General features: G+C 63.7%; 56 protein-coding genes and 1 tRNA gene. 26 read left to right on the top strand and 31 right to left on the bottom strand.

All coding sequences use genetic code 11. From position 1 onward, the window contains the following. Positions 1–22: 22 nt before the first annotated feature. The 5 genes from AWB77_RS17510 to AWB77_RS17490 form a co-directional block, all read right to left on the bottom strand. A complete protein-coding gene (locus AWB77_RS17510; RefSeq protein WP_061135786.1) occupies positions 23–454 on the bottom strand; it encodes a PAS domain S-box protein in 432 nt (143 codons plus the stop codon). Between the two features lie 101 nt (positions 455–555). Beyond that, entirely contained in the window at positions 556–1,809 is a 1,254-nt protein-coding gene (frc, locus tag AWB77_RS17505) for a formyl-CoA transferase (protein WP_061135691.1), read from the bottom strand. 32 nt (positions 1,810–1,841) lie between these two features. Then, entirely contained in the window at positions 1,842–3,584 is a 1,743-nt protein-coding gene (gene oxc, locus AWB77_RS17500; protein ID WP_061135690.1) for an oxalyl-CoA decarboxylase, read from the bottom strand. Between the two features lie 172 nt (positions 3,585–3,756). After that, entirely contained in the window at positions 3,757–5,109 is a 1,353-nt protein-coding gene (gene oxlT / locus AWB77_RS17495; protein ID WP_061135689.1) for an oxalate/formate MFS antiporter, read from the bottom strand. Between the two features lie 292 nt (positions 5,110–5,401). Next, a tRNA-Arg gene (locus AWB77_RS17490) sits at positions 5,402–5,476 on the bottom strand. Positions 5,477–5,615: 139 nt separating this feature from the next. Here AWB77_RS17490 and AWB77_RS17485 point away from each other — a divergent pair. Beyond that, complete coding sequence (locus tag AWB77_RS17485) at positions 5,616–5,933, top strand: hypothetical protein (protein ID WP_061135688.1); 318 nt, start codon at positions 5,616–5,618, stop codon at positions 5,931–5,933. 6 nt (positions 5,934–5,939) lie between these two features. Here AWB77_RS17485 and AWB77_RS17480 read toward each other — a convergent pair whose 3' ends face one another. Continuing rightward, complete coding sequence (locus AWB77_RS17480; protein WP_061135785.1) at positions 5,940–7,844, bottom strand: bifunctional sugar phosphate isomerase/epimerase/4-hydroxyphenylpyruvate dioxygenase family protein; 1,905 nt, start codon at positions 7,842–7,844, stop codon at positions 5,940–5,942. Positions 7,845–8,098: 254 nt separating this feature from the next. On the opposite strand from AWB77_RS17480, the gene AWB77_RS17475 reads away from it, so the two are divergent. After that, positions 8,099–8,956 (top strand): shikimate dehydrogenase, encoded by an 858-nt coding sequence (locus tag AWB77_RS17475; RefSeq protein WP_061135687.1) that lies wholly within the window; start codon positions 8,099–8,101, stop codon positions 8,954–8,956. A gap of 80 nt (positions 8,957–9,036) precedes the next feature. Here the strand turns inward: AWB77_RS17475 and AWB77_RS17470 are convergent, their stop codons facing one another. Further along, positions 9,037–9,717 (bottom strand): TetR/AcrR family transcriptional regulator, encoded by a 681-nt coding sequence (locus tag AWB77_RS17470; protein ID WP_061135686.1) that lies wholly within the window; start codon positions 9,715–9,717, stop codon positions 9,037–9,039. A 130-nt stretch (positions 9,718–9,847) separates the two neighbouring features. On the opposite strand from AWB77_RS17470, the gene AWB77_RS17465 reads away from it, so the two are divergent. Continuing rightward, positions 9,848–10,246 (top strand): hypothetical protein, encoded by a 399-nt coding sequence (locus AWB77_RS17465; RefSeq protein ID WP_244158563.1) that lies wholly within the window; start codon positions 9,848–9,850, stop codon positions 10,244–10,246. On the opposite strand, the gene AWB77_RS17460 is transcribed toward AWB77_RS17465, so the two are convergent. Further along, complete coding sequence (locus tag AWB77_RS17460; RefSeq protein WP_061135783.1) at positions 10,247–11,725, bottom strand: sensor domain-containing diguanylate cyclase; 1,479 nt, start codon at positions 11,723–11,725, stop codon at positions 10,247–10,249. It abuts the gene before it with no gap. A gap of 289 nt (positions 11,726–12,014) precedes the next feature. Between AWB77_RS17460 and AWB77_RS17455 the strand changes: the two genes are divergently transcribed. From AWB77_RS17455 to AWB77_RS17430, 6 genes are all read left to right on the top strand, one after another. Further along, positions 12,015–12,518 carry a YbhB/YbcL family Raf kinase inhibitor-like protein gene (locus AWB77_RS17455; RefSeq protein WP_061135685.1) on the top strand — a complete coding sequence of 168 codons (504 nt, stop codon included), beginning with the start codon at positions 12,015–12,017 and terminating at the stop codon, positions 12,516–12,518. Between the two features lie 91 nt (positions 12,519–12,609). Beyond that, on the top strand, positions 12,610–13,977 hold the full coding sequence (locus AWB77_RS17450; protein WP_061135684.1) for an MFS transporter: 1,368 nt from the start codon (positions 12,610–12,612) through the stop codon (positions 13,975–13,977). Positions 13,978–14,100: 123 nt separating this feature from the next. Beyond that, positions 14,101–14,652, top strand: a complete 552-nt coding sequence (locus AWB77_RS17445; RefSeq protein ID WP_061135683.1) for a type 1 glutamine amidotransferase domain-containing protein — start codon at positions 14,101–14,103, stop codon at positions 14,650–14,652. A 25-nt stretch (positions 14,653–14,677) separates the two neighbouring features. Then, positions 14,678–15,196, top strand: coding sequence for a DUF4142 domain-containing protein (locus AWB77_RS17440; protein ID WP_061135782.1), 519 nt, complete (start codon positions 14,678–14,680; stop codon positions 15,194–15,196). A gap of 68 nt (positions 15,197–15,264) precedes the next feature. Continuing rightward, positions 15,265–15,552, top strand: a complete 288-nt coding sequence (locus AWB77_RS17435; RefSeq protein WP_208601525.1) for a DUF1488 family protein — start codon at positions 15,265–15,267, stop codon at positions 15,550–15,552. A gap of 45 nt (positions 15,553–15,597) precedes the next feature. After that, complete coding sequence (locus tag AWB77_RS17430) at positions 15,598–16,170, top strand: glycine zipper domain-containing protein (protein ID WP_061135681.1); 573 nt, start codon at positions 15,598–15,600, stop codon at positions 16,168–16,170. A gap of 53 nt (positions 16,171–16,223) precedes the next feature. Here AWB77_RS17430 and AWB77_RS17425 read toward each other — a convergent pair whose 3' ends face one another. After that, positions 16,224–16,475: a hypothetical protein gene (locus tag AWB77_RS17425; RefSeq protein ID WP_157694827.1), complete on the bottom strand. Its 252-nt coding sequence runs from the start codon at positions 16,473–16,475 to the stop codon at positions 16,224–16,226. Between the two features lie 191 nt (positions 16,476–16,666). Between AWB77_RS17425 and AWB77_RS17420 the strand changes: the two genes are divergently transcribed. Continuing rightward, entirely contained in the window at positions 16,667–17,119 is a 453-nt protein-coding gene (locus AWB77_RS17420) for a PA2169 family four-helix-bundle protein (protein ID WP_061135679.1), read from the top strand. 114 nt (positions 17,120–17,233) lie between these two features. Here the strand turns inward: AWB77_RS17420 and AWB77_RS17415 are convergent, their stop codons facing one another. Together AWB77_RS17415 and AWB77_RS17410 are read right to left on the bottom strand one after the other, a co-directional pair. Further along, a complete protein-coding gene (locus AWB77_RS17415; RefSeq protein WP_061135678.1) occupies positions 17,234–17,455 on the bottom strand; it encodes a hypothetical protein in 222 nt (73 codons plus the stop codon). 324 nt (positions 17,456–17,779) lie between these two features. Further along, positions 17,780–18,121 carry a BON domain-containing protein gene (locus tag AWB77_RS17410; RefSeq protein ID WP_061135677.1) on the bottom strand — a complete coding sequence of 114 codons (342 nt, stop codon included), beginning with the start codon at positions 18,119–18,121 and terminating at the stop codon, positions 17,780–17,782. Positions 18,122–18,573: 452 nt separating this feature from the next. On the opposite strand from AWB77_RS17410, the gene AWB77_RS17405 reads away from it, so the two are divergent. Next, a complete protein-coding gene (locus tag AWB77_RS17405; protein WP_061135676.1) occupies positions 18,574–20,061 on the top strand; it encodes an RNA polymerase factor sigma-54 in 1,488 nt (495 codons plus the stop codon). Between the two features lie 111 nt (positions 20,062–20,172). Here AWB77_RS17405 and AWB77_RS17400 read toward each other — a convergent pair whose 3' ends face one another. The 10 genes from AWB77_RS17400 to AWB77_RS17360 form a co-directional block, all read right to left on the bottom strand. Further along, positions 20,173–21,099, bottom strand: coding sequence for a YihY/virulence factor BrkB family protein (locus AWB77_RS17400; protein ID WP_244158562.1), 927 nt, complete (start codon positions 21,097–21,099; stop codon positions 20,173–20,175). 107 nt (positions 21,100–21,206) lie between these two features. Then, a complete protein-coding gene (locus AWB77_RS17395) occupies positions 21,207–21,569 on the bottom strand; it encodes a hypothetical protein (RefSeq protein ID WP_061135675.1) in 363 nt (120 codons plus the stop codon). Positions 21,570–21,704: 135 nt separating this feature from the next. Beyond that, complete coding sequence (otsA, locus tag AWB77_RS17390; protein ID WP_061135674.1) at positions 21,705–23,159, bottom strand: alpha,alpha-trehalose-phosphate synthase (UDP-forming); 1,455 nt, start codon at positions 23,157–23,159, stop codon at positions 21,705–21,707. Between the two features lie 191 nt (positions 23,160–23,350). Further along, the gene (locus AWB77_RS17385; RefSeq protein WP_061135780.1) at positions 23,351–23,587 is read right to left on the bottom strand and encodes a hypothetical protein; all 237 of its coding nucleotides are present in this window, start codon (positions 23,585–23,587) and stop codon (positions 23,351–23,353) included. A gap of 224 nt (positions 23,588–23,811) precedes the next feature. After that, positions 23,812–23,994: a hypothetical protein gene (locus tag AWB77_RS17380; RefSeq protein WP_061135673.1), complete on the bottom strand. Its 183-nt coding sequence runs from the start codon at positions 23,992–23,994 to the stop codon at positions 23,812–23,814. A 219-nt stretch (positions 23,995–24,213) separates the two neighbouring features. Continuing rightward, entirely contained in the window at positions 24,214–25,617 is a 1,404-nt protein-coding gene (locus AWB77_RS17375; protein ID WP_061135672.1) for a sigma-54-dependent transcriptional regulator, read from the bottom strand. 137 nt (positions 25,618–25,754) lie between these two features. Next, a complete protein-coding gene (locus AWB77_RS35840) occupies positions 25,755–26,012 on the bottom strand; it encodes a hypothetical protein (protein ID WP_157694826.1) in 258 nt (85 codons plus the stop codon). Beyond that, positions 25,987–26,223 carry a hypothetical protein gene (locus AWB77_RS17370; RefSeq protein ID WP_061135671.1) on the bottom strand — a complete coding sequence of 79 codons (237 nt, stop codon included), beginning with the start codon at positions 26,221–26,223 and terminating at the stop codon, positions 25,987–25,989. The genes AWB77_RS35840 and AWB77_RS17370 overlap by 26 nt, the downstream gene beginning before the upstream one ends. A gap of 69 nt (positions 26,224–26,292) precedes the next feature. After that, positions 26,293–26,610: an ElaB/YgaM/YqjD family protein gene (locus AWB77_RS17365; RefSeq protein ID WP_061135670.1), complete on the bottom strand. Its 318-nt coding sequence runs from the start codon at positions 26,608–26,610 to the stop codon at positions 26,293–26,295. 48 nt (positions 26,611–26,658) lie between these two features. Next, a complete protein-coding gene (locus AWB77_RS17360) occupies positions 26,659–27,018 on the bottom strand; it encodes a hypothetical protein (protein WP_061135779.1) in 360 nt (119 codons plus the stop codon). Between the two features lie 626 nt (positions 27,019–27,644). Between AWB77_RS17360 and AWB77_RS17355 the strand changes: the two genes are divergently transcribed. The 3 genes from AWB77_RS17355 (at position 27,645) to AWB77_RS17345 (ending at position 30,068) form a co-directional block, all read left to right on the top strand. Continuing rightward, positions 27,645–28,712, top strand: coding sequence for a sigma-54 interaction domain-containing protein (locus AWB77_RS17355; protein WP_061135669.1), 1,068 nt, complete (start codon positions 27,645–27,647; stop codon positions 28,710–28,712). Between the two features lie 280 nt (positions 28,713–28,992). Continuing rightward, a complete protein-coding gene (locus AWB77_RS17350) occupies positions 28,993–29,547 on the top strand; it encodes a hypothetical protein (RefSeq protein WP_061135668.1) in 555 nt (184 codons plus the stop codon). Continuing rightward, positions 29,544–30,068 carry a hypothetical protein gene (locus AWB77_RS17345; RefSeq protein ID WP_061135667.1) on the top strand — a complete coding sequence of 175 codons (525 nt, stop codon included), beginning with the start codon at positions 29,544–29,546 and terminating at the stop codon, positions 30,066–30,068. Before AWB77_RS17350 ends, AWB77_RS17345 begins: the two co-directional genes overlap by 4 nt. A 59-nt stretch (positions 30,069–30,127) precedes the next feature. Here the strand turns inward: AWB77_RS17345 and AWB77_RS17340 are convergent, their stop codons facing one another. From AWB77_RS17340 to AWB77_RS17330, 4 genes are all read right to left on the bottom strand, one after another. Next, positions 30,128–30,529, bottom strand: a complete 402-nt coding sequence (locus AWB77_RS17340) for a type II toxin-antitoxin system HicB family antitoxin (protein ID WP_061135666.1) — start codon at positions 30,527–30,529, stop codon at positions 30,128–30,130. Between the two features lie 11 nt (positions 30,530–30,540). Further along, positions 30,541–30,741, bottom strand: coding sequence for a type II toxin-antitoxin system HicA family toxin (locus AWB77_RS34450; protein ID WP_074168898.1), 201 nt, complete (start codon positions 30,739–30,741; stop codon positions 30,541–30,543). A gap of 175 nt (positions 30,742–30,916) precedes the next feature. Beyond that, entirely contained in the window at positions 30,917–32,272 is a 1,356-nt protein-coding gene (locus tag AWB77_RS17335; RefSeq protein ID WP_061135665.1) for an ABC transporter ATP-binding protein, read from the bottom strand. 12 nt (positions 32,273–32,284) lie between these two features. Continuing rightward, positions 32,285–34,048 carry an ABC transporter permease gene (locus AWB77_RS17330; protein ID WP_061135664.1) on the bottom strand — a complete coding sequence of 588 codons (1,764 nt, stop codon included), beginning with the start codon at positions 34,046–34,048 and terminating at the stop codon, positions 32,285–32,287. Positions 34,049–34,781: 733 nt separating this feature from the next. Here AWB77_RS17330 and AWB77_RS17325 point away from each other — a divergent pair. Further along, positions 34,782–36,467, top strand: coding sequence for a GGDEF domain-containing protein (locus AWB77_RS17325; RefSeq protein ID WP_061135778.1), 1,686 nt, complete (start codon positions 34,782–34,784; stop codon positions 36,465–36,467). A 108-nt stretch (positions 36,468–36,575) separates the two neighbouring features. Next, positions 36,576–36,839 (top strand): double-stranded DNA-specific endonuclease, encoded by a 264-nt coding sequence (locus tag AWB77_RS17320; protein ID WP_061135663.1) that lies wholly within the window; start codon positions 36,576–36,578, stop codon positions 36,837–36,839. Between the two features lie 27 nt (positions 36,840–36,866). Here the strand turns inward: AWB77_RS17320 and AWB77_RS17315 are convergent, their stop codons facing one another. Beyond that, positions 36,867–38,207 carry an ATP-binding protein gene (locus AWB77_RS17315; protein ID WP_061135662.1) on the bottom strand — a complete coding sequence of 447 codons (1,341 nt, stop codon included), beginning with the start codon at positions 38,205–38,207 and terminating at the stop codon, positions 36,867–36,869. Beyond that, on the bottom strand, positions 38,191–38,913 hold the full coding sequence (locus tag AWB77_RS17310) for a response regulator (protein ID WP_014190804.1): 723 nt from the start codon (positions 38,911–38,913) through the stop codon (positions 38,191–38,193). The genes AWB77_RS17315 and AWB77_RS17310 overlap by 17 nt, the downstream gene beginning before the upstream one ends. Before the next feature lie 244 nt (positions 38,914–39,157). Between AWB77_RS17310 and AWB77_RS17305 the strand changes: the two genes are divergently transcribed. Next, positions 39,158–39,751 (top strand): Spy/CpxP family protein refolding chaperone, encoded by a 594-nt coding sequence (locus tag AWB77_RS17305; RefSeq protein WP_061135661.1) that lies wholly within the window; start codon positions 39,158–39,160, stop codon positions 39,749–39,751. An 80-nt stretch (positions 39,752–39,831) separates the two neighbouring features. Here the strand turns inward: AWB77_RS17305 and AWB77_RS17300 are convergent, their stop codons facing one another. Then, the gene (locus tag AWB77_RS17300; protein ID WP_061135660.1) at positions 39,832–40,530 is read right to left on the bottom strand and encodes a pirin family protein; all 699 of its coding nucleotides are present in this window, start codon (positions 40,528–40,530) and stop codon (positions 39,832–39,834) included. 352 nt (positions 40,531–40,882) lie between these two features. Between AWB77_RS17300 and AWB77_RS17295 the strand changes: the two genes are divergently transcribed. From AWB77_RS17295 to AWB77_RS17275, 5 genes are all read left to right on the top strand, one after another. Beyond that, the gene (locus tag AWB77_RS17295; protein WP_061135659.1) at positions 40,883–41,569 is read left to right on the top strand and encodes an ABC transporter permease; all 687 of its coding nucleotides are present in this window, start codon (positions 40,883–40,885) and stop codon (positions 41,567–41,569) included. 27 nt (positions 41,570–41,596) lie between these two features. Continuing rightward, a complete protein-coding gene (locus tag AWB77_RS17290) occupies positions 41,597–42,310 on the top strand; it encodes an ABC transporter permease (protein WP_061135658.1) in 714 nt (237 codons plus the stop codon). A 25-nt stretch (positions 42,311–42,335) separates the two neighbouring features. Continuing rightward, entirely contained in the window at positions 42,336–43,115 is a 780-nt protein-coding gene (locus AWB77_RS17285; RefSeq protein WP_061135657.1) for an ABC transporter ATP-binding protein, read from the top strand. A gap of 552 nt (positions 43,116–43,667) precedes the next feature. Beyond that, positions 43,668–44,816, top strand: coding sequence for a porin (locus AWB77_RS17280; RefSeq protein WP_061135777.1), 1,149 nt, complete (start codon positions 43,668–43,670; stop codon positions 44,814–44,816). A gap of 392 nt (positions 44,817–45,208) precedes the next feature. Beyond that, positions 45,209–46,324: a porin gene (locus AWB77_RS17275; RefSeq protein ID WP_061135776.1), complete on the top strand. Its 1,116-nt coding sequence runs from the start codon at positions 45,209–45,211 to the stop codon at positions 46,322–46,324. A 97-nt stretch (positions 46,325–46,421) separates the two neighbouring features. Here the strand turns inward: AWB77_RS17275 and AWB77_RS17270 are convergent, their stop codons facing one another. The 3 genes from AWB77_RS17270 to zwf all read right to left on the bottom strand — a co-directional run bounded on the left by AWB77_RS17270 (position 46,422) and on the right by zwf (position 50,611). Continuing rightward, on the bottom strand, positions 46,422–48,332 hold the full coding sequence (locus AWB77_RS17270) for a bifunctional transcriptional regulator/glucokinase (RefSeq protein ID WP_061135656.1): 1,911 nt from the start codon (positions 48,330–48,332) through the stop codon (positions 46,422–46,424). After that, on the bottom strand, positions 48,313–49,023 hold the full coding sequence (gene pgl / locus AWB77_RS17265) for a 6-phosphogluconolactonase (RefSeq protein WP_061135655.1): 711 nt from the start codon (positions 49,021–49,023) through the stop codon (positions 48,313–48,315). Before pgl ends, AWB77_RS17270 begins: the two co-directional genes overlap by 20 nt. A 127-nt stretch (positions 49,024–49,150) precedes the next feature. Further along, a complete protein-coding gene (gene zwf, locus AWB77_RS17260; protein WP_061135654.1) occupies positions 49,151–50,611 on the bottom strand; it encodes a glucose-6-phosphate dehydrogenase in 1,461 nt (486 codons plus the stop codon). Between the two features lie 582 nt (positions 50,612–51,193). Between zwf and AWB77_RS17255 the strand changes: the two genes are divergently transcribed. From AWB77_RS17255 to AWB77_RS17240, 4 genes are all read left to right on the top strand, one after another. Then, positions 51,194–52,447: an ABC transporter substrate-binding protein gene (locus tag AWB77_RS17255; protein WP_061135653.1), complete on the top strand. Its 1,254-nt coding sequence runs from the start codon at positions 51,194–51,196 to the stop codon at positions 52,445–52,447. Between the two features lie 160 nt (positions 52,448–52,607). After that, positions 52,608–53,546, top strand: a complete 939-nt coding sequence (locus AWB77_RS17250) for a carbohydrate ABC transporter permease (protein ID WP_061135652.1) — start codon at positions 52,608–52,610, stop codon at positions 53,544–53,546. After that, on the top strand, positions 53,536–54,393 hold the full coding sequence (locus AWB77_RS17245) for a carbohydrate ABC transporter permease (protein WP_063936514.1): 858 nt from the start codon (positions 53,536–53,538) through the stop codon (positions 54,391–54,393). Before AWB77_RS17250 ends, AWB77_RS17245 begins: the two co-directional genes overlap by 11 nt. A gap of 33 nt (positions 54,394–54,426) precedes the next feature. Continuing rightward, complete coding sequence (locus AWB77_RS17240; RefSeq protein WP_061135650.1) at positions 54,427–55,545, top strand: ABC transporter ATP-binding protein; 1,119 nt, start codon at positions 54,427–54,429, stop codon at positions 55,543–55,545. Positions 55,546–55,625: the final 80 nt, after the last annotated feature.

Below are 55,625 nucleotides of genomic sequence, written 5' to 3'. Positions count from 1 at the left end.
TCTGTGAATCGCTAAAAACGTGTCAGGCGTCGACTTTCGCCTCCAGCTCGGCGATACGCAAGCGCCGCGCACGCTCTTCCTGAAAGCGCGCCGTTTCATCGCGGATGATCGCAACGATGCCGTTCAGTTCGCCTTGCGGCGAATGCAGCAGCGCGACGGTAAATGCAATCGACATCGCGCGTCCGGCTTTATCGACGGCGGGAACCTTGAGCAGATCGTGCCCGTAACGCGTTTCGCCGGTCGCCATCGTCTTGTGATAGCCGTCCCAATGACGGCCGCGCAGACGCTCCGGAATGATGAGATCGAGCGATTGACCCAAGGCTTCGCTTGCGGTGAAACCGAACATGCGTTCCGCCGCCGGATTCCATAAGGTAATCGCGCCGCTCGCATCTGAAACGATGACGGCATCGCCGATTGCATTGACAAGCTGTTCGTAGTCGATCGTGTGGGTCATTGTGTCGTCCATGCTGGGGTATCGATCGAATCCGGTTTATGAAGGGCCGCTGCCGTTTTCAGAGGCAGCGGCACCTTTCACTCTTGCCAGAGACAACCGCGTCAGACAGCGCGCGCTTCCTTCATCTTCGCTACCTGCTCCTTGCTATAGCCGAGTTCGAGCAGCACTTCCTCGGTGTGTTCGCCCAGGAGCGGCGAGCCCGTGATCTCCGGCTTCAGGTCCGAGAACTTGATCGGGCTGCCGACCGTGAGATATTTGCCGCGCACCTTGTGATCCACTTCGACGATGGAGCCGCTCGCGCGCAACGACGGATCGTTCGCGAGTTCCTTCATCGTCAGCACCGGGGCGCACGGGATGTCGAACTTGCGCAGGATATCGACTGCTTCGTACTTGGTCTTGTCGGCGAGCCATTCCTCGATCTTGCCGAAGATATCGAAGATGTGCGGCTGGCGCGCTTCGGCCGTCATGTAGTCCGGGTCGTCGATCCATTGCTCCTTGCCGATCGCGCGGCAGATCGGCGCCCACGCGTGGCCCTGAATCGTGAAGTAGATGTACGCGTTCGGATCGGTTTCCCAGCCCTTGCACTTGAGCACCCAGCCCGGCTGCCCGCCGCCGCCCGCATTGCCGCCGCGCGGCACGACATCGCTGAACGTGCCGTGCGGATACTGCGGATATTCCTCGAGATAGCCGACGCGATCCAGACGCTGCTGATCGCGCAGCTTCACACGGCACAGGTTGAGCACGCTGTCCTGCATCGACACGGCCACTTTCTGGCCCCTGCCCGTTTGCTGGCGGCCGATGATCGCCGTCAGAATGCCGATCGCGAGGTGCATGCCGGTGTTGCTGTCGCCGAGCGCCGCCGCGCTGATGGTCGGCGGGCCGTCCCAGAAGCCCGTCGTCGATGCCGCGCCGCCCGCGCATTGCGCGACGTTCTCGTAGACCTTCAGGTCGTCGTAGTGATGGCCGTCGCTGAAGCCCTTGACCGACGCCACGATCATCTTCGGATTCAGCTTGCTGATGTTCTCCCAGGAGAAGCCCATCCGGTCCAGCGCGCCCGGCCCGAAATTCTCGACCAGCACATCTGATTCCTTGATGAGTTTCGTCAGCACTTCCTTGCCTTCGGGCTGCTTCGTGTCGAGCGTCAACGAGCGCTTGTTGCTGTTGAGCATCGTGAAATACAGCGCATCCGCGTCCGGAATGTCGCGCAGCTGGTTACGCGTGACGTCGCCCGAACCGGGACGCTCGACCTTGATGACGTCCGCGCCGAACCAGGCCAGCATCTGCGTGCATGCGGGGCCCGCCTGAACGTGGGTGAAGTCGATGATCTTGATGCCTTCGAGTGGTTTCTTGCTCACTGAAATCTCCTGGGTGGCTAGGCTAGTCTTGGTTACTTTTTCGATGCCGCGCTTTGCGGGTTCAGGTTCGTCAGCCGGCCGCTCTCCGTGCCGGCCGTTTCATCGATGACTGCGTTGATGAGCGTCGGCTTGCCCGACTTGATCGCTTCTTCGAGCGCGTGCGTAAGCTCTTCGGGCGTCGTCGCGTTGTAGCCGATGCCGCCGAATGCCTCGATCATCTTGTCGTAGCGTGCGTTTTTCACGAACACCGTCGGCGCGACGTCCTTGCCGCCGGTCGGATTCACGTCGGTGCCGCGATACACGCCGTTGTTGTTGAACACGATGGTGCAAACCGGCAGGTCATATCGGCAGATGGTTTCGAGTTCCATGCCGCTGAAGCCGAACGCGCTGTCGCCTTCGATCGCGACGACCTGCTTGCCGCTCGTCACCGCCGCGCCGATCGAGAAGCCCATGCCGATGCCCATGATTCCCCACGTGCCCGAGTCGAAACGCTTGCGCGGCTCGTACATGTCGATGATGCTGCGCGCATAGTCGAGCGTGTTCGCGCCTTCGTTGACGACGTTGATGTCGGGGCGCGTCTTCAGTACGTCGCGAATCGCGCGCAGCGCGCTGTGGAAGTTCATCGGCGACGGATTCTTCGCGAGCGTCGCCGCCATCTTTTCGAGGTTCTTGTTCTTGCGCTCGTTGATCGCGCCCGTCCATTCGACCGACGGCTTCGGGAAATCCGCGCCGATGCCTTCGACGAGCGCCGAGACGCACGAGCCGATGTCGCCGATCACCGGTGCGGCGATCGCGACGTTGCTGTCGATTTCGGTCGGCGAGATATCGATCTGCACGAACTTCTTCGGCGCGGCGCCCCAGGTCTTGCCCTTGCCGTGCGCGAGCAGCCAGTTCAGACGCGCGCCGATCAGCACGACGCAATCCGCTTCCTGCAACACGAACGAACGCGCCGCCGATGCCGACTGCGCATGCGTGTCGGGCAGCAGGCCCTTGGCCATCGACATCGGCAGATACGGAATGCCGCTCTTTTCCACCAGTTCGCGAATCTGCGCGTCGGCCTGCGCGTAAGCCGCGCCCTTGCCCAGCAGAATCAGCGGACGCTTCGCACCCTTGACGACGTCGAGCGCGCGCTTCACCGAATCGGGCGAAGGCAATTGACGCGGCGCGGCATCGATGACCTTGATGAGCGACTGCTGGCCCTTGAGCGCGTCCATCGTCTGCGACAGCAGCTTGGCGGGCAGATCGAGATACACGCCGCCAGGACGGCCCGACACCGCCGCGCGGATCGCACGCGCGATGCCGATGCCGATGTCCTCCGCGTGCAGCACGCGATACGCGGCCTTCGCATACGGCTTCGCCGCGTTCAACTGGTCCATCTCTTCGTAGTCGCCTTGCTGCAAGTCGACGATTTCGCGTTCGCTCGAACCGCTGATGAGGATCATCGGGAAGCAGTTCGTGGTTGCGTTGGCGAGCGCGGTCAGTCCGTTCAGGAAGCCCGGCGCCGACACGGTCAGGCAGATGCCTGGCTTCTGCGTCATGTAGCCGGCGATCGCGGCCGCGTTCCCCGCATGCTGCTCGTGGCGAAAGCCGATGAAGCGCATGCCTTCCGCCTGAGCGAGGCGCGCGAGATCGGTGATGGGAATGCCGACGAGCCCGAAGATCGTGTCGATGTCGTTCAGCTTCAACGCGTCGATGACGAGATGGAAACCGTCGGTCATTTGCGGCGCCTTCACTTCAGCGGCTTCCTGTGTTCTTGCCTCGAGTACGTCTGCCATTTGTCTCCCCCAGAGGGCCGGTTATGTTGGTGATATACTAGATATCAGATACTGGATTTGTCAAAGCTTACTTCGATTTCAGGGATCAGGATCAACCCTAAGAGGGCTGCTTCATCAGGGCGAAAGGCCGCGGACGTTCCGTCACGCGGCCTTTTTTCGGGCGAGCACTGCTTCATCGGGTCGACGACTTGCTCGGGGCATCCGTCCAGTCGGTCTGGAAGGGCAAGTCGAGATAGGGCTGCGGCGACGCCTGCGTGACCGTGTTGTCGATCCATCGGCGGCGCATTGGCGCGAGCACGAACTTCGCGCACACGCCCGCCGCTATCGACGTGATCGCGGTCGCGATGAACACGGTGTTCCACGAGCCGAGCGATGCCAGCACCGACGCAAGCGGCACCATCATCGAAGCCGTGCCTTTGGCGGTGTATAGCGTCCCGGCATTCGCGGCGGCGTATTTGCTGCCGAAGGTGTCCGCGCAGGTCGCGGGGAAGATCGAGAAGATTTCGCCCCAGCACAGGAACGTCATCGCCGCGAACAGCATGAAGAGATACGGGTTCTGACCGAACTGCATCAGCCCCAGCAGCGCGACGCCTTCGCCCAAAAAGATGATGAACATCGTGTTCTCGCGGCCGATCTTGTCGGAGATGAAGCCGCAGAGCGGTCGCGTGAAGCCGTTGCAGAGGTTGTCGATGGACAGCGTCATCGCGAGCAGCGGCAAGGTCGCGCCGAAGAGGCTCACGGGCAGGCTCGCGAAGCCGTATTCCTTGGCGATCGGTCCGAACTGCGCCGTGGCGATCACGCCGCCCGCCGCGACCGCCACGAACATCGCGTATAGCACCCAGAAGATGGGCGCGCGCACCATCTGTCCGGTCGTATAGTCGATCTTGGTCGCGACGATGCGCTTGGCCGGCACGATATCTTTCGGCGGATTCGGACGCACGAGCATCAGCGCGAGCACGAAGATGCATGCGCCCTGCAGGATGCCGAAGAACATGAACGCGTGCTCGTAGCCGGAACTCTGAATCATGTTGGAGATCGGGATCACGGTCACGGCCGCGCCCGCGCCGAAACCCGCCGCCGTCAGACCGGCCGCGAGACCGCGCTTGTCCGGGAACCACTTGAGCGCCGTGCCGACGCAGGTGCCGTACACGCAGCCCGCGCCGATACCCGCGACCACTTCGGCGATGTATAGATGCATGAGCGTGGTGGCGTGGGCATCGATGATCCAGCCGATCGCCGCGCAGATCGCGCCGCCCATCACCACCGGCCGCGGCCCGAACTTATCGACGAGCCAGCCCTCGACGGGCACGAGCCACGTCTCGGTGACGATGAAGATCGTGAAAGCGGTCTGGATCGCCGCCTGGCCCCAGTGATGTTTCGCGTCCATCGGCATGACGAACAACGTCCACGCGTACTGGAAGTTGGCGACAAGTCCCATGCAGATGATCCCGATGACCAACTGCACCCATCTGTTCTGACGACGCCCGTTCGACTGCCCGGCCACCGTCGCATTTGCGCTCGCCATGTCTGTCTCCGTTATGTGTCATTGCGCTCGTCCGGCGCTTGATCCGATTCTGGAAACGCCATGCCGCACCGGAAGATGGTGGGTGCATCGTGCGCGAGAATGGCTATAAGAGAAAGTTATTAAAAATTTCGATGTCGATTCAGGATCGTGAATGGATCGGAGTCAGGTCGCGACGAAGCGGCGACGAAGCGGCGAGTTCGCGCAATGGAGGTGACGGATCGAGGGAAGGTGGTGCGGCGGGTGAACTGCTGACTGACTGATGACGAAGCCGCGGCGAGCGGCATGCGGGATCTGGTCCCCCCGGCAGGAATCGAACCTGCATCTAGCGCTTAGGAGGCACTCGTTCTATCCATTGAACTACGGGGAGCGGACCGCGCCGGCCGAAAGCAGGGCCAAGCGAGCGCAGAGTATAGCAAACGCTATCGTGTCGTCGCGCATCGCGGGAAGAGTCGCGATTCAGGGTTTGCACCTATCAAGTTCCGCCCAATTGCGCCGCCATCGGAGTAATGGACCCATTCCCCGATACCAAGCCGCAGGGCGCGTTCTCGGCGTTGCTGGCTGACCAGGACCTGACGCACCTCGAACTGGTGCTGCGTCGTTCATTGTCGTGCGATCTCGGCGGTCCGTTGCTGCCGCCTTCGTACTGGCGCGAGCGGCTCGCATCGATCACGCGCCGGTCCCATCTCTCCCACACGCAGATTCAGACCGTGCATCGGCTCTATCTGCAGATCGACGCGTTCGAAGCCGCCACCCGCAGTCAGGAAGACGAGCGGCGCCGCGAGCGCGAACCCGCGGCGGGCAGCGGAAAAGCCGAAAGCGCCTGAACGCGCTCAGGCCATCCGGCGGGCGCGCTGCTGCTGTTGCGCGTGCGCCGCGAGACGCACCGCCGCATTGGCGGCGCCGTAGCCGTCGTAGCCGCCGCGACGTTCGATCACTTCGAGGAAAAATCGCTGATCGAGCTGCTCCGTGTACGCATGGAAGAACTCGCCGCCGCGCTCGTCGCGGTCGTAGAGAATGTTGTGCTCGCGCATCTCGTCGATCTGCTCGTCGGGCAGGCCGAAGCGCGCGACGAGATCGTCGTAGTAGTTGCGCGGAATGCGCAGAAATTTGACGCCGTCGGCTTCGAGGCGTGGAATCGCATCGAAGATATCGGGCGTGCTGAACGCGACGTGGTTCAGGCCCGAGCCGCGATACGTCGAGAGCGACTCCGACACCGCCGTGTAGCGATCCATCGATGCATTCAGCGCGATGCGCACCGACCCGTCGCGGCTTCGCACCGCGCGGCTGCGCACGAGCCCATACGGATCGGGCACGAGCACGGCGGGCTCGGTCTCGAAACCGAACGCGCTGCGGAAAAACAGCACCCATGTATCGAGCGCATCGGCGGGCAGCGACAGGCACACGTGATCGATGCGCGAGAGCGGCCCCACTTCATACGGCCCGTCGATGTCGGTCAGGATGAAGTCCGATTCCCACAAGGTCGGCCCGCCCTTCGCTTCGTCGACGAAATAATCGAGGCTGCCATCGGGCGATTGCACGCCCGGGACGACGCGCTCGTTCGGCCCGACGCGCCCCGAAAACGGCTGCGATCCGAACGCGGCAGCGCGCTCGAACGCCTGCGCCGCGTCATCGACATGAAACGCCGACGCGCACAGCGACAAGCCATGCTTCTGGAAGAACGCGCTCGCGAAGGAATCGGCCTCGGCGTTGAGCACGATCGATCCCGCGCCATGCCGATACAGCGCGACCTCCTTCGAACGATGCTTGCCCGCGAGCCTGAAACCCAGCCTGCCGAGCCATTGCGACAGATGCTCGCGCGTTGCATCGTCGACGGCGAATTCCAGAAACTGGAAACCGATGTGCTCGGGCGGCGCGGGCGGGTTGAACAGCTCCGGCGGCACGTCCTTGCCTTCGGAAACCAGCAGCGCGCGCGTCTGCTCTTCGAGAAAGCGCAGCGAGCGATAGCCGTCCGCCGCCGTGATCGCGGTCGGCGCGGCGCGAAAGCCGTCGTTGAAGATTTCGAGCGACAGCGGTCCCTTGTAACCCGCTTCGAGCACGCGCGCCGTGAAACCCGCGACGTCGAACGCGCCCTGCCCCGGAAAGCATCGATAGTGACGGCTCCATTCGAGCACGTCCATCGCGAGAATGGGCGCATCGGCGATCTGCACGAACGCGATGCGCTCGCCCGGAATCGACGCGATCTCGTCGACGGAATCGCCGATCGACAGCGTGTGGAACGTGTCGAGCGCGAGGCCGAGATTCGGATGATTCACGGCATCGACGAGCTTCCACGCGTGCTTGTACGAGTTGACGTAGCGGCCCCACGCGAGCGCTTCGTACGCGACGATCACGCCTGCTTGCTCCGCGATGTTCGCGAGCACGCCGAGCTGATCGGTGAGGAGCGCGTCGTCGCGGATCGTGTCCGGCGACACATTGCTGCACACGAGAATGCGATCCGTGCCGAGCTCATGCATCAGCTCGAACTTGCGCTTCGCCCGCTCGACATTGCGCGCCAGTCGCTCGGGACTCACGCCGTCGAAATCGCGGAACGGCTGAAACAGATAGATTTCGAGGCCGAGATCGGCGCACATGCGGCGCACGTCGGCGGGCGTGCCGTCGAAGTACAGCAGATCGTTCTCGAAGATCTCTAAGCCGTCGAAACCGGCCACCTTGATGGCCTGCAGCTTCTCGGGAAGCGTGCCGCTGATGGAAACCGTCGCGATGGAAGTGCGGATCGAACGCAGCATCGCTGCCTCCTCGTTGCAATTCGGTGAATGCGGGATGGATCGAGCGCGGTGCCGTTCAGTTTAGGCCGTTGCGGGCGAAGCACGCGCGCAATCCATGTCATTCTGCGGGATAATAACAAACTAACTAGACCGTACAAATAAGTGAAAACACGAACCGACAAGCCACGCGCGTGCGTTCACACTGCGGCGTATTCAATCCCGCACTGCAGCATGGCAGTGCTCATCCATGCCGGAGCGCTCGCATGATCAACAAGACTTCGTATCTCATCGGCCTGATCGGATCGGGCATCGGCGGCTCGCTCACGCCCGCCATGCACGAGAAGGAAGGCGGCCATCTCGGGCTCAATTACGTGTATCGACGAATCGATCTGCTGGCGCTCGAACTGGAGCCGCCCGCCCTGCCCGACCTGCTCGATGCCGCCGAGCGCATGGGCTACGACGGCCTGAACATCACGTATCCGTGCAAGCAAAGCGTGATCCCGTTGCTCGATGACCTCGATCCCGACGCGCGCGCGCTCGGCGCGGTCAATACGGTGGTGCTGAAGGATGGCAAGCGCATCGGCTACAACACGGACTGGTCGGGCTTCGCGCGCGCGTTCCAGCGCGGTCTGCCGGGCGCGCCGCTCGCGCGCGTCGTGCAACTGGGCGCGGGCGGCGCGGGCGCGGCCGTTGCGCACGCGGCGCTCACGATGGGCGCGCGCGAACTCACGCTGTTCGATTCCGACGACACCCGCGCAGCCTCGCTCGCCGCCGAACTCGCGGCGCGCTTTCCCGATCGCGTCGTGAAAAGCGGCGGCGATCTGCGCGACACGCTCGCCGGCGCGAGCGGCCTCATCCACGCGACGCCGACCGGCATGGCGAAGCTCCCCGGCCTGCCCTTGCCGGCGGAATATCTGCACAAGGAATTGTGGGTCGCGGAGATCGTCTATTTCCCGCTCGAAACCGAACTGCTGAAGGTGGCGAAGGCGCTCGGCTGCCGCACGGTGAGCGGCGGCGGCATGGCGGTGTGTCAGGCGGTCGACGCGCTGCGCATCTTCACCGGCCGCGAGCCGGATGCCGAGCGCATGTTCGCGCATTTCCAGAGCTTGCTCGAACGTTGATGCATCGCTGGCGATGAAAAACGGCGACCTCGCAAGAGCGTCGCCGTTTTATTTGCGCGCGAAAAAAGCGCGGGAGAAACTCAGCCGTCGCGCCGCATGAACCGCAGCACCGCATCGACGATCATCTCGCGGTGACGCGCACGCGAGCGCGCGCCCGACGGATCGCGCCCGAACGCCGCGCCCCACGTATGCCGGTTCGCCACGCGGTGAAAGCAGAACGAGCTGGTCATCAAATGCAGATCGATCGGATCGACATCGTCGCGGAACTTGCCCGCCGCGACACCGCGCGCGATGAGATCCTCGATGGTCTTCACGACCGTCGAATTGCGCGCCTTGAAGGTCTTCGATTGTTCGATGTACTTCGCGCTGTGGATGTTTTCGATGGTCACGAGCCGCACGAAATCGCGATGCTTGTCGTGATAATCGAACGTGAAACCGACGAACTCGCGCAGCGCTTCCTCCGGCTCCATTTCCGCGAGCTGCAGTTCCTGTTCGAGCGCGCGGATGTCGCCGTAGACCTGCTCCAATACCGCTTCGTACAGCCCTTCCTTGCTGCCGAAGTAGTAGTACAGCATGCGCTTCGTGGTGTTGGTGCGCTCCGCGATGGCGTCGACGCGCGCGCCCGCGAGGCCCATCGCCGAGAACTCCTGCGTGGCGATGTCGAGAATGTTCCGCTTGGTCTCCTCAGGATCGTACTTGCGCCGTCCCTGCTCCGTGGTCGACGAGGGCGCGGCACCAGCGGCCTTGCTTCCTTTTTTCATTTTTCTGTCTGAGAACGGCAGTGAAAATCGATTCTAGCACGCGGTTTTGACGCATCCTCGCCATAACGGACGTTGCAACGAGAGGCCTTCACCTATAATTTTTTCACCCCACGAACCGGTTCGAAATCACATGCTCAAGCAGCGTCCGATCTTTCTTGTTTCCGCCTTCCTTATCGCATGGAGTCTCGGCGCAAGCGCGCAGAACGCGATGCCGCCGGGCCATCCGTCATCGAAGGAACTGGCCGCCGCCGAGGGCGTGATGACGAGCGCGAATATCGCGCGCGGCGCAGCCGATGTCTGTCATATCGATGCAGCCAAGGTCGCGCGTTTTCGCGACGTCGTTCGCACGAGCTATCCCGATGCGCCCGACTTCGACGCCGAATGGAAGCTCGGTCTCGCGCAGGCGCAACCGACCGTCGATCGTTTCGAGAAGCTGAAGACGAGCAATCCGGCCGAGTACAAAAAGCAGATCGGCGACGCGTGCCCGGCGCTCGATCGCGGCATCGACGAAGTCACGCACGCACAGTAATTACGCGTTGTCGCCGTCGTAGTGCGCGCGCTTTTCGGCGTACATCGCGGCGTCGGCGCGCTGCAGCATCGGCTCCAGACGCTCCCCCTCGTGCGCCGTGGCCGCGCCGATCGCGAACGAAAGCGGATTGCCCGAATAGAACTGGTTGTTCACTTCGAGCAACTGGCGAATGCTTTCGATGACCGTCTCGCCGCCGCGCTCGTCCGTGCCGGGCAAGAGCACCATGAACTCGTCGCCGCCGATGCGCGCCGCCTGATACGGCTTCTCCACCGCCTTGCCGAGCACCTCGCCCGCGCGTCGCAGGAGCGCATCGCCGGCGGCGTGGCCGAGTTGATCGTTGATGGCCTTCAGCCCGTTCACGTCGATGGCGATCGCCGTCACCGGGAACGGGCCCTTGCGTTCGAGGCGATTGATTTCGTCGATATAAAACGAGCGGTTCTTGAGCTTCGTGAGCACGTCGTGCTTGCCGAGGAATTCCAGATACGCTTCGGCTTTCTTGCGCGCGGTGATATCCGTCAGCGCGACGAGTACGAGATCCCAGCGCGCCTCGTGTCCCGGAAATACCGAGAACTGCAGATGCACGTGCACCTCGTGACCTTCGAGCGAGTAGTTGAGCACTTCGCGCTGCTGAAAGAGCTTGCCGTCCCACAGATCGATGAGCTGTTCCTGGAAGTACTGCTGCATGTCGTCGCGGAACACGTCGGGCAGGCGCGAGAGGAGCGTCGCCTTGGTCGGCGCGGCGAACATGCGCAGCGTGTGCTGATTTACGTCGAGGACGTGGATCTCCTGCATGCAGCGTTCGACGAACTCCGGATGCACGTTCGTGAACGTGCGAAAGTCGACGATCCCGCGCTCGCGCACATCGTCGAGCAGCGCCTTCACGGAACTGAAATCCTCGACCCACAGCGACACCGGCGAATGCTCGAAAAGCCCGCGCGCATAGAGCTCGCTCGCGGCGGCCGTGCGGCGCATCGCTTCGAGTTCGGTGATGTCCTCGATCGTGACGAGCACGCGGCTCCATGTGTCCTCGTGTCCCGGCAGGATGACCGCCTTGAGCAGCACGTCGAGACGCTTGCCGTCGAGCGTGTAGTTCACCGTCTGACTGACGAAGCGCGACTTGCCCGACCACAGTTGCTCGAGTTCGTCGACGTGCGTGGTGAGCATGTCGTCGCGAAAGACGCGATCGAGGTTCTGCACGAGATGATCGACGTCCTTCGCGTGAAAGAGCGACAGCGTGCGCCGATTCACCTTCACGACACGAATGCGCGACGAACATTCGGCGACGCGCGCCGGCTGCTCCGCGAGAAACGCGCGCAGATCGGCGACGCCCGCCGCTCGCCAGCGCTCGAACTGCTCGCGCACGGCGCTGAAGTCCTCGAGCCAGAGCGAGACGGGCGCGAGTTCGAACATGTCGGCATCGTCCTCCGGCACGCTCGCCGGCATGAATTGACCGGCAGCGCGGCGCGGGTCGTTTGGCATGGTCATCCTCGTGGCGCGAGCCGGCTCAAAATGGGGTCTAGGATTTCGTCTCATTATTGTAGCGCGGGTCATATTTGCGGGACCGGATCGTTGAGGCGGTCATTCCGTCCAGCGGCATTTGCGCCGATGCCGGATATCAGGGGCGGATGCTAAACTCGACTCGCTTGTCGCTGGCGCGCGGGCACGTTTGCTGCACCGCCTCACTGAGGCGCGCGACACCGACACCACGCAGTCCGATGCGCTGTGCCGCATCCATCCAACATCGCAATAAAAAGGAGGCACGACTTCCATGGCTGACTTCCGCATCTGGTCCGACGAATTTCCGGCGAATGGCTACATGACCCGCGCTCAGGAATTCGACCAGCAAGCCTTCGGCGTCTCGGGCGAAAACATTTCCCCGGCGCTTCAATGGGACGCCCCGCCCGCCGAAACGCGCAGTCTCGCGCTCACCGTCTACGATCCCGACGCGCCCACGGGCAGCGGTTTCTGGCACTGGATCGTCGTCAACATTCCGCCCGATGTGCGCTCGCTGCCGCGCAACGCCGGCCGCGCCGACGGCAGCCTGCTGCCTCAAGGCGCGCTGCAGCTTCGCAACGACTACGGCACGGTCGGCTTCGGCGGTGCGGCGCCGCCGCGTGGCGACAAGCCGCATCGCTATATCTTCCGCATTCACGCGCTCTCCGCCGAAAGCCTGCCGCTCGACGGCAACGTGACGAACGCAGTCGCGCGCTTCATGACGCATCTCAACGAGATCGATTCGGCGACCTACACCGGTCTCTACGAGCTGAAGTAAGCTCGTGCGCGGCGCGGCCCACCGCGCCAACCGCAAGCGATTCGAAAACGGCGCATGGTACGTTGCGCCGCCCGCCACTTCATGCCCATCGATGGACTCAGATAAAGGTCTGCCGCTGCCCCAGCGATACTGGGCCATTGCCGTCGTCGCGCTCGGCATCACGCTCGCGGTGCTCGACGGCGCCATCGCCAACGTCGCGCTGCCGACCATCGCGCGCACGCTGAACGCCGCGCCCGCCGACTCCATCTGGATCGTCAACGCGTATCAGCTCACGATCACCATTTCGCTTCTGCCGCTCGCCTCGCTCGGCGATCGCATCGGCTACCGGCGCGTGTACATGACGGGGCTCGCGCTCTTCACGGTGTCGTCGTTCGCCTGCGCGCTGTCGGGCTCGCTCGCAACGCTGACCCTCACGCGCATCGCGCAGGGCTTCGGCGCGGCGGGCATCATGAGCGTGAACACGGCGCTCGTGCGCATCATCTATCCGCAAAATCAGCTCGGGCGCGGCGTGTCGATCAACGCGACGGTCGTCGCCATTTCATCGGTGATCGGACCGACAGTCGCATCCGGTGTGCTTTCCGTTGCGACATGGCCGTGGCTCTTCGCGATCAACGTGCCCATCGGCATCGCGGCGTTCGCGATCGGCTGGAACTCGATGCCGCGCACGCCGGGACATCGTCAGCCGTACGACTACATCAGCGCGATCATGAACGCGCTCTTCTTCGGCATCGCGATCGTCGCGGTCGATGGCATCGGGCACGGCGAGCATCGGCCGTATCTCGTCGGGGAAATCATCGCGACGGCGGTCATCGGCTATTTCTTCGTGAAGCGCCAACTCACGCAAAGCGCGCCGCTCCTGCCCGTGGATCTGTTGCGCATTCCGGTGTTCGCGTTGTCGGTCGGGGCGTCGGTGTGTTCGTTCTGCGCGCAGATGCTGGCGTTCGTTTCGCTGCCGTTTCTGCTGCAGGACAACCTCGGCATGAGTCAGGTCGAGACTGGCTTTCTGATGACGCCGTGGCCGCTCGTCATCGTGTTCGTCGCGCCGCTCGCGGGCGTGCTCGCGGACCGGTATCCGGCGGGCCTCCTGGGCGGCATCGGGCTGGCGATATTGACCGCCGGCCTCGTGCTGCTCGCGAGCGTCGGCGCGCATCCGACCGCGCTCGATATCGCATGGCGCATGGCCGTCTGCGGGCTCGGCTTCGGCTTGTTCCAGTCGCCCAATAATCGTCAGATGCTCGCTTCCGCGCCGCGTCATCGCAGCGGCGGCGCGAGCGGCATGCTCGGCACCGCGCGCCTCACGGGACAGACGCTCGGCGCCGCGCTTGTCGCGCTGATCTTCGGCGTCGCGCCGAAGCAAGGCCCGGTCATCGCCATCGCGGTCGCGGCCGTGTTTGCCGCGGCGGCCGCAATCGTCAGCGTGCTGCGTCTGACGGGCAAACGCAGCGTCGAGCCGGCCTGATTCGCACCTGATCCCCACTTGATTTCCACTCGCTGGGCACAGCCTTTGCTGAAACTTCGACCGAGGATTGCGCACGCGCCAGCGTGCGGAATCAGTTCGAAATCAGCAACCAGGAGTGTGTAGATGGCCATTTCTCTCAACGGCTGCAAGGTCGCGATTCTCGCCGTCGATGGCTTCGAGCAGGCAGAGCTCGTCGAGCCGCAACGCGCGCTCAAGGACGCGGGCGCGCAGGTCGACGTGATCTCCCAAAAGCCCGGTCAGATTCAAGGTTTCAAGCATGTCGACAAGGGCGATAAGGTCGATGTCGACGTCACGCTCGACACCGCGAACGCCGCCGAATACGACGCGCTCGTTTTGCCCGGCGGCGTCGTCAATGGCGATGCGATACGTCTCGATACGAAAGCCCAGAGCTTCGTCAAGGAAGCCGATCGCGCGAAGAAGCCGATCGCGGTGATCTGCCACGGCGGCTGGCTGCCGATCTCGGCGGGCATCGTAGCTGGCCGCACGATGACGAGCTGGCCGAGCCTGCAGGACGACGTGCGCAACGCGGGCGGCACGTGGGTCGATCAGGAAGTGCAGATCGACGGCAACCTCATCACGAGCCGCAAGCCCGACGATATTCCTGCATTCAACCAGGCGCTCATCGAAGCGCTCGGCCGCGCACGTGCCGCCTGAAGCGCATCCCACGGGAGCGAGGCCGATGCCGAGATCGCCGAAAACCTTGATTGCGTTGTGGCTGACGGCGGCGGGCGCGTTCGCGCATGCGCAGACGCCAGGCGAGAAACTTTCTCCGGTCGACCAGCAGTTCATACAGGACGCGGGTCAGGCGGGCGCAACCGAACTCGCGGCGAGCAAACTCGCGCTCACGCACGCCGCCGACCGGCAGGTGCGCGAGTTTGCGCAGCGCATGATCGTCGATCACACGAAGCTCGCCCGCAATCTCGACGTGCTCGCGAAACGGCACGGCATGACCGCGCCGCCCTCCGCCGATACGGCCGTGGTCGGCAGCCTGCAAAATCTCCAGGGTGCGGAGTTCGACAAAGCCTATATTGAAAAGGTAGCCGTGGACGGGCATCGCAAGGCCGTCGAACTGTTCAGGAAAGAAAGCGAAAGCGGCAACGACACCGCGCTGAAGGCAGCGGCGGCGAAGGCGTTGCCGGTCATCAGCCATCACTACGAGATGGCGCAGCAGCTCGCAAAAACGAAGGCGGCGTCATGAGGATCGCGCACGCCGCCGGCCGCGCCGCATTTCATTGCGCTCCCCGTCCCGCTTATGAGGACTCGACCATGCACATCACGTTTGCGGACGAAGCCCCGGTGTTCGACGGCGACGATCTCGCGATTCATTTCGCCGCGCTCATCGACGGCGAGCCGGTTGTCTGTTCGATCACCGCCGAGGCGCTCGAAGACCACTTTGGCGCGAAGTCTCCGCGCGAGGACGATCTGCTCGAAGCCTACGAGCGCGGCGCCGCGCGCATCCGCGCGGTATGCGCCGAAGTGCTCGACGACAACGGCGGCCAGCCCGCCGTCCTGAGAAGCGGATTGTTCCGCGTCGCCGGTCTCGAACCGGAGTGACCCGATCGACGCCATCCACGCAACTCAAGCTAATAAGGAGCGAACATGTCCCTGATCATCGCGGGCCGGTTTCAGACCTTTCGCGCAGCCGAAACGGCGGCGCAAAAGCTATTCGCGCGCGGCTTCCTGGAAGAAGACGTGACGCTCTTCTTCGTCAATCCGAGCGGGCAGCACGCGCGCCATCCGATCGGCGGCGACGTCGCCACCGATGCCGGCGCGCGCGCCGCGCCCAAAGGCGCGGGCAAGGGCGTGACGATCGGCGCGGTCGTGGGCGCGGTCATTGGCGCGGCGATTTTCGCGGTGTTCAAGGCGCCGCTGCTCGTCTCGGTGATCGCGGCGGGCGTCGGGGCTTATGTAGGATCGCTCGTCGGCGCGATGTCGCATACGAAGAAGCCGCAAGACGCCGCGCAAGCCGAGGAGCCCGCGCGTCATGCAGGCGTGCTGGTGGCCGTGCACGTGGCCCCCGAGACGCAGGAACAGGCGGCAGCGACGCTGCGCGAGGAAGGCGGCATGGATATCGAGCGCGCGTCGGGGCGCTGGCAGCAAGGCCGCTGGAGCGACTTCGATCCGTTGCAGCCGCCGAAACCCGTGCGCGAGTTCGCCCAGACGCGCGCCTGATCCGACGTTGCAGTTTTCGATAGAAATGCCCGCGACATGCGGGCGTTTGTTTTTCAAACCCAGGACGCGTGCGCGCGCTGCGGGCGCATATCAGTGCTGATGCCGCAATCGGCGGGCAAAACGCGCAATTTCGCGGGATCGGCTGCTGGCGGTTCGCAGATGCGTCCGTGGTCCAGGCGCGCGGCGTGCTCGTTTTGCGCCGCTGTATCGACGCTGTGTTGACGGATTTGCAAGGTCAATGCCGAGGCGGCGATCGCCACCAGTACCAAAAACTCGCGATGCGCGAGCCGGTTGAAAATATTCACTGCGTTCTCCTGTTGCCCGTGCGCGAGTCTCGGTTCGGACACGCGCTGTATTGCGATGCCAGGCAGCAAGGCATGTGCCGCTTTTCGGCCTATCCGGGCACGCTGCGTGCGTACTGGAACGGCGAGCGGCATTCCCGTATGGGGCTGCAAGCTTCAAACTCGGCAACGTCGAAACTAAAAGGAGGTGTCATATGAGCACGAATGTCGTATCGGTACTCAACGATCTGGTCGAAACCTCGAAGGACGGAGAAAAGGGCTTCCTCAAGGCCGCCGAGGACACGCGCGATCCAAGCCTCAAGCTGCTGTTTCAGAACCGCGCCCAGAAGTGCGCGGAAGGTGCGCGCGAATTGCAGGACATCGTCGCTCGGCTGGGCGGCAAGCCCGAAACCGGCGGCTCGGTCGCGGGCGCGCTGCATCGCGGATGGGTCGACGTGAAATCGGCCGTGAGCGGCCATAGCGATCACGCCATTCTCGCCGAATGCGAGCGTGGCGAAGATGCCGCCAAGAAGAACTATCGCGAGGCGCTCGACAAGGATCTGCCCGCCGATGTCCGCGCGGTTGTCGAACGTCAGTATCAAGGTGTGCTGGAGAATCACGACCGCATCCGCGATCTGCGCGATCAATACGCAGCCGCGAAGTCGTGATGCGGTTAAACGCGCGGCCACTTGAACGCCGCGCAAAAGAAGAACGGCCGCGTGAAGCGGCCGTTTGTCCGTCGGGCAATCGCGCGTATGCGCGACATGCGCGATGAAAGCGCGTTACTGCGGCTGGCCCTTGTCGTTCGTGCCGAGCGCCGAAGCCGCCGCCGCAGCCGATGCGCCATGCAGCTTGTGCGCCTTGTTCTGCTGATGCAGATTGGTGCCCTTCTGCTTCTTCGCCGTCGGCGCCGAGGCGGCCGCATCGGAAGCGGCCTGTGCGAACGCCGTCGTCGAGAACGCCAGCGCCAGCGCGCCGATCAATGCCATCTTTTTCGTCTTCATGAAGAGCTCCTTTTTGCCGGGGCCTCTGAACGCCGGGCTACTGCGCATTCGTGAGCCGCCTGTGTAAGTGCCAGCCTGAACGGCCGTACTCGTTTTTTAAGTTTCGAAGTGCTGCGAGGTGTTGCGCACTGCGTGAAGCGTCATGCGAAAAGCTGCGACTGAAACATCGGGCGATGCAGCGCGAACCCGGTGCCTCCATGCGAGAACCCGCGCTTCGTCCGACTCCTCGCCGATGAGGCGAATCATCGAACCCCGCGCGGGTCCCGTACTGCCGACATTCAACCGCGGCCCGCCATGGCGAAGCCGGGCATACGAACTATGCCATTACTTGGCGGCAATTTTAAGATGGTTCTTCACGGAAGCAACACCCGACACATTCGAGACGACTTCCTCGGCGGCGGTCTTGTCTTCCGCCGACGGCACCGTTCCCGTCAGCGAGACGATGCCCGCGCGCGTCTTCACGTGGATGTGCGTGGACTTGACGTTCTTCGCGCCGAGCAGTTCGGCCTTCACCTTCGTCGTGATCGCGCTGTCGTCGACCTTCTGCCCGACGGACGTGTCGGTACCTTTCGTCGACGACGCCGAATTGGTCTGCGCGCCGACATTGAGCGCGAACACCACACACGCGATACCGCCGGCTGCCTTCAGGATTTGAGTCGTCTTCATGGCAATACTCCCAATTTTTTCGTTTGTGGTCTGGCGCGTGTTCGCGCTTTCTCGCGCTCGACACGGCTTTTCGATGACGTCCGCGCCGTAGCACGCGGATCGTGACGGTCCTACCGCAACTTGCGTGCCGGGTCGATCGGAATGCCGCTCACGGAACTCCAGCACCGCGCGGAAAGCACCGCGTGGCAAGGCCTTCGTGCGTCGCCGAACAAATCTTCGACGCCGGTTCGAGGCGCTTCCTGCGTGCCCTCTGCATCGCCGGAAACCCGCGGCGGTTTTGTCTGAGCGCGTGTAAAAACTGCGTGAAAGAAGCCTCCGGAAGGCGACAAAACGTGCGAGCCGCGGAGAGAAAAGGCAGTCGCGGCGCGAGCTTAGCGAACGCTGGCACGACCGTTGCTTTAATGATTCAAAACCTGCCCATCACATCCAGAACAATCGAGGATTAGCACGCAATGCCGCCTACACTCGAACTCCGTGCGAAGCAAACGCTCGCACTTACACCGCGTCTTCAGCAATCGGTCCGTCTCCTGCAACTTTCGTCGCTGGAGTTTCAGCAGGAATTGCGCAACGCACTGGATACCAATCCCTTTCTCGAATACGACGAGTCGCAAACCGAGGACAATGCGCTCGGCGCCGATAACGGCAGTTCCATGAGCGACTCGACGCTCTCGACCAGTTCCGACACCGCCGCCGAGACGCCGCTCGCGCCCGAGAGCGGTATGGAAAGCGAGCAAAGCGTCGATGCCGGTTCGCGCGACGATTCCATCAGCGAATTCTCCTCCGATCCGTTCGGCCGCACCGGCACGCGCAACAACGGCGATGGCGAGGGCTCCGATCCCGCCGACTGGGTCCGCATCGAGCCTTCGTTGCACGAAACGCTCCACGACGCGTTGCGCCTCTATCAATTGAACGAACGCGATCGCGCCATTGCGCAACTCATCATCGAGGCGCTGGACGACGACGGCTATCTGCGCCAGGAATTGAGCGAGCTCGCGAACGTCGTCGAAATCGAGCCGGCACTGCACGAAGACGAACTCAATATCGCGCTGAAGCTCGTGCAGTCGCTCGACAAGCCGGGCGTCGGCGCGCGCAATCTGTCGGAATGTCTCACGCTGCAACTCGAAGCGCTCGACGAAGAAACGCCGGGGCGCGCCGTCGCGCTCGAGATCGTCGCGCATCATCTGGAGCGTCTCGCGCGCCGTGAGCAGGCCGAACTTCAGAAGAAGATCGGCTGCACGGCCGACGAACTGCGCATCGCGTGCGCGCTCGTGCGCCGTCTCGATCCGAAGCCCGGCGAGAACTACGGTTCGAGCGAAGACAACTATGTCGTGCCGGACGTGATCGTGCGTCAGGTTAAGAAGCAATGGGTCGTGACGATCAATCCGGCCGTGCTGCCACGCGCGCGCATTCATCGCATGTACGCGGAATTGTTCGCGCAGTCGGCGGGCGCGAGCCGCTCGCCGCTCGCGCAGCAGTTGCAGGAAGCGCGCTGGCTGATCCGCAACGCGCAGCAGCGCTTCACGACGATTCAGCGCGTGGCCGAATGCATCGTGTCCCATCAGAAGGCGTTCTTCGACTACGGCGAAATCGCGCTGAAGCCGCTCGTGCTCCGCGATGTCGCCGATGAACTCGGCCTGCATGAATCGACCATCTCGCGCGCAACGGGCAACAAGTACATGGCCACGCCGCGCGGCATCTTCGAGTTCAAGCACTTCTTCCCGCGCGAACTGTCGACGGAAAGCGGCGGCACGTGCTCGGCCGCGGCCGTGCGCGCGCTGCTGAAGGAAATGATCTCGAAGGAAAACACGCGCGATCCGCTCTCCGACGTGAGCCTCGCGAAGATGCTCGCCGATCAGGGCGTGATCGTCGCGCGCCGCACGGTGGCGAAGTATCGGCATCTGATGAAGGTGCCGCCGGCGGAATTGCGCCGTCAGGCGTAACGCTTTAACGCGCAAGGCGCTCGGCGACGACCCGGTCAAGCGAGGCGCCTGAGCGGCATGTGCGTAACCGAAGGCCGTCCGTTCGCGGACGGCCTCTTTTTTTGCCGGCGCTCAACGCCATCCCGACGCGCGATGCGTGCGCTTTCTCGCCGCCGTCGCCGACAGCTCCGCGCCGAGGAGAAACACGGCCGCCGAGTAATAGAGCCACATGAGGATGATCGCGAGCGAGCCGGCCGCGCCAAACATGTTCGCCATGCCCGCATGGGCGAGATAGAACGCGAAGAGACGCTTGCCCGCTTCGAAGAGCATCGCGGCGGCGGCGGCGCCGAGCGCGGCATCGCGCCAGAGCATGCGCGTCGTCGGCAGGAATTTAAGCAGTACGGTGAACGCGACCATCAGCACGCCGAGCGATATCGCGCGCCGCGTGAGTCCGGACAGCACGACGAACGGGCTGCCGTCGCCGAGCACCCAATGCCCGAGTATCTCGACGAGCGCATCGAGCACAAGCAGCAACGCGACGAGCACGCCCGAGCCGACCACGAGCCCGAACGACATCAGCCGCACGCGCAGCAGCGTCACGATGCTCTCGCGCGCGCTCACAGCAGGCGTCGGCCAGATGACGTTGAGCGCGCTATGCAGCGATGAAAACGTCGCCGACGCACCGATCAGCACGCCCGCGATCGACAGGATCGCCGTGCTGCGCGCAATATCGGCGTGCCACGCGTTCGCGACGATCGCTTCCAGCGCGTGCGCCGCATCGATGCCGACGACGCCGCTGATCTCCGCGAAGAGGCGGCCCTGGACGGCCTCGGCGCCGAAGAAGACGCTCGCCACCGCGATCACGATGACGAGCGTCGGCGCGAGCGAAAACGCAGCGAAAAACGCGATCGCCGCCGAAAACATTAAGCAATGGTCCTGCGACCATTGCGTGACCGGATCGACAATCCACGACAGCCAGCCGAAGCGCGACGTGCGCCCCGAAGCGACGGGCGCGGATTGAGAGGCGGAGACGTCCTGATCCATCGTGAGGGTGAGCATGACCGGAAGCGATATCCGAAGATGTTAGCCCGCCATGCGACGCGCGTGTAAAAAGCGGCGCGTCCCTTTCGGAGCGCGCCGCTTTCGGTCTTGCATGCCGCGATGCGTCAGGAACGTTCGGCGTCCGGGTCGGCGTCGAGATCGGCGTTAGCGTCTTCGTCGGCGAGGCCGCGCGTTTCGTCCTCGATTTCATCGGGGAGAATGTCGGCGTCGGTTTCGAGATTGTTGTCGCCATCCGCCGATGCGGCCTCGCCCGTGCCGAAGCGATCTGTATCGCTGTTCAGTTCGGCTTCCGACTGGCCGAGCGCGTGGGCGTCGAGTTCGTCCTCGATATCGCCTGGATAGCGCTTTTCGCCCTGCACGTCCGATCCGCTATCGGACGAATCGCTCGGGCCGAGCGCGCCGGTGCCGTGCCCCTTGCCGTATTCCGCGCCGTCGTCTTCCGGCGGGTTCAATGTGCTTCCGCTCATCGTGACCTCCTTGGTTCGTGTCGACGATGAATCCGCAAGACGCGTTCCGCGAACGCGACATCCGGCGGCGCATGAAAAAAAACCCCGCGCTTCTTTCGAAACGCGGGGCTGTCTTCGAAGTGCTTCGCGTGGACTTCAGGCTTTCGCCGCCGGACGCTTGGCTTCGCTTGCGCCCTGCTTCACCGTCTTAACGGTTTTCTCCGTCACGGAGGCCGCCGTCGCGACGCTGCGCAGATCCGACAGGAACGAATCGCGCCAGACCGAGAGATTGTTCTCGCGCAGCGGCGCCATCATGTCGGCGTGACGCGACTGACGCTCGGCGAGCGGCATCGACAGTGCGCGCTCCAGCGCCTCGGACATCTGCGAGAGATCGAACGGATTGACGACGAGCGCGCCCGGCAACTGATCCGCCGCGCCCGCGAACTGCGACAGCACGAGCGCACCTGGATCGGCCGGATCCTGCGACGCGACATATTCCTTCGCGACGAGATTCATGCCATCGCGCAAAGGCGTCACGTAACCGACCTGCGAGAGCCGGAACAGCGCCATCAGCAGATTGCGTTCGTACTTGCGGTTGAGGTATTGAATCGGCGTCCAGTCGAGCTGCGCGAAACGCCCGTTGATGCGTCCCGCCTCGCCTTCCAGATTCTGGCGAATGCGCTGATAGGTCTGCACGTCCGAGCGCGTCGGCGGCGCGATCTGCACGAGCGACACGCGGCCGTGCCAGCCCGGCGCGTTCAGCAAAAGCCGCTCGAACGCCTGGAAGCGCTCGACGAGACCCTTCGAGTAATCGAGGCGATCGACGCTCATGATGAGCTTGCGGCCGCGCATGCTGTCGCGCAGGCTTTTCACCTGCTTGCGGTTGGCGAACTGCTCGGCGGCCTTTGCGATGGCGTCCGGATAGATGCCGATCGGATACGCGCCGACCTTCAGCATGCGGCCGAAGGCCTGCAACATGCCGTCGTCGTCGTTATAGTGGCCGCGGCTCGTGCGCTCGACGTAATCGATGAACGATTGCTTGTCGGCGTCCGTCTGAAAGCCGACGACATCGTATTGACACATCGCCGCAATCAGTTCCTCGTGCGGTGGCACGGTGCGCATGATCTCGGGCACCGGAAACGGAATGTGCAGAAAGAAGCCGATCGGATTCGAGACGCCGAGCTTGCGCAGTTCCTGGGCGAACGGGAGCATGTGATAGTCATGCACCCAGATGATGTCGTCGGGCTTGAGCATCGACTTCAGCTTTGCCGCGAGACTCGCATTGACGCGCATGTAGCCCGCGTATTCCTCGCGGTCGAAGCGCGACAGGTCATTGCGATAGTGAAATGTCGGCCACAGCGTGGCGTTGGAGAACCCTCGGTAATACTGGTCGTAATCGCGGCGTGTCAGCCCCACGGTCGCGTAGGTCACCATTCCATTGGTTTCCACGACCGGCGCGCCCGCTTCGCCGACGATCTCGCCGCTCCAGCCGAACCACACGCCCCCCGTCTCCTTGAGCGCGTCCAGCACGCCGATCGCAAGGCCGCCCGCACTGGGCTTGCCTTCCTGGATCGGGGCGACGCGATTCGATACCACGATCAATCTGCTCATTACAGCATCACCTCATCAGTTGTCGTTGCATGCTCGAATTGGCGATTAAGGGTATGCAAAACCTGTGCCGTTTTGGCGTCTTTCGCGAACGAAAATTAGTATGGAGATGTTACGGACGAACGAAAACACGCGACGATCGCGCGTCGCGTAGAAATTTTTCTTCTTATGTCGGGTGCCGCGGCCGGCCGGAATCACGCGTCCTGCTCGGAGCCCAGGTCGCGCTGATAGTCGATTCCTTCTCGTCGAACGCCACCCTGATTGTGCTCGCCATCGGGCGGAGCGCCAGGCGCGGGGCGGTTCTGGGCGGCGGGATCGTGAACGGCGGGCGGTGCGGACGCGCTTTGCGGGCCGGCGTTCTTGGCCGCTTCGGCGCGCGCTTCGCGCTTGGATGAATGACGCGCGGAGCGTCGGAGTGCGGGATGCCTCATAGTGCCTCCAGAGAAGAAGGCCGTCGCGATAGTGACGTCGGCGGCGTCGGACCGATGCGCTACGAAGAGCGCGGCTTCAGAAAAAACGACCGGCGACATAGCATGTCGCCGGTCATTATTGCGTCTTTCGTTGTAATCCCTACGTCTCGGATGGCAACTTATTCAAACCTTGCACGAATTCTGGGCATGTCCAACGTTTGCAAAACCTGCTGCCGCTGGCCGTATCAGTAGACATGCGGCGTATCGCCCGGTCCCGGCGGCGGATCGCCAATCGGCTGCGACGGCGGCGTCGGCGGCTCACGCGTCGGGTCCGGGTTCGTGTCGGGCGGAATCGGCGTGGGCGGCGGCTGATCGGGCGGCGTCACCGGCGGGTCGGCCGGTTGCGGCGTCTGGGCTTCGATTGTCATGACGGGCTCCTTGCGGTCTTGTGATCGTAGTTTCTCGATCCGCACGGCACGCGGGCGCGGCGCGGATGCCTTCGATCGACAGCAAGGTGCGTTCCCCTCGGACACATCGGCATGGCACCCTTCCGCCACATTATCGGCGCAGAAAACGCCGCTGCCAATGAAAAACGCCTGCGGATTTCAAAGCCGCAGGCGTGTATTTCGTCTAAAGATAAGCGACGTTCAGTGATTTTCGCTGTCTGAATCGCTCATCTCGCCGCCTTCGCCGACCGCGGCCTTGTTCGCATCCTCACCGTACTCGACAAGCCGGTTGTAGAGCGTTTTCAGGCTGATGCCGAGGATTTCCGCGGCGCGCGTCTTCACGCCGCCGCACTGGTCGAGCGTCGCAAGGATGAGCTGCCGATCTGCCTGCGCGAGCGACGTGCCGAACGGGATCGTCACCGCCGTGCCGGCCGACGGCTTCGACAGCGAAATCTGCAGCGGCACGGTCGCGGTGCTGTCCGAATCCGACGCCGACATGATGTACGCGCGCTGCACGTAGTTCTTTAGTTCGCGCACGTTGCCGGGCCAGTTGTACGAGGCCAGCATTTCCCGCACGGCCGGCGGGAAGTCCTTCTTCGTGTTGTACCGGGCGTTCAGTTCGTCGAGGAACGCCTGGCCGAGCAGTTCGACATCCTTGCCGCGTTCTCGCAGCGGCGGCAGGTTGATCGGGAACACGTTGAGACGGTGATAGAGGTCGAGGCGCAGCTTGCCTTCGAGCACGGCCTGTTCGGGATCGCGGTTGGTCGCGGCGATCAGGCGCACGTCCGTCTCGATTTCCTTGGTCGTCCCGACGCGCATGAACATGCCCGTCTCCAGCACGCGAAGCAGCTTCACCTGAAGCTCGATCGGCATTTCGGTGATTTCGTCGAGAAACAGCGTGCCGCCGTTCGCGCGTTCGAAATAACCCTTGTGCTGGCGGTCCGCGCCCGTGAACGAGCCGCGCTCGTGGCCGAACATTTCCGATTCGATCAGATTCGGCGAGATCGCGCCGCAGTTCACCGCGATGAACGAATGCTTGCGGCGCAGCGACAGCTCGTGCAGCGTCTGCGCGGCGACTTCCTTGCCGGTGCCCGATTCGCCGATGAGCAGCACCGACGCCGCCGTCGGCGCGACGCGGCCGATCTGGTCGTAGACGGTCTGCATCGCGGGCGAATTGCCGAGCATCAGCCCGAAGCGGCCCATGCGGCGCAACTCGCCGCGCAAGGTGCCGATTTCCGCTTTCAGGTCGCCGGCGCGCGGCAGGCGCGACAGGATGGCCTTGACGCGCTGCATGTTGATCGGCTTGACGAGATAGTCCGCCGCGCCCATCTTGAGCGCACTGACGGCGGATTCGACCGTCGCGTGACCGGTAATGACGATGAACTCGACGCCCGAACGCGGGTCGAGATCCTCGAACAGATCGACGCCCGTGCCGTCGGGCAGCTTGAGATCGGTGAACACGACGTCCGGCGTCTGCCGAACGAGCTGGATACGCGCCTCGCGCAGATCGCCGGCGGTGGCCGTCGTCAATCCATCTTCGCCGATGATCGCGGCTAGCGCCTCGCGGGTACTGGGATCGTCATCGACAATCAATACATGTGGCATTGCGTTTGGAGTTCTTCCTAAGCGTTTCAGGGTCACACGCCGGATGGCGGCGTGGTCTTCTCCGCACGGCAAGGACGCCGCGCGGGCCGGTGCGCTCCGCGGTCAAGGCCGATCAGCGCAAGGAAGGCTGACCAGCGTCACGCAAAATGCGCGAAAAAGAAAATAATTTCCGATGCCGCACGCTTGGATTCGACACGGCGTAAGTTTTTCCATTTAGGCAACTTATGGCCGATGTTTCGCTGATTATAAGCGTTTATCAAGATGAAAACGCACGCTGGTATCAGCGTGCGTTTCATTGGTCGCATCATTAGAATGCCCCGCGCCCGTTGGCTCGTCTGGATGACGATCCGGAAGCGACGCAGTTCCGATTCAGCTTCGCGGAAAATGCCACGCATCGGCGCTGCCGCCGACCGTACCGTGGCCGTTCACCGGATGCGCCCTGGCGCCAGTCGACGGCGTGAGCACCTTGCCGCCCTCGTCCTCCCAGCGATTCAAGTCGCGCGCGGTGCGCCGCCCGGCCGCGTCCTGCGCTTGCACCCACTTCCATGCGAGAACGCCGCCTAACGCAAACAGCGCGCCGAAAACTCCGATCGAAGGCCGTGCCATGTGTGTTCTCTCCCATCGTCAAGAAGTTCGCCGCCAACGTTCGATCGACGGCCACCGCAATGCGGCCAGTCAGCGGGAAACCAGAAGCCCCACCAGAAACCCGACGCCCGCCGCAATGCCGAGCGACTGCCACGGATTGTCCTTCACATACTTCTCGGTGCAATCGACGCTCGCGCGATAGCGGCTTTGCGCACTCGCCTGCGCATCTTCGAGCGCGCCGCGCGCCGAATCGACGTGATCGCGCAGACGCGCACGTAACGCATCGACACCTTCGCCCGGCAGCGTCGCCGACAAGCGGAGCAATTCTTCCGAATCGTTCAGCAATACCTTGATGTCTTCGATGATCTTCTGCTTGCCCAACGCAAGCTGGACAGTCGTCTGACTCATGAAATGTGGTCCTCGCCCAGGTGGGTTGATCTGCATGCGCTTGCGCGCTCAGCGCGTTTCGGCGACCGGTACGCCGCCAACGGGCAGCCGACCGCTCGTCGCGATCCGCGCGCGCAGGCTGCGCACGACGCCGCTGGCCATCAACGCGCCGCCCATTGCGCCGAACACGAAGCTCGTCACGTTGGCGGCCCGCGCGAGCGCCGGCGTGCCTGCCGCATAGCCTAGCACCGCACACATCAGCGCGGTCACGAGCGCGACGGCGGCCCAGTGATAGATGTCGATCGGCTCGCCGGCCGCGAGTTCCGGGCGATCTCCCGCCGAAGCCGAACCGCGTCGCGCACGGTCCGGCCGCGTGGGGCTCGTGCGCGGATGTGCGGCGGCCCCGTCGATTGTGAAGAAGTCTTCCATGATGCGTTTGCCTCTCTCGCCCATCCTCGTGTGTGCGCCCCGGACGCAGTGTCCGCCGGCGAACTTTCGAATAAGAGTCACGATGATTGAGATGTATGCAGCTTTCGTGCCACCGCCATCGGGCTGGACCGCAAGGCATGCATTCGGTGCAAGGCACGCGGACGACGCGTGGTGATCGGGTAAGTATTACGCCGTGCGCTTGTAAATTTCGGCGTGTAAAGGAGAACCTTTCCGCATTTTGGGCGAATGGCAGCGGAGGTCTCGCGCCATTCAGACAAAATGCGCCGTGCCGCCGCCCGCGCATTGCCGCAATGTCGTTGCGAATGGTTAAATAGCGTTTATGAGATAGGCTCGTTTGCAACGATCCGGCGCTGCGCAAGTGTCCGGTGCGGACGATGCCCGACCGACGCTCAACCAGGTATAGCGGCTCGCGGGAAACGCGCGAGCACACGGGCAGCGCGCACGGGCGCGTCATCTGCCGATGCGCGCGGTCACATACGGTTGCGCCGTCCGCGCGCACCGCGCCAGGCCGACGGCACCCCGCGATATCCGGCAAAGCTCGGCAATACCCGCGCGGGCCGCCGCCCGCCCACCACATACGCAGAACTCAGGAACGATCAGGACACATGGCGTCAACCGATCTGGATCCGCCGCCCACCGCGGTCGGCGATACACCCGCGCAACGAAAGCGCAACACGGGAGAAGTGCCGGGCCTGAAGGCTTATGGGCTGCTCTACGGCTCGTCGCCTGTGATGCAGGAGCTGTACGCGCAAATCGAGCGCGTCGCCGCAACCGATGCGACCGCGCTCATCATCGGCGAGTCGGGCACCGGCAAGGAACTCGTCGCCCGGACGATCCACGATCACAGCGCCCGCAAGGCCGCGCCGTTCATCGCGGTGAACTGCGGTGCGATTCCCGACAATCTGATCGAGGCCGAGCTGTTCGGTCATGAGAAAGGCAGCTTCACGGGCGCGGTGCAGGGACGTATCGGCTACTTCGAGCACGCGAATGGCGGCACGCTCTTCCTCGACGAAGTGACCGAGATGTCGCCGGTGCGGCAGGTCAAGCTGCTGCGGGCGCTGGAGACGGGCACGTTCTTTCGCGTCGGCGGCAACGATCTCATCAGCTCGGACGTGCGCGTGATCGCGGCGACCAACCGTGATCCCGTTGCGGCCGTCAAGGAGAACGGCTTGCGCGAGGATCTGATGTATCGCCTCGCCGTCTTTCCGCTGCGTGCGCCGCCCTTGCGCGAGCGCGACTCGGACCGCGAACTGCTCGCGCAGCATTTCCTTTCGGAGATGAACGCGCAGGAAGGCACGAGCAAGGTCTTCAGCAAACGCGCGCTCGACGTGCTGCGCACGTATTCGTGGCCGGGCAACGTGCGCGAACTGAAGAACACGGTTTATCGCGCGTTCATTCTCGCCGAGAAAACCGTGGAGATCGCGCATCCGCATCTCGCATCGCGCGTGAAGAAGCCCGTCACGCAAGGCGATGCGATGAACGTCTGGGTCGGCACGCCCCTCGCCGATGCGCAGAAGCAGATCATTCTTGGCACGCTCAAGCATTGCGGCGGCGACAAGCGGCGCGCCGCGAAGGCGCTCGGCGTGAGTCTGAAGACCTTGTACAACCGCCTCGGCGCTTACGAGAACGAAGACACGGAAGGCGGCGAGGCAACGCCGGGCAGCGAGAACTAAGGCGATATCCGTTTATCTCCAGAAGGATCGTGAAGCGAGCGCGCATGGCCGCGCTCGCTTTTTTTTGCGCCTATCGATTTGCGGACCGAAACGTGCTTCTGTCGCTTGCAAATTTTTGCAATTTTCTCAAAGCGGTAATTAGAAGCATGCTTCAAAATGCGCGCAGCGCTGCCGCTCGCGCATTGCCGGGCGGCACGTTGAGGGCCAAACCTCAAGAAGATTCGAGCTTCTCGAACCCGGGAACGCAAGCGCCGGGAAACGAAACAAGAAGGAAAGCAACATGCAGATCAGGGTTCATCGGCGCGGACCGCGCGCTGCCGCGCTTGCCGCAATCGTCTCAAGCGCGATCGCTTGTGCGAGCCTGAGCGGATGCAACTCGCTCTACAGTGAAGGCGCGACGGCCGGCGCCGGTATCGCGGGCGCGGCGGTGGCCAACAGCGTCACGAGCAACGCCGCGGTGGCAACGGGCATCGGCCTGGGCGCCGTCGCCGCGGCGCGCGCAGGCGTGCAATACACGCAGCGCGTCGCGCACACCAGCACGCAGGATTCGATCGCAACCGTGGCGGGGCCGCTTGCCGTCGGCGCCGTCGCGCCGTGGAAGTCGGTGCATTCGGTGCCGATCGAAGAGGACGAGAAAGGCCGCGTGACCGTGAGCCGCACGATCAGCAGCGGCGTGCTGGAATGCAAGGAAATCGTGTTCTCCGTCGATCGCGACGCCACCAAAAATCGCCCCGCCGACAGCGCGTTCTACGTCGCTTCCGTCTGCCGCGACGGCGACAAGTGGAAGTGGGCCTCCGCCGAACCGGCGACGCCGCGTTGGGGCTCGCTGCAATGACGCTGTCTCTCGACGTACCTCTGGCGCTGCGTCTCGGACTGATCGCCGCCGGTGCCGCCGCATGCGTGTCGATGAGCGGTTGCGCATCGATCGGCGCGGCGGCGGGCGCGACGGCCGGCATCGCAACGGGCGCGTTCACGACCAATCCCGCGATCGGGCTCGGCGTCGGCATCGCGGTGCAGGCCGCCACCGACGAAGCCGTCAAGCGCGTGACCAAGTCGCTGCATCAGGATCAGCAGGTGATGATCGCGGTGACGGCGGGCATGTCGCAGGTCGGCGAAACGCGGCCGTGGAAGGTCAAGCACACGCTGCCGGTCGAAAACGGTCATGGCGACGTGCGCGTGCTGCGCGAGTTCGGCAGCGCGCTCGCGACCTGCAAGGAGTTCGCGTTCTCGGTCGTCGATGGCGACGATGCGAAAGCGCCCGCCGAATGGTTCGTCGCGACGGCTTGCCAGCAGACGGATGGCTGGAAGTGGGCGTCGGCCGAGCCCGCGGTCGAGCGATGGGGCAACCTGCAGTAGGTTTCCCGCAATGAACGATTCAAGCGCGGCGCTCTTTACGGGCGCCGCGCTTTTTCGTTTCAGCCGTTGGCGATCGCTTCGAGCGCAACGCGCGCGAGGAAGCCGCTGCGCGTTTCGTGGCGCGCTTCGACGTAGCTGTCGATCTTGTGCAGCACGAAGCGCGGCAGGCTGATATTGATGCGCTCGGGGCGCGAGTCGAGTTTGGACAGATCGACTTCGACATAGGCCCAGATTGCGCCGGCGAAGTCGGAATCGACAATCAATTCCTCGATGCTCCTCGACTGGATATCCACTTCCCCGCCGTCTTCAACGATCGTCTCGATGTGAAAGAAGATAGCTTCCCGGGCGTTCTGAATCGCTTCGTCGATCGTATCGCCGGCCGAAAACACGCCGGGCACGTTAGGTACCGTCACGCCGTAGCAGCTGTCGGGATCCTTGTGAATGGCGAGCGCAAATTCCATTTCTAACTCCGTTACGACGAATACAGGCGGTTGAGCAATCCGGCAGCTTTAAGCACCGATCTGACGGTCCCGATCGCCACGTCCTTCTTTGGATGAACCACGGTGACGCAACCGGTCTTCGTTCGGTGTCTGAACTGATGATGACTTCCGCGCGAGCGAACGCGCTCCCATCCATCATCCAGCAGCATTCGTATCAAGCGCGATGAATCCATCTCGTCTCCGAATGCCGCGTGTGTAGCTTTACACACGCGGCCAAGGTCTACAAGACGAAAACGTTACGATTCAACGCACTGCGCGAACATTCAGCCAAACGGCCAACGCGCAAAGAAAAACGCGCGGCGCCGTTGCCGGCACCGCGCATTCACAAGCCCTTGCACGACGGCAAACTTAAGCCTCCACGTCCTCCAGACTCAGCATCTCTGTCTGGTCGTTGTACGAGAAGATCTCGCCGTACCGTCCCCAGTCGATGACCGCGTCGAGCGTCTCCTGCGCGGCCTTGTCGGAGAGAAAGTCTTCCAGTTCCTGCTCGAAGCGCACGCGCGGCGCGCGATGCCCCGGCCGCTCGTTCAGCACCTTCTTGATTCGCGCGGCCAGCGGCACGTGCCGCAGCAGATGTTCCGCGAACATCATCTTGCGCTCCTGCGTGCCGAACTCCGCAAAAACGCGCGCCGGCGGCGTGAGGTAGATGTCGCCCTCGCGCACGTCGGCGAATCCGAGATGCTGCAGCACCTCGGCGATCGGAAACAGGTCGTCCACTTCCAGATGCAGGCTGCGCGCAATTTCCGGCATGTCCGCGCGGCCGTGATACGGCTCGGCCGCGAGCGTCTCGATGAGACCCGCCATCAGGTTCGTCGACACCGACGGCAGCCAGCTTCCGAGCTCCAGCCCCTTCTTCTTCGCTTCGTCCATCTGGCGCGCGGTCATCTTCGCGTAGATATCGTCGACGAGACGCCGGAATGCCGGGTCCAGGCGATTGCGCGGATGCTTGAACGGCACCTTGATCTCGGCCATCACGCGCCCCGGATTCGACGACAGCACGAGAATCCGGTCGCACATGAACACCGCTTCCTCGATGTTGTGCGTGACGATCAGCACCGACTTGATCGGCATGCGCCCTTGCGTCCACAGATCGAGCAGATCGGTGCGCAGGTTTTCCGCAGTCAGCACGTCGAGCGCGGAGAACGGCTCGTCCATCAGCAGCAGAGTCGGATCGACGACCAGCGCCCGCGCGAAGCCGACACGCTGACGCATGCCGCCCGACAGCTCGCGCGGATACGCGTTCTCGAAGCCGTCGAGACCGATCAGGTCGATCGCCGCGAGCGCGCGCTCACGCCGCTCGCGCGCGCCGACGCCTTGCGCCTCCAGACCCGCTTCCACGTTCTGCAGCACGGTGAGCCACGGAAACAGCGCGAACGTCTGAAACACCATCGCGACGCCCTTCGCGGGGCCGCGCAACGGCTCGTTCAGATACGTCACCTCGCCGCCCGTCGGCTCGATCAGCCCGGCGATGATGCGCAACAGCGTCGACTTGCCCGAGCCCGAACGTCCGAGCAATCCGACGATCTCGCCTTCGCGCAGCGCGAGATTGGCGTCGTCGAGGACGAGCAGTTCGCCCTGCGTCTTGTTGAAACCGCGGCTCACGTTCGCGACGCGCAGGATTTCCGCGCCCAGCCGCGGCGGCGTGCCTTGCGGGCGCTGGAAGCCCTGTGCAGCGGACGTCTGCGTATTTTTCAGGTTCTGCATCGGAACTCGTCCTCAATCCAGCCGGAGTCTTGCTTCGGCATAGGCGTATAGCGGGCGCCACAACAGTCGATTGAACAGCGTGACGAACAGCGACATCACGGCGATGCCGAGAATGATTTTCGGATAGTCGCCCGCGGCGGTCGTCTGGGCGATATAGGCGCCGAGACCGTGCGCGACGACCTCCGTCTTGCCCCACGAAACGGCTTCGGCGACGATGCTCGCGTTCCACGCGCCGCCCGAAGCGGTGATCGCGCCGGTGACGTAGTACGGGAAAATGCCGGGCAGCATGCACTTCTTCCACCACTGCCAGCCGCGGATCTGGAAGTTGGTCGCGGCCTCGCGATAATCGTTCGGATAGGCGGACGCGCCCGCCACGACGTTGAACAGGATATACCACTGCGTGCCGAGCACGATGAGCGGCGAAAGCCAGATATCCGGATTCAGGTTCCAGCGCACGATCACGACGACGAACACCGGAAACAGCAGATTCGCCGGGAACGCCGCGAGAAACTGCGCGAGCGGCTGGACCTTTTCCGCGAGCGCTGGCCGCAGCCCGATCAGCACGCCGATCGGCACCCAGATCACCGACGCGATCGCGATCAGCACTACCACGCGCAAGAGCGTGATGAAGCCGAGCACGAACACGTGGCCGACTTCGCCCCAGCTCACGCCCGTCGCGACGAACGACGCCACCTTCCACACGACGAACACGGTGATGAGCAGCACAACTGTCCCCCACGCGATATCGCCTGCGCGCGTGGACGGCACCCTTGCGCGCAGCGGCAGCCCGACGTTTTCCAGCGCACCCTGCAGCGACGGCAGCCTGATCGGCACGCGCGCCGCCTTCGCGAGAATCCAGCCCGCCGGCACGAGCAGACGGTGAATCAGGCGTGTGCGGCGAATCAGATCGAGCAGCCACGACGACGGCTCGTCGCCCGAACTCGTGTTCTCCATGCGGAATTTGTCGGCCCATGCGACGAGCGGGCGGAACATCAACTGGTCATAGGCGAGGATCACGATGGTCATCGCGAGAATCACCCAGCCGATCGCCGAGAGATTGCGCTCCCCGATGGCCGCCGCGAGGTACGCGCCGATGCCCGGCAGCACGATCGTGCGGTTGCCGACCGTGATCGCCTCGGACGCGACGACGAAGAACCAGCCGCCCGACATCGACATCATCATGTTCCAGATGAGGCCCGGCATCGAGAACGGCACTTCCAGCTTCCAGAAGCGCTGCCAGTTCGTGAGGTGAAAGCCGCGCGAGACTTCGTCCAGATCGCGCGGCACCGTGCGCAGCGACTGGTAGAAGCTGAACGTCATGTTCCACGCCTGGCTCGTGAAGATCGCGAAGATCGCCGCGCACTCGGCGCCGATCACGCGCCCCGGAAACATCGCGAGGAAGAACGTCACCGTAAAGGAGATGTAGCCAAGCACCGGCACTGACTGGAGAATGTCGAGGATCGGCACGAGCACGATCGACGCGCGCCGGCTCTTCGCCGCGAGCGTGCCGTAGATCAGCGTGAAGACCAGCGACGCAACCATCGCGAGCAGCATGCGCAGCGTCGTGCGAAGCGCGTACTCGGGGAGATTCGCGGGATCGAGCGAGATTGCCTGCGTCTGCAGGGTCGATATCGGCGCGAGGGTCTCGTGGAAGCCGACGGCGGCGAGCGCGATGATGCAGATGATCATCGGGAACGCGACGAAATCCCAGCGGTTGGGCAGGATCCGCCACGCCGACGCATTCGCCGTGCGATTCAGATTGAAACCAAATTCCATGCAAGGCCCTCCCCGTAAGGCTTGTTCCGACCGCGCCGGGCGCGGGTTATTGCTTTGCGACGGCACGCGAACCGTCAGGCGGGCAAGAAGCCTTTGCCCGGGACGGCCCATGCTCAACGCACGCGGCCGCCAAAACGACGACACGTTCAGCACGCTTCACGGCGCCAGGCAGTCGCCGCGTCAGACGTTTCCCCGCGCTGAACCGAGCGACACTACACCAACCGATGTGACAGGCACAACCTTCATGCGGTCCGGCGCGCGATTCATTCGATGTTTCTGTTGCTCTTCGGCACGGCACGGGCAAAATGAAGGGGCAGCCCGCGTCGAATGCGCCCGGCGCTCACGTGCTTGCGCTTCCTTTCAGTTCGACTGCGGTCTGCCTGCGTCGGGCGGCCGCACGGACAGCGCGGGCAGCGAGACGTGCGTGGCGCGTACCCCTTGTGTTGGACACACGTCGCAAGCCGTCACAATGCGGTTGATGGCCGGCAAAAAACATCGTCCAATCTGGGCTTATCACAAACAATAATTTGAGCGCCGATGCGATGCGAGACGCCAGAACCGAGCCGAAAGACCGCGTGAGCCCCGCTCGCCGCCCTGCCGCGAGCGTCAGCCGAAACGCGGCTAACGCTACGCGCCGCAAGCCGCGCGCCCGTCTTTTCCGCGTTGCCCGTCACGCGCAAATTGCGCCACTCGTGCCGCACGGCGCGGCGTGAACACGATGCGCGCGAGATCGATGAACAAGCTCATCCTGCACCGTGTGATCGCGACGCTCGGCGTGGCGGCTCTGGCATGTGCGTGCTGGATTGCCGCCGGCTTGTTGTCGGACCGAATGGTACAACAGGAGATGACGTCGACGGTGCGCACCGAGCGCCAGATGGCGGCGTCGATCGTCGACAACATGGCGCAGATCATCGCGAGCGATCTGGCGATGTCGCGCGCCATTCCCGCCACGCTCGCGCAGATGGACCTCACGCAGCGGGCGCTCGCGGAGTCGCGGAATTATGCCTCGAACCCGGGCGAGACGGAACTCGAACGCCGCAAGGAGTGGACCGCGCGCCCCGCGCTCGAGAAGGTCAATCACTTCCTGCACGACGCGCAAGGCTTCTCCGGCCTCGATTCCATCTGGCTCGTCAACGACCGCGGTTACTGCATTGCGTCGAGCAATGCCGCCGACGACGACAGCTTCATCGGCTACGACATGAGCGCGCGCGGCTATGTCGCCCGGGCGCTGCTCGGCGGCTTCGTCGAGATGTACGGCGTCGGGCGGCTGTCGGGCGAACCGGGCATCTTCATCGCCGCGCCCGCCTACGAAGACGGCGTTCTGGTCGGCGCGGTGATCGCCAAGGTGAGCATCGACCGGCTGCGGCACTGGGTCTCGCGCGCCGGCACCTTCGTGACCGACGAGAACGGCGTCGTCGTGATGGCGCACGACGGCCGGCTCGAATACCAGGCGATGCCCAACGCGCCCGTCGCGCGGATGACCGAGCGCGAGCGCGTCGAGCATTATCGGCGCGAGTCGTTTCCGGAACTGCGCGTGTCGCACATCGGCGAGCAGATGCGCGCCTCCGAGCACTGGCTCGCGCCCGCGCTCGCTCAGACCTTTTACGCCGCGAACGGCAGCAACGTGCCCTCGCTCTACGACGAGCGCACGGGCCTGAACTCGGGGCTCTCGGCGCATATCGTGCATCCGCTGACGAGCTGGCCGGAGATCAGCCGCAACCACAGCCGCGACCGCCTCCTCGTGTTCCTGACGATGCTCGGCGTCGTGACGCTCGCGGTCGTGATCGCGACGTCGTATTCGCGCGAGCGGCGTCTGCACCGCGCGACGCGCGATCTCGCGGAGCAGTTGCAGTCGGCCAATACGCTGCTGTCGGCCGAAGCGCGCCACGACGCGCTCACCGGCGCTCTCTCCCGGCGCTATTTCCTCGACACGCTGCGCCACGAAGTCGAACTCGCGCGTTCGGTGGGCACGCCGCTGTCGGTCGCGATCGCGGATCTCGATCACTTCAAGCAGATCAACGACCGCTTCGGGCATGCGTCGGGCGATCGCGCGCTCGAACATTTCGTCGAAGTGTGCCGCGCGCAGCTTCGTCCGAGCGATGCGATCGGGCGGCTCGGCGGCGAGGAGTTCGGCATCCTGCTGCCGCAAACCGCGCTCGCCGACGCCCAGGCCGTGCTCGAACGCCTGAGAAAGCGCTTCCATCACGAGCACTGCGCGCATCTGCCGGACGATGCGGCGCTGTCGGTGTCCATCGGCATCACGGAGCTGGCGCCCGACGACGCGCTCGAATGGATTCTCTCGCGCGCCGATCTGGCGCTCTACGAGGCGAAATCGCGCGGGCGCGATCGCAGCGAAGTGCGTCCCGCCGATCCCGGTTCGTCCACGCGCCATCCCGAAGACACGCTGGCGGGCAAATAGTGCGGTCCAGGCATCGCACGGTCATGCGCATGCCGCGACGCGCGCGCATCGCGCAGGTATCATCGATGTTCTGAAGCAAATGCCGCTGGCGTGAATCGGGAGGATTGCATGAAGGGAAATCTGGTCATCGTGTGCCGGGATCAGGACGCAGAAACGTTCGACCACCTGCTCGCCGAATACGGCTCGTTCCAGACGAGGCTATCGTCGACGACGTGGTTCCTGAAGATCGACCTCGCGCCCGAAACGATTCAGGAGGAAATTCTCTCGCGCCTCGGCAAGTACACGACGCACTACATCTTCGAAGCGTCGACGGTGACGTACAACACGGTGGACAGCGAAGCGGCGTCGGCGCTCGACACGCTGTTCGACTGACGCCGCCGGTTCACGCAAACAAGCGCGTCAGAGCGCGCGCTCCTCGTGCTGCGGGCCCGCGCGGCGTTCTTCGGCCGGCCGCGTGGCGATCTCGAACGGAAAGGTCATCGCGACCTGCAATCCGCCCTCGGCACGATTGCCGATTTCGCACTCGCCGCCCGCCCGCCGCGCGAGCCGCTCGACGATCGCAAGACCCAGTCCGCTATGGCCGCTGCCGCCGCGCGCCGGATCGAGCCGCACGAACGGCCGGCTCGCCTTGATGAGGTCGTCCGGCGCGATGCCCGTGCCGTGATCGGACACCGACAATATCCAGCCCTTTGCTTCCCGCCGCGTCTCGATGACGACAGGCGGCGCGCCGTAGGCGTGCGCGTTGTCCAGCAGGTTCGATAGCAGCCGGTCCAGCGTCGCGGCAGGCAGCGCGAAAGTCGGTCCCGCTTCGAGCTTCAGGCGGATAGGCTGCGCGCCCGGCGACACCGCGCGATACGCCCGCGCGATCCGCTCGCACTGCTCGTCGACCGGAACTGGCTCGCTGCCGTCCGGGCGGTCGTGGGCGAACACGAGGAATTGATCGACGATATGGGCCATCGAGTCGACATCGCGCACGACGCCGTCGCGGATTTTCTCGTCGTCCATCATTTCGGCGCGCAGACGCAGACGCGCGAGCGGCGTCTTCAGATCATGCGCGACGCCCGCGAGCATCACGGCGCGGTCGTTCTCGGTCTGCGAGACTTCGCGGACCATCTGGTTGAAGCCGTGCGTGAGCTGCCGCAATTCGCGCGGGCCGCGTTCCGGCACCGGCGGCGTCGGCTGGCCGCGCCCGAAGCGTCCGACCGCCTGCGCGAGCGAGCGTAGCGGGTACTGCAACTGCCACGCGCCGAACAGCGCAGCCAGCACGGCGGTCGAGAAGATCAGCGCGAGCCAGACGAGCATGCGGTCGCGCGAGCGCGGCGGGCGCAGCGGCTGCACCGGCACGACGATCCAGCCCGCGTCCTTCGCGCTGTGCACCCACACGCTCGGCGGGCCGCCGGGCTCGTTCAGGCGCACTTCGGTGCCATCGGGCAGACGGTCCTTCAGATCTTCGACGAAGCGCTGCAGCGGCGGCGGCGTGTCCTCGTCGGGCTGCTTCGGCACGTCGGCACTATTGAGCGCGACGAGGCGCACGCGCGGCGGCAGCGGTTGATCCGGCGTATTGGCGATGTGCTGGCGCACCGCCTCGACGAGGAACACGGCCTCCTCGACGGCGAAGCGCGTCTGCACGTTGTCGCGCTCGAAGCGGATGATCGCGAACCACGCGACATGCGACAACACCAGCATGCCGATGACGATGACGACCAGCCGGCCAAACAGCGTGTCAATTGCCCGGCGCATTTTGCTCGCCGTCCGGCACGAACACGTAACCGCGACCCCGCACCGTCTGGATGAAGCGCGGCGCCGACGGATCGGTCTCGAGAATGCGGCGCAGGCGCCACACCTGCACGTCGATGCCGCGGTCGGTGCCGTCGTATTCCGGACCGTGCAACAGTTCCAGGAGACGCTCGCGCGTGAGCGTGCGCATCGGGTTGTTCACGAAGATCTTCAGCAGCGCGAATTCGCTGCCCGACAGCGTGAGCGGCTTGTCGTCCTGTTGCAGCGTGCGCGACTGGAAGTCCAGCCTGAAGCGGCCGAACGAATACGGCTCGCGCTGCTCCGGCGCGGCGGACGGAATCGTGCGGCGGCGGCGCAGCACGGCCTGCACGCGCGCGAGCAGTTCGCGCGGATTGAACGGCTTGCCGAGGTAGTCGTCCGCGCCCAGCTCCAGACCGACGATGCGGTCGACGTCGTCCGCGCGCGCGGTCAGCATGATGACCGGGATGTCGTCGCCGGACGCGCGCAACGACTTCAGCGCGGTCAGGCCGTCGACGCCCGGCATCATCAGATCGAGCACGATGAGATCGGGCCGCTCGCGTTCGATACGGCGTTCGAGACCGCCGGCGTCATGCAGCACCGATACCTCGATGCCCTGCCGGACCAGATAGTCGCGCAGAAGGTCGCGCAGTTCGGCGTCGTCGTCGACGACAAGTATTTGCGTAGTCATGTGATGAAGTTTAGCGCGTGAGCCGGGGCTCGATTGATGACAGCCTCGCCACAAGGGTTACGGGGTGTTACGACGAAAGCGAGGCGTAAACCGGCGTAACAAGCCTGAACGATGCCGTAACACGCGCTCTGACGCGAACCCCTACGCTGTGTTTCACCGACAAGCGCAAGACCTCGACGCACTATCGTAGACGTCGATCGGGCCTCGCGGCTTCGGCTTCGAAAACAATCAAGGGAGTATCGAGATGGCCAAGCAATATCGCATCCTTACCGCCGCCGCTGCCGCAATCGCGCTGACCTTCGGCGCCGCGCACGCCGCCACGACCGATGCGCCGCCCCCGCCCCCGGGCGCTCCGGCGGCAATGTCCGGCCCTGGCGGTCACGGCGGCCACCGCATGGAAATGCGCATGCAGAAGCAGCTTGACCAGTTGCACGGCCAGTTGAAGCTGAACGCGGATCAGGAAAAGCTGTGGCAGACCGCGCTCACGACGATGAAGCAGAATCATCAGCAGATGCGCGAGAGCTTCAGGCAGATGCACGATCAGATGAAGTCGATGGACAACCAGCCAATCCTCGACCTCAACGCGATGTACGCGGCGCATCAGAAGGTCGAGCAGCAGAACACGCAACTGCGCGAGCAGACGGCAACCGCGTGGCTGAACTTCTACAACGCGCTGAACGATCAGCAGAAGACGACCGTCAGCACGGCGCTGAAGAATCACTTCGCGAAAATGCGCGAGCACGAGCAGAAGATGCATGAGCGCTGGGGCAAGCATCGCGGCGGTCCGGACGGCGCGCCGGGCGCGGCGGCGGGCGCATCCGCGACCGCCAAGCCGTAATCGATCTGGCGCATTAAAAAAGGCCGCGGAGCTTGCGCTTCGCGGCCTTCATCACATCCGGAAAGCAATCGGAACGACGATCAGGCGAGATCGAACAGCAAGACTTCCGCGTTGTCGCCCTTCTCGACCACGACCTTCGACACATCTTCGAGCTTCGCGGCATCGCCCGCTCCGAGCGCCTCGCCGTTCACCGTGACCGCGCCACGCGCCACGTGTACATACACGCGGCGGCCCGCCGGCACGTCGAAGTCGGCGCGCTCGTCGCCGTTGAAAAGACCCGCAAAGATGCGCGCATTCGCGCCGATCGTCACCGAGCCGTCCGTGCCTTCGGGCGACGCGATCACGCGCAGACGGCCGCGCTTTTCATCGTCGGCGAAACGCTTTTCCTCGTAGCCGGGCGCGCCGCCCGCCGCGTCCGGGATGATCCAGATCTGCAGGAAATGCGCGGTGTCGGTCGGCGAGCCGTTGAATTCGCTGTGGCGCACGCCGGTGCCGGCGCTCATGCGCTGGACATCGCCGGGACGGATCGTCGAACCGTTGCCCATGCTGTCGCGGTGCGCGAGCGCGCCGTCGAGCACGTAGCTCACGATTTCCATATCGCGATGACCGTGCGCGCCGAAGCCCTGCCCGCCCGCCACGCGGTCTTCGTTGATCACGCGCAGCGCGCCGAAGTGCATGTGCTCGGGATCGTAGTAATCGGCAAAGGAGAAGCTGTGATACGAGTCCAGCCAGCCGTGGTTGGCGTGACCCCGTTCGTTGCTGCGGCGAATCTCGATCATGATGTTTGCTCCCGCCCAAGGCGTTGTTTTGCGATGGAGAGAATGTAAGGGCGATGCCCCGCCGGAACAACGCGCGCCGCGGCACTACATCGTTCCGCTCATGCATGTAATCGGACGCTTCCGGCTTCGTGCTCGCGCGCTCGCCCGCTTCGGGTAAAATACCGCGCTTTTCCGGGCGGCGGCGGTCGGAAAGGCGCCGGCAAGGCGCGGCGCGGCGGGAATTGCCCGTAAATCGCGCAAAAAACGCTGGCAGGGTTCGCAGCACGGCAGTTCGCAATTTTGGCCATCTAGAATACCGACCGCCGCGCTCGTCGCATTCCATGCACGTCGGGCACCTTACCAAGGAAACACCATGTTGCAAGGCTACGGTCCGCTGATCCTCGCGGGCACCTGGCAGACCGTCAAGCTGGCGGTGCTGTCGCTCGTGTTCGCCTTCGTGATCGGCCTGATCGGCGCGGCGGCGAAGCTGTCGAAAAACCGCGTGGCATCAGGTGTCGGCACCGTCTACACGACGCTCATCCGCGGCGTACCCGACCTCGTGCTGATGTTGCTGCTCTTCTACAGCATCCAGATCTGGCTGAATCTCTTCACCGACGCGGTGGGCTGGGATCAGATCGACATCGATCCGTTTCTCGCGGGCATCCTCGTGCTCGGCTTCATCTACGGCGCGTATTTCACCGAAACGTTTCGCGGCGCGTTTCTTTCCGTGCCGCGCGGCCAGCTCGAGGCGGGTGCGGCTTACGGCATGACGCCGTGGCAGACCTTTGCGCGCATCATGTTTCCGCAGATGATGCGGTTCGCGCTGCCCGGCATCGGCAACAACTGGCAGGTGATGGTCAAGGCGACGGCGCTCGTGTCGATCATCGGGCTCGCGGATGTCGTCAAGGCCTCGCAGGACGCGGGCAAGGGCACGCTGCGTTTCTTCTTCTTCACGCTTCTCGCGGGCGCGGTCTATCTCGCGATCACCACGGTCTCGAACCTCGTGCTGATCTGGCTGGAGCGGCGCTATTCCATCGGCGTGCGCCGCGCCGACCTGTAATCGGTCCATCAAAGAGCGGCAGGGATCATGATCGAAATCATCCAGGAATACTGGAAGAACTACCTCTTCACCGACGGCTACCGCATCACCGGTCTTGCGATCACGATGTGGCTGCTCGTCATTTCCATCGGCCTCGGCTTCTGTCTTTCGGTGCCGCTCGCGGTCGCGCGCGTCTCCAAGAACAAGCTGCTCTCGCGCTCGGTGTGGCTCTACACGTATGTGTTTCGCGGCACGCCGCTCTATGTGCAGCTGCTGCTTTGCTATACAGGTCTGTACAGTTTGCAGGTCGTGCGGGACCACATGCTGCTCGCTGAATTCTTCCGCAGCGGCATGAACTGCACACTTCTGGCGTTCACGCTGAACACTTGCGCGTACACCACCGAAATCTTCGCCGGCGCGATCAAGGCGACGCCCTACGGCGAGATCGAAGCGGCGCGCGCGTACGGCATGTCGGGTTTCACGCTGTATCGGCGGGTGATTCTGCCGTCGGCGCTGCGACGCGCGCTGCCTTACTACAGCAACGAAGTGATCCTGATGCTGCACGCCACCACGGTCGCGTTCACGGCCACGGTGCCCGACATCCTCAAGATCGCGCGCGACGTCAACTCGGCGACGTATCAGTCGTTCGAGGCATTCGGCATCGCCGCCCTGCTCTATCTCTGCATCTCGTTCGCGCTCGTGTGGCTGTTCCGCCGCGCCGAGCATCGCTGGCTCGCTTATTTGCGGCCGCAAGGCAAATAAGCACATCGCCGCTCAAGGACCGTTCATGATTTCCCAGCAGCACAAGCTTTTCGTCGACGACATTCACAAGCAATACGGCAGCAACGAAGTTCTCAAGGGCGTATCGCTCAAGGCCAGAGCCGGCGACGTCATCAGCATCATCGGCTCGTCGGGCTCGGGCAAGAGCACGATGCTGCGCTGTATCAACTTTCTCGAGCAGCCCAATCAGGGGCGCATTTTCGTCGACGGCGCCGAAGTCCGCACGATGAAGGACAAGACCGGCGCGCTGCGGGCCGCGGACCAGAAGCAATTGCGCCAGGTCCGCTCGAAGCTGTCGATGGTCTTCCAGCACTTCAATCTCTGGTCGCACATGAACGTGCTGGAGAACGTGATTGAAGCGCCCGTGAACGTGCTCGGACTCTCGAAGAAGGAGGCCGAGGAGCGCGCGCGCACGTATCTGGAGAAGGTCGGGCTCGCGCCGCGCGTGGAGAAGCAGTATCCGTCGCACCTGTCGGGCGGGCAGCAGCAGCGCGTGGCGATCGCGCGCGCGCTCGCGATGCATCCCGACGTGATGCTCTTCGACGAGCCGACTTCCGCGCTCGATCCCGAACTCGTCGGCGAAGTGCTGAAGGTGATGCAGACGCTCGCGGAAGAGGGCCGCACGATGATCGTCGTCACGCACGAAATGGCGTTCGCGCGCAATGTGTCGAATCACGTGGTGTTTCTGCATCAGGGACGCATCGAGGAAGAAGGCCATCCGGACGCGGTGTTCGGCAACACGAAGAGCGAGCGCCTCAAGCAGTTCCTGTCGGGCAGCCTGAAGTAACTGACCGCTGCCCGAAGCAACCTTCCACTCCAAAAAAAGCGTCCATGAGACGCTTTTTTTACGTCCGGGCGCGCGAGTATCAAGCTCTTTCGCGCTCCGCCCCGACCTAGCGCCGCGACGCGTGCACGTCAATAGGCGACAAACCTGACCCCGAAACTTACATGACGCTGAAGCCCTGACGGCATAAGGCTTTGCGGGGTATTTCCCATCCTGTGGGTAATGTGTCCGGCAAGCGGGCATTGCGTTTTTGACACAGACCCTCGCCGAACGTCAATTTTCTTTGGCGGTTATAACGTATTTTGTTAAATTGGTAACCAAAGTACCAAAACGAATCACGCAAAAAGTAGTTTTACTTCAAAAGTCCAAAAGAAACTGAGGAACGGCACCGATCGACGGGTCGGCGTCAGGTTCGTGCCCACGACGCGCGAATCGTCACTAGCACCACAGCCCGCGCGTGTCCTTCCTCTGAAAAACAATTTTCGGTTGGGTGCGCTCGCATCGAACCACACAGCAGCACTTGGGTTCTATTTCTTGACAGGGTTGGAGGAGATGATGAAGAAAGCTTTGCTCGCGTCGGCAGCACTGCTGACGTTCAGCGCGGTCGCGCACGCTCAGAGCAGCGTGACGCTGTATGGCCGCCTGGACGCGGGGCTCGAATACATGAACGGTGTGCCGACCGGTCCGGCCGGCGCGCCCGCCACCGGCTCGTCGCACCGCTTCAAGGCGGAAAGCGGCGACTGGGGCACGAGCTTGTGGGGTATGAAGGGCGTCGAAGATCTGGGCGGCGGCTATCGCGCCGTGTTCCAGTTGGAAGGCAGCTTCAACACCATGACGGGCCAGGGCCCGGGCGGCGGCGGTCTCTTCAATCGCTGGGCGACGGTCGGTATCGCGAACAACCAGTTCGGTACGCTGTTGCTGGGTCGTGAGCTCTTCATCGCGAACGGCGTGTGGGACTTCGATCCGTTCGGCCAGTCGAACTGGTCGTCGGCGTCGCTGGTGCGTGGCCGCAACTGGCCGCAATCTAGCAACAACATTTCGTACCAGTCGCCGAAGTTCGCGGGCCTCGACTTCTACGGTCAGTACTCGCTCTCCAACGCGACGAACTGGAACGGTAACGGCACGACGCCGCAAGGCCGCGAAGCCGGTGCGTACATCACCTACACGACGCCGCTCTTCCAGATTCGCGGTATGTACGACGAAATCCGCAATCCGGCAAACGGCACGCTCGGCGGCGCGTACAACCCGATCGACGGCGGCTCGGGCGGCAACGGCGTGTACGCGTACTCGCGCGAGTACACGGCGATGTTCAACGTATTCCTCGGCCAGTTCAAGGTTCAGGGCGCTTACCAGGCGATCCGCAGCTCCGGCATGACGGGCCAGTTGCCCGGCCAGCCGACGACGCTCGATCACGAATGGGGCGGCGTGACGTGGCAAGCGACGCCGGCGGCAGCGCTGATCGCCGCGGTCTACCACGTGAACGGCAACAACGGCGCGGGTAACGCGACCATCTACACGGTCGGCGGCTCGTACAACCTGTCGAAGCGCACCCTGCTCGATCTGCAGGTCGCGACGGTTCAGAACAGCAAGAGCGCGAACTACGGCCTGAACGCCAACAACTACGGCTCGGCTGCTTCGACGGACAACCCGTTCCCCGGCCACAGCCAGACGGGCGTGTACGCAGGCATCCAGCACTCGTTCTAAACGGCGAGTCTGACCGAAGAGTCTTGTATTAGAAGGTTTTCACGCTGCTGCGAGAGGCGCGTATCGGTGCGGTGCCCGAAAGGGTATCGCACCGTTTTTTATTTGAGCGCGCGCAATCTCCACCGCCGATGCTTCGCATGACGAACGTCCATCCGATGATCGATCGACTCATCCACGACATTTGTCAGATCGGCAATCAAAACTACAAAACGGCGCATCAAATCAAGTAGCTGTACTTCACAATCCTCCAAAAAACCGAGGAACGACGCGGCTCGGCGCGGTGTCGGCGCATGCGCGCGATCGTCCTCGATATCCGTGTTCGGTTCGATGCGCCTGCATCGAATCCGGCAGCAACCGCAGGTTCAATCTTTTGACAGGTTTTGGAGGGGATGATGAAGAAGGCTTTGCTCGCGTCGGCAGCACTATTGGCGTTCAGCGCAGTTGCGCATGCTCAGAGCAGCGTGACGCTCTATGGCCGCCTGGACGCGGGGCTCGAATACATGAATGGCGTGCCGGACGGCGCGGGCGGCAGCACGCATCGCTTCCGCGCCGAGAGCGGCGACTGGGGCACGAGCCTCTGGGGCATGAAGGGCGCCGAGGATCTGGGCGGTGGCAACCGCGCGGTGTTCCAGCTCGAAGGCAGCTTCAACACGATGAACGGCCAAGGCCCGGGCGGCGGCGGTCTTTTCAATCGCTGGGCGACGGTCGGTATCGCCAACAACCAGTTCGGTACGCTTTTGCTGGGCCGCGAGCTTTTCATCTCGAACGGCGTGTGGGACTTCGATCCGTTCGGTCAGTCGAACTGGTCGTCGGCGTCGCTGGTGCGCGGCCGCAACTGGCCGCAGTCGAGCAACAACGTGTCGTATCAATCGCCGAAGGTCGCGGGCTTCGACTTCTACGGCCAGTACGCGCTTTCCAATGCAACGAGCTGGAACGGTAACGGCACGACGGCGCAAGGCCGCGAAGCAGGCGCGCAGATCACCTACACCGCGCCGCTCTTCCAAATTCGCGGCCTGTACGACGAGATCCGCAATCCGGCGAACGGCACGCTCGGCGGCGATTACAGCACGAGCAACGGCGCGTACGCCTACTCGCGCGAGTACACGGCGATGCTGAACGTCTTTCTCGGCCAGTTCAAGCTGCAAGGCGGTTATCAGGCGATCCGCACCTCGGGCATGACGAACCTGCTGCCCGGCCAGCCGAGCACACTCGATCACGAATGGGGCGGCGTGACGTGGCAGGCCACGCCGGCGGCGGCGCTGATCGGCGCGGTGTATCACGTGAACGGCAACAACGGCGCGGGTAACGCGACCATCTACACGGTCGGCGGTTCGTACAACATCTCCAAGCGCACGCTGTTCGATCTGCAAATCGCGACGGTGCAAAACAGCAAGACCGCGAACTACGGGCTGAACGCCAACAACTACGGCACGTCGGCGGCGACGGACAACCCGCTCGCCGGGCATAGTCAGTCGGGCGTGTACGCGGGCATCCAGCACTCGTTCTGACGCGCCGGCTGCTCCAAGCCGGTTCGCTGCGCAAACGCAAAGCAAAGGGCCGCCGATTCGCATCGGCGGCCCTTTTTTCTTGCGCATAAATCGCGCTTCAGTCGCGCGCCATCCCCGATGCGCCGTGGCTCAGCCAGTCGAGCACGGCGGCGGCGTCATCGTCGCTCGATTGACGCGCCTTCGCGACCGTCTCGCTGATCTTCGCGCCCGGCTTCGGCGCGGCGCGGCGAATCGCTACGCCGACCGCCAGGATGTCGATGATCACGAGATGCAGGATGCGCGAGATCATCGAAAGCTGCGACTCGCGAATCTCGATGTGATCCGTCTCCAGCGCGACCGTCGCGCGCTTGGCGAGCGGCGTATTGCTCGACGTGATCGCGATGACCGTCGCGCCCTGCTGCATCGCTACTTCGAGCACGCGCAAAAGCTCGGGCGCCCTGCCTGACTTCGACACTGCCACGATCACATCGCCCTTGCCCAGCAGCGCGGCAGACGCCGCCTGCATGTACAGGTCGCCGTACGCGATGGTCGGAATGCCGAAGCGGAAGAACTTGTAGTGCGCGTCCTGCGCGACGATGTTCGAATTCCCGAGCCCGTAGAACTCGATGCGCCGCGCGCCGTTGAGGATATCGATCGCGCGCTCGACGTTCTCGAAGTTCAGATGCTCGCGCAGCTGCAGGATCGCCGACACGGTGTTGTCGAGCACCTTCGCGCCGAAATCGGTGGCCGTATCGCCGAGATGCACCTGGCTGTGGCTCACTGGAATCGTGCCGGTCAGACCCGTCGCGAGCTTCAGCTTGAAGTCCGACAACCCCTGGCAGCCGAGCGAGCGGCAGAAGCGGATCACGGTCGGCTGGCTCACGTCGGCCTTGCGCGCGATGTCGATGATCGGATCGTTGATGATCGAGCGCGGATGGTTGAGCGCGAGATCGGCGACGCGGCGTTCGGCGGGCGTGAGGGCATCGCGCATCTGGCGGATGCGTTCGAATACCGCCGACGAACCGCTGTTCGCCCGGTTCGACAACTGCTCCGAGAGAATCGCCGAGACGCCGAGAAACGCCGGATATTCCGCCGTGATGAGGTACGTGGGAATGCCCGACAGATATTGCTGGAAACGCCCTTTCGCCTCGAAACGCTCGCGAAACGGCGACTTGTGAAAGAGCTCGCCCAGCTTCAGCACGATGCCGCCGCCGATATAGATGCCGCCCAGCGCGCCGAGCGTCACCGCGATGTTGCCCGAAAACGTGCCGAGAATCGCGCAGAAGCAGTTCACCGTTTCGAGCGCGAGCGGCTCGCCTTGCAACGCGCGCGTCGTGACGTCCGCGGCGCTGAAGGTTTCCGCGACCGTCACGTTGTCGCGTTCAGCCAGCGCGCGGTAGATCAGTTCCAGTCCCTGCCCCGCACACACGCGCTCGAACGAAACGTGCGGAAACTTGCGGCGCGCATAACGCATCACGAGATCCTCGCGTTCGTCGAACGGCGAGAAAGTCGCGTGGCCGCCTTCGCTGCCGAGCGCGATCCAGCGGTCGTCCGCCGGAATCAGGCCGGAAACGCCCAAGCCCGTGCCCGGACCGAGCAGGCCGATCACGCTGTTCTGCCGGCGCGAGCCGCCGCCGACCTGCTCGCGCTGCGCGTCGGTGAGGCCCGGCAGCGCCATTGCGAGCGCGGTAAAGTCGTTCACGACCAGCAGCGTGTCGAAGCCGAGCGCGCGGCGCGTCGCTTCGATCGAAAAGCTCCAGTCGTGATTGGTCATCTTCACGTGATCGCCGTCGACCGGATTCGCGATCGCAATTGCTGCGTGATTGACGCGCCCGACCTTCGTGTCCAGCAAATACTGCTGCATCACTTCCGCAATGCCGGGGTAATCGGCGCCCGGATACACGCGGATTTGCCCGATCTCGCCGGGCGCCGTCTCCAGCGCGAAACGCGCGTTCGTGCCGCCGATGTCAGCCAGAAGCCGCGGTCCGTCGGCGTGCTGAGTCGCTGTCTTATGCACACCAGTAGACATCGAGCTTCACTCCTTCAGCGTGGGCCAACGTCGAGATGGCGTTCTTTTGCGGCGCGGCGAGCGCCGCGTTCAGTACGTCGAGCTTCTTCTGCCCGGCGATGAAGAGATAGAGCTGCCCGATCTGCTTCAGCGCCGACATCGACAGGCTCACGCGCGCGTGCGGCGCCGCGCCCGGATGCACGGAGATGAAGCGCGCCGGCGTGGAGATGGCGACGTCCCATTCGGGCGCATCGGCGAAGATCGAGGCCGTGTGGCCGTCCTCGCCCATGCCGAGCACGGCGACGTCCGGCAGGCGGCGGCGCGCATCGGCGTTCAGTTCGTCGATGTGCGTTTCCAGCGGCTTGCCCGTATCGACGAGCGGCAGAAAGTACGCCGACGCCGCCGCGTTCTGCAAGAGCGTGTCGCGCACGAGCTGCGCATTGCTCGCGGAATCGGTTTCAGGCACCCAGCGGTCGTCGACGAGGGTCACGTCGATATGCGCCCAGTCGAGCGGCTCATGCGAGAGCGTCTGCAGGAACGGCTTGGGGCTCGTGCCGCCCGACACCGCGAGTGTCGCGTGAGCGGTTTGTCCCGCGGCATCGGCCGACGCCGCGCCTCGCGCCGCGAGGGACGCTTTCAGCGCGTCGCTCACGGCCTTTGCCAGCGCGTTCGAATGGGCGCGCGGATCGTCGAAAGTATGAAGCTCGATCACTGCTCCTCCTGCTTGTTCTGGTTTATGGACCCGCTTTCTGTTCGCGCCCACGGTTGGACTGACGAAGCGGTCTCTTGAATCTCGATGACGCCGCGCGCATCCGACGGGCGGCATCGGCGTCACGCCATCAATTCTCTTCTTCGAGCCAGCACGTGCCCGCCTGCGCCAGCATCGCGCTCGACGCCGCCGGTCCCCACGTGCCCGCCGCATACGGCTTCGGCTTGCTCGTCGCCGATGCCCACGCGTTCAGGATCGGCTCGACCCAGCGCCACGCCGCTTCCTGCTCGTCGCGCCGCACGAAAAGCGCGAGGCGGCCGCGAATCACATCGAGCAGAAGCCGCTGGTACGCCTCCATCTGCCCTTCCTTGAAGAACTGATCGAACGCGAGATCCAGATGCACGCTCGCGAGATTCATGCCCTCGCCCGGCTGCTTCGCGAGGCAGTAGAGACGGATCGACTCGTTGGGCTGCAAGCGGATCACGAGGCGGTTCGAACCCGCGCGCAACGCGTTCGCCCCGAGCGCCGAATGCGGCACCGCGCGAAAGTTGACGACGATCTCCGCGATGCGATCCGCGAGCCGCTTGCCCGTGCGCAGGAAGAACGGCACGCCCGCCCAGCGCCAGTTCTCGATCTCCACCTTTAGCGCGACGAAGGTTTCCGTCGAACTGTCCGGCCGCACGCCCGGCTCGGTGGCATACGCCGGCACCGACGCGCCGCGAATCACGCCCGCATGATATTGCCCGCGCACGGCGACGCGGCTTATATCGCGCTCGTCGACGGGTTTGAGCGCGCGCAGCACGCGCAGCTTTTCGTCGCGCACGGAGTCGGAGTCCATCGAGTGCGGCGGCTCCATCGTCACGATGGAAAGCAGTTGCAGCAGGTGGTTCTGCACCATGTCGCGCAGCGCGCCCGTATTGTCGTAGAAGTCGCCGCGCGCTTCTACGCCCAATTCTTCCGCGATCGTGATCTGGATGCTCTCGACCCATTCGCGCCGCCACAGCGGTTCGAAGAGCGCATTGCCGAAGCGCAGCGCGAGCAGGTTCTGCACCGGCTCCTTGCCCAGATAGTGATCGATCCGATAGATCTGCTCTTCCTGAAAGATCTCGCCGACGGCGTCGTTGATCGCGTTCGACGACTTCAGGTCGTAGCCGAGCGGCTTTTCCAGCACGATGCGCGCGTTCTGGTTCAGCCCGACATCGGCCAGCGCGCGGCAGATCGGCACGAAGAGCGACGGGCCGGTCGCGAGGTAGAAGACGCGCGTGCCGTCGAACTGCGTGAGGACATCGCGCAGCAGGACGAAATCTTCCGGACGGCCCAGGTCGAGTCCGACGTACTCGAAGCGTTCGAGGAAGCTGCGCCACGCCGCTTCGTCGACGCCCGTCTTCGAGACGTGCGGCTTTACGTGATCCTCGACCCACGCGCGGTATTCCGGCTGCTGCATGGTTTCCCGCGCGACCGTGACGATCCGGCCGGCCGGATGAAGCATGCCCGCGCGATGTGCCTCGAAAAGCGCGGGAAGAATCTTGCGCATGGAGAGGTCGCCGGTGCCGCCGAAGAGTACGAAGGTGAAGTTCGAGTCGCTTTGCATGAGTCTCTACGCAGGTTCGAGAGCGGATGTGAGCCGAATCGGGGCGGTCGCCCAGTGGGACACGAAGCGTGATCGTAGTCCGATAAAATTTTTTTTGACACTGAATTGTAGTTTAACTACAATCCAAATCAAGAGGAAATGTCATCCACGAAAAATTAGCAAAGTCATCAAGAAAATTCTGACACTGCAAATTTTTCAGAATGACGCTCTGAGCGCATGTTAACGGAGCTTGCGGCGCGTCGCTTTTACGACGAAGCGCCCCTTGCGGCACCCATGCGCGCGGACCTCGCGCCCCGCTGTCGAGCCGCCCTGCACGGACACGCTCGAGCAGCCCGGCAAAAATCAAAAGAGGAGACAGCCGTTGCGATTCGACCCACTCATCTCTTGAGCGCCGTGCGGCCGTATATCGGTCTGCCGGCCGGCACGCCGCGTCCGTGGTGACGTGCGCCTGCCGCTTCCCCGCCGACCGCCGGTCTCCGGCCATCCAGCATTGCCGTTTTTTTGTTCACAGCTTCTTACTCTTGCTTCTGGCCGCATCGGAAGCCAATCGTTTCTTGTTCAGGTGTCTGGAGGAGATAAACAATGAAAGTCCGTAAGCTCATGGGCGCGCTGTGCGCCGCAGGTCTTCTGTGTGGCGCGACGGCGTCGGCGGTTCAGGCTGCCGAGGCTGTTTCCGTGCTGCACTGGTGGACGTCCGGCGGCGAATCGAAGGCTGTCGGCGTGCTCAAGGACGACATGACGAAGCAGGGTTACACCTGGAAGGACTTCGCTGTCGCGGGCGGCGCGGGCGCGGCTGCGATGACCGCGCTGAAGACGCAGGTGATCTCGGGCAACGCGCCGTCTGCGGCGCAGATCAAGGGTCCGCTGATCCAGGAATGGGCGGAGCAAGGCGTGCTCGTGCCGATCGATTCCGTCGCGGGTGACTGGAAGAAGAACCTGCCGCCGGAAATCGACAAGATCATCCACGCCGACGGCCACTATGTCGCCGCGCCCTTCTCGGTGCATCGCGTGAACTGGCTGTACATCAACAAGGCCGCGCTCGACAAGGCGGGCGGCAAGGTGCCGGCCAACTGGAACGAGTTCTTCCAGGTCGCCGACAAGATGAAGGCCGCGGGCATCATGCCGATCGCGATGGGCGGCCAGCCCTGGCAGGACCTGACGCTGTGGGAAGACGTCGTGCTGTCGCAGGGCGCGGACTTCTACAAGAAGGCGATCGTCGATCTCGACCAGAAGACGCTGACGTCGGACAAGATGGTTCAGGTGTTCGACACGGTCCGCAAGATCCAGGGCTATTTCGACAGCGGCCGCACGGGCCGTGACTGGAATCTCGCGACCGCGATGGTCATCAACGGCAAGGCCGGCATGCAGTTCATGGGCGACTGGGCGAAGGGCGAATTCGCCGGCGCGGGCAAGAAGGCGGGCACGGACTATGTCTGCGCGCCGGTGCCGGGCACGGAGAAGGCCTATACCTTCAACGTCGACTCGTTCGTGTTCTTCCAGCAGAAGGGCCAGAAGGCCGCGACGCCGGGCCAGCTCGCGCTCGCGAAGACCATCATGACGCCGGAGTTCCAGGAGCAGTTCAGCCTGAACAAGGGGTCGATCCCGGTGCGTCTCGGCGTCCCGATGGATAAGTTCGACGACTGCGCGAAGAAGTCCTACGCTGATGAACAGACGGCGATCAAATCGGGCGGCTATGTTCCGTCGCTCGCGCACGGCATGGCTCAGGGCGATGCTGTCGCCGGCGCGATGACCGACGTCGTCACGAAGTTCATGAATTCGTCGCAGGATTCGAAGAGCGCGGTCGCCGCGCTCGCGAACGCCGCCAAGACGAAGTAAGGCGGTTTGCGCCCGGCGCGTGTGCACACGCATGCGCCGGGCGAGTTGCCAAGCAAAGTAACGACGCACTATTTAAGCGCCGCAGCCATTCGCCGCATGCGCGCGGGACCGTGCCGCTCCAGGCACGCGAAGCGCCGGCGCATCTTCCAGGAGTCGAGTCGTGACTGCCTCCATCACCGCGGACAAGAAACCGCAAAACCCGCCCCGTCGCGCATCATCGACGGCGGCGTTCGCTGATCGCCTGATTCCGAAGCTGGTGCTCGCTCCCAGCATCGTGATCGCGCTCGTTTTCGTGTACGGCTTCATCGCCATTACCGGGTATCTGTCGCTTTCCGAATCGCGGCTCATGCCGCGCTACGACTTCGCGGGCTTCGACCGCTACAAACAACTCTTCGCCAACGATGTCTGGTGGACTTCCGCCGCCAATCTCGGCTGGTTCGGCATTCCGTTCATCGGGATTTGCGTGATCCTCGGCCTCTTCCTTGCGATCCTTCTCGACCAGAAGATCCGCAACGAAGGCGCGCTGCGCGCGATTTTTCTTTATCCGATGGCGCTCTCGTTCATCGTGACCGGCACCGCGTGGCAGTGGATTCTCAACCCCGGTCTCGGCCTCGAAAAAGTGTTCCACGACTGGGGCTGGACGAGCTTCTCGTTCAACTGGCTCGGCGATCCGGACAAGGCCATCTTCTGCGTCGTGATCGCGGCTGTGTGGCAATCGACCGGCTTCGTGATGGCGCTCTTCCTCGCGGGCCTGCGAGGCGTCGACAGCGAAATCTTCAAGGCCGCGCAAGTCGATGGCGCGACGCTGCCGACCATCTACCGCAAGATCGTGATTCCGAGCATGCGGCCGGTGTTCTTCTCCGTGCTGCTGATTCTCTGCCACATCACGATCAAGACCTTCGACCTCGTCGTTGCGCTGACGGCGGGCGGTCCGGGCACGTCCTCTTCGCTGCCGGCCATCTTCATGTACACGTTCTCGTTCAACCGCGGGCAACTGGGCGTGGGCGCGGCGTCGTCGATGATGATGCTCGCCACCGTCGTCGCGGTGCTCGTGCCGCTCATGTATCTCGAATCGAGGAGCACCCGCAATGCAGCCTAAGATGACCTTGAGCCGCGCCGTCATCTACGCGGTGCTGATACTTTTCGCGCTCTACTTCCTGTTCCCGATCTACGTGATGCTGTCGACGTCGTTCAAGGATCTCGACCAGCTTCGCACGGGCAACCTGCTCACGCCGCCGACGCACTTCACGTTCGCGCCGTGGGTGAAGGCATGGCAGGAAGCGTGTACCGGCGTGCGCTGCGACGGCATGGAGCCGTTCTTCATGAACTCGGTTCGCATGGTGATTCCGGCCGTGCTGATCTCGTCGTTCGTCGGCGCGTTCAACGGCTACGTGCTCACGCACTGGCGTTTCCGGGGCGCGGACGGCCTCTTCACGATGCTGCTCGTAGGCTGCTTCATCCCCTTCCAGGCGATCCTTCTGCCGATGGCGCGTCTGCAGGGCTTTCTCGGCCTCTCGAACACGACGACCGGCCTCGTGCTCGTGCACGTGATCTACGGCATCGCGTTCACGACGATGTTCTTCCGCAACTTCTACGTGAGCATTCCGGCGGAACTCGTGAAGGCGGCGCGCATCGACGGCGCGGGCTTCTTCACGATCTTCACGAAGATCCTGCTGCCGGTGTCGCTGCCGATTTTCATGGTGTGCCTGATCTGGCAATTCACGCAGATCTGGAACGACTTCCTGTTCGGTATCGTGTTTTCGGGCGTGGATTCCATGCCGATCACGGTGGCGCTGAACAACCTCGTGAATACATCGACGGGCGTGAAGGAATACAACGTCGACATGGCCGGCGCGATCATCGCCGCATTGCCGACGATCCTCGTCTACATGATCGCGGGACGTTATTTCGTGCGCGGGCTGACGGCCGGCGCGGTGAAGGGTTAATCGGACATCATCCGAAAGATATAGAGGATTCACATGGCAAGCCTTTCCATCCGTGACGTGTACAAGACCTACCCGAACGGGGTGCCGGTTCTGAAGGGCGTCAACATCGATATCGAGGACGGTCAGTTCCTGATCCTCGTCGGCGGCTCGGGCTGCGGCAAGTCGACCTTGCTCAACATGATCGCGGGTCTCGAAACCGTGACCCGTGGCGACATCATGATCGACGGCAAGACGGTCAACGACCTCTCGCCGAAGGACCGCGATATCGCGATGGTGTTCCAGTCCTACGCGCTCTACCCTTCGATGAGCGTGCGCGACAATATCTCGTTCGGCCTCAATATCCGCAAGGTGCCGAAGGACGAGCAGAAGAAGATCGTCGATCGCGTGTCGGAGACCTTGCAGATCGGTCACCTGCTCGATCGCAAGCCGGGACAGTTGTCGGGCGGTCAGCGTCAGCGCGTCGCGATGGGCCGTGCGCTCGCGCGCGATCCGGTGATGTTCCTGTTCGACGAGCCGCTGTCGAACCTCGACGCGAAGCTGCGCATCGAGATGCGCTCGGAGATCAAGCTCCTGCATCAGCGCCTCGGCACGACGATCGTGTACGTGACGCACGATCAGATCGAAGCGATGACGCTCGGCGATCGCATCGCGGTGATGAAGGACGGCATCGTGCAGCAATTCGGCGCGCCGCAGGAGATCTACGATTCGCCGTCGAACCTTTTCGTGGCGGGCTTCATCGGCGCGCCGCCGATGAACTTCATTACCGGCAAGCTGGTGGAAGCGGGCTCGGGCGTCGGCTTGCAGCTCGACACGGGCGTCGTGCAGAAGGTGCTGAACCTGCCGTTCGATGCGTCGAAGCTGCGCGGCAAGGTCGGTCAGGAGGTCGTGCTCGGCCTGCGCCCGGAGCGCATCACCGATTCGCGCGCCGCGCACGATGTATCGGATGCGAGTCTGCAACCGGTGGATGTACGCGTCGACGTGATCGAGCCGACCGGGCCGGACACGCTCGTGTTCGCGCAGGTGAACGGCAAGCGCGTGGTGTCGCGCGTGCACCCGGCGAGCAATCCTCAGCCGCTTTCGAACATGACGCTGCTGTTCGATGTGTCGAAGGCGGTGTTGTTCGATCCGCAGACGGAAGAGCGGTTGGCTTGAGGGTTGTTGGCCGATCGAGGTCGAAAGCCGCGCTCGATGCGCGGCTTTTTTCATTGCGGCGCCGTTACAGGCACAATCAC

The organism is Caballeronia fortuita (assembly GCF_001544835.2).
Lineage (GTDB): Bacteria > Pseudomonadota > Gammaproteobacteria > Burkholderiales > Burkholderiaceae > Caballeronia > Caballeronia fortuita.
The sequence above is the reverse complement of the archived record's forward strand: the minus strand, read 5'-3'. Positions and strand labels throughout refer to the sequence as shown.

Coding starts and splice junctions, on each gene's coding strand:
- AWB77_RS17510 (WP_061135786.1), bottom strand. CDS start 454: ATGACCCACACGATCGACTACGAACAGCTTGTCAATGCAATCGGCGAT.
- oxc (WP_061135690.1), bottom strand. CDS start 3,584: ATGGCAGACGTACTCGAGGCAAGAACACAGGAAGCCGCTGAAGTGAAG.
- oxlT (WP_061135689.1), bottom strand. CDS start 5,109: ATGGCGAGCGCAAATGCGACGGTGGCCGGGCAGTCGAACGGGCGTCGT.
- AWB77_RS17485 (WP_061135688.1), top strand. CDS start 5,616: ATGGACCCATTCCCCGATACCAAGCCGCAGGGCGCGTTCTCGGCGTTG.
- AWB77_RS17475 (WP_061135687.1), top strand. CDS start 8,099: ATGATCAACAAGACTTCGTATCTCATCGGCCTGATCGGATCGGGCATC.
- AWB77_RS17470 (WP_061135686.1), bottom strand. CDS start 9,717: ATGAAAAAAGGAAGCAAGGCCGCTGGTGCCGCGCCCTCGTCGACCACG.
- AWB77_RS17465 (WP_244158563.1), top strand. CDS start 9,848: ATGCTCAAGCAGCGTCCGATCTTTCTTGTTTCCGCCTTCCTTATCGCA.
- AWB77_RS17460 (WP_061135783.1), bottom strand. CDS start 11,725: ATGCCAAACGACCCGCGCCGCGCTGCCGGTCAATTCATGCCGGCGAGC.
- AWB77_RS17455 (WP_061135685.1), top strand. CDS start 12,015: ATGGCTGACTTCCGCATCTGGTCCGACGAATTTCCGGCGAATGGCTAC.
- AWB77_RS17450 (WP_061135684.1), top strand. CDS start 12,610: ATGGACTCAGATAAAGGTCTGCCGCTGCCCCAGCGATACTGGGCCATT.
- AWB77_RS17445 (WP_061135683.1), top strand. CDS start 14,101: ATGGCCATTTCTCTCAACGGCTGCAAGGTCGCGATTCTCGCCGTCGAT.
- AWB77_RS17440 (WP_061135782.1), top strand. CDS start 14,678: ATGCCGAGATCGCCGAAAACCTTGATTGCGTTGTGGCTGACGGCGGCG.
- AWB77_RS17435 (WP_208601525.1), top strand. CDS start 15,265: ATGCACATCACGTTTGCGGACGAAGCCCCGGTGTTCGACGGCGACGAT.
- AWB77_RS17430 (WP_061135681.1), top strand. CDS start 15,598: ATGTCCCTGATCATCGCGGGCCGGTTTCAGACCTTTCGCGCAGCCGAA.
- AWB77_RS17420 (WP_061135679.1), top strand. CDS start 16,667: ATGAGCACGAATGTCGTATCGGTACTCAACGATCTGGTCGAAACCTCG.
- AWB77_RS17415 (WP_061135678.1), bottom strand. CDS start 17,455: ATGAAGACGAAAAAGATGGCATTGATCGGCGCGCTGGCGCTGGCGTTC.
- AWB77_RS17410 (WP_061135677.1), bottom strand. CDS start 18,121: ATGAAGACGACTCAAATCCTGAAGGCAGCCGGCGGTATCGCGTGTGTG.
- AWB77_RS17405 (WP_061135676.1), top strand. CDS start 18,574: ATGCCGCCTACACTCGAACTCCGTGCGAAGCAAACGCTCGCACTTACA.
- AWB77_RS17400 (WP_244158562.1), bottom strand. CDS start 21,099: ATGCTCACCCTCACGATGGATCAGGACGTCTCCGCCTCTCAATCCGCG.
- AWB77_RS17395 (WP_061135675.1), bottom strand. CDS start 21,569: ATGAGCGGAAGCACATTGAACCCGCCGGAAGACGACGGCGCGGAATAC.
- otsA (WP_061135674.1), bottom strand. CDS start 23,159: ATGAGCAGATTGATCGTGGTATCGAATCGCGTCGCCCCGATCCAGGAA.
- AWB77_RS17385 (WP_061135780.1), bottom strand. CDS start 23,587: ATGAGGCATCCCGCACTCCGACGCTCCGCGCGTCATTCATCCAAGCGC.
- AWB77_RS17380 (WP_061135673.1), bottom strand. CDS start 23,994: ATGACAATCGAAGCCCAGACGCCGCAACCGGCCGACCCGCCGGTGACG.
- AWB77_RS17375 (WP_061135672.1), bottom strand. CDS start 25,617: ATGCCACATGTATTGATTGTCGATGACGATCCCAGTACCCGCGAGGCG.
- AWB77_RS35840 (WP_157694826.1), bottom strand. CDS start 26,012: ATGCGTGGCATTTTCCGCGAAGCTGAATCGGAACTGCGTCGCTTCCGG.
- AWB77_RS17370 (WP_061135671.1), bottom strand. CDS start 26,223: ATGGCACGGCCTTCGATCGGAGTTTTCGGCGCGCTGTTTGCGTTAGGC.
- AWB77_RS17365 (WP_061135670.1), bottom strand. CDS start 26,610: ATGAGTCAGACGACTGTCCAGCTTGCGTTGGGCAAGCAGAAGATCATC.
- AWB77_RS17360 (WP_061135779.1), bottom strand. CDS start 27,018: ATGGAAGACTTCTTCACAATCGACGGGGCCGCCGCACATCCGCGCACG.
- AWB77_RS17355 (WP_061135669.1), top strand. CDS start 27,645: ATGGCGTCAACCGATCTGGATCCGCCGCCCACCGCGGTCGGCGATACA.
- AWB77_RS17350 (WP_061135668.1), top strand. CDS start 28,993: ATGCAGATCAGGGTTCATCGGCGCGGACCGCGCGCTGCCGCGCTTGCC.
- AWB77_RS17345 (WP_061135667.1), top strand. CDS start 29,544: ATGACGCTGTCTCTCGACGTACCTCTGGCGCTGCGTCTCGGACTGATC.
- AWB77_RS17340 (WP_061135666.1), bottom strand. CDS start 30,529: ATGGAATTTGCGCTCGCCATTCACAAGGATCCCGACAGCTGCTACGGC.
- AWB77_RS34450 (WP_074168898.1), bottom strand. CDS start 30,741: ATGGATTCATCGCGCTTGATACGAATGCTGCTGGATGATGGATGGGAG.
- AWB77_RS17335 (WP_061135665.1), bottom strand. CDS start 32,272: ATGCAGAACCTGAAAAATACGCAGACGTCCGCTGCACAGGGCTTCCAG.
- AWB77_RS17330 (WP_061135664.1), bottom strand. CDS start 34,048: ATGGAATTTGGTTTCAATCTGAATCGCACGGCGAATGCGTCGGCGTGG.
- AWB77_RS17325 (WP_061135778.1), top strand. CDS start 34,782: ATGAACAAGCTCATCCTGCACCGTGTGATCGCGACGCTCGGCGTGGCG.
- AWB77_RS17320 (WP_061135663.1), top strand. CDS start 36,576: ATGAAGGGAAATCTGGTCATCGTGTGCCGGGATCAGGACGCAGAAACG.
- AWB77_RS17315 (WP_061135662.1), bottom strand. CDS start 38,207: ATGCGCCGGGCAATTGACACGCTGTTTGGCCGGCTGGTCGTCATCGTC.
- AWB77_RS17310 (WP_014190804.1), bottom strand. CDS start 38,913: ATGACTACGCAAATACTTGTCGTCGACGACGACGCCGAACTGCGCGAC.
- AWB77_RS17305 (WP_061135661.1), top strand. CDS start 39,158: ATGGCCAAGCAATATCGCATCCTTACCGCCGCCGCTGCCGCAATCGCG.
- AWB77_RS17300 (WP_061135660.1), bottom strand. CDS start 40,530: ATGATCGAGATTCGCCGCAGCAACGAACGGGGTCACGCCAACCACGGC.
- AWB77_RS17295 (WP_061135659.1), top strand. CDS start 40,883: ATGTTGCAAGGCTACGGTCCGCTGATCCTCGCGGGCACCTGGCAGACC.
- AWB77_RS17290 (WP_061135658.1), top strand. CDS start 41,597: ATGATCGAAATCATCCAGGAATACTGGAAGAACTACCTCTTCACCGAC.
- AWB77_RS17285 (WP_061135657.1), top strand. CDS start 42,336: ATGATTTCCCAGCAGCACAAGCTTTTCGTCGACGACATTCACAAGCAA.
- AWB77_RS17280 (WP_061135777.1), top strand. CDS start 43,668: ATGAAGAAAGCTTTGCTCGCGTCGGCAGCACTGCTGACGTTCAGCGCG.
- AWB77_RS17275 (WP_061135776.1), top strand. CDS start 45,209: ATGAAGAAGGCTTTGCTCGCGTCGGCAGCACTATTGGCGTTCAGCGCA.
- AWB77_RS17270 (WP_061135656.1), bottom strand. CDS start 48,332: ATGTCTACTGGTGTGCATAAGACAGCGACTCAGCACGCCGACGGACCG.
- zwf (WP_061135654.1), bottom strand. CDS start 50,611: ATGCAAAGCGACTCGAACTTCACCTTCGTACTCTTCGGCGGCACCGGC.
- AWB77_RS17255 (WP_061135653.1), top strand. CDS start 51,194: ATGAAAGTCCGTAAGCTCATGGGCGCGCTGTGCGCCGCAGGTCTTCTG.
- AWB77_RS17245 (WP_063936514.1), top strand. CDS start 53,536: ATGCAGCCTAAGATGACCTTGAGCCGCGCCGTCATCTACGCGGTGCTG.
- AWB77_RS17240 (WP_061135650.1), top strand. CDS start 54,427: ATGGCAAGCCTTTCCATCCGTGACGTGTACAAGACCTACCCGAACGGG.